Source organism: Lamprobacter sp. (assembly GCF_034860625.1).
Lineage (GTDB): Bacteria > Pseudomonadota > Gammaproteobacteria > Chromatiales > Chromatiaceae > Lamprobacter.
The window spans coordinates 57,672-114,378 of the sequence record NZ_JAYESN010000001.1 but is presented as its reverse complement, the minus strand read 5'-3'; the positions used below and the strand labels follow the sequence as shown (position 1 = coordinate 114,378).

Here is a 56,707-nt window from a genome sequence, read left to right as displayed (position 1 = left end):
GCTCAACACTGCACCCGCTGGCCCCGACCCTAAGCCGCTCTATCAGATTCTCGAGCAGGCCGCGGTCCTGTTCAGACGCCAACTGCGCGAGCATCCGCAGGCACATCGCGCTACTGACTATCTGCGCGGCCGCGGACTGAGCGCCGAGATCGCCGCTCGTTTCGGGCTCGGCTACGCGCCTCCGGGCTGGGACTTTCTGCTCCAGCAGCTCGGTTTGCGCCCTGAGACCTCAGCCCTCTTGGAGCGAGCCGGACTGATCATCGAGCGCGATGGGCGCCGTTACGATCGCTTTCGCGACCGCGTCATGTTCCCGATCCGCGACCGCCGCGGCCGGGTCATCGGCTTCGGTGGCCGCATCCTCGACGATGGTGAGCCGAAATATCTGAACTCGCCCGAAAGCCAGGTCTTCCACAAAGGCCGTGAGCTTTATGGTCTGTTCGAGGCGCAACAAGCCAGCCGGCAGCAACCGCGCCTGCTGGTGGTCGAGGGCTACATGGACGTGATTGCCCAAGCACAGTTCGGCGTTCCCTATGCGGTCGCCACACTTGGCACAGCCACCACCCCCGAGCATCTGACGCGGCTCCTGCGCAGCGCCCCAGAGCTGGTCTTCTGCTTCGACGGCGACCGTGCCGGCCGCGCCGCCGCCTGGAAAGCGCTCGAAACCGCACTGCCGCAGGCCAGTGGCCAGACGCCGATCCGCTTCCTGTTCCTGCCCGACGGCGAGGACCCGGACAGTCTGATCCGGCAGGAAGGCAAGGCCGCCTTCGAGCAGCGGATCGAGCGAGCAACGCTCTTGTCTGACTTCTTGTTCCAGCAGCTGCAGACCGAGCGCGACCTGAACAGCGACGAAGGCCGCGCCAGCCTTGATGCCGCCGCCCGGCCTTTGCTCAGCGCCGTGCCCGCGGGCACCTTCCGCGACCTGCTCGAACGCCGGCTCGCCAAGCTCACCGGCGTTCCTAGCATGGCCCGCCGGCGCAGCGGCACTCGCCGTGGCGCTGTGCAGACACCAACACCGCTCAACCCGATGCGACGCGCCATTGCGCTACTGCTCGATGACCCGAAGCTCGCCCCGTACGCGCTGGCTGAGCCAAGCGACTGGCGCGAGATCGATAGCCCCGGTGTGCGGTTGCTCGCTGAGCTGCTCGAGACGATCAGCGAGCACCCGGAGCTCTCAGCGGCCGCCCTCTGCGAGCATTGGCGAGACACTGAGCAGGGCAGAATTATTTCGAGACTCTCGAATTCTGCGCTACTCGCCCATATCCCCCAAGAAGGCAGGGCTGAAGAGCTCATCGGCGCGATCAGACGCTTGAACCGTGATGGACAGTCGCTGTTACGCCAGCGCCTCTTGTCGAAAGCAAGCACCGAAGGCCTCACGAGTGAGGAGCGCGAACAACTGCTACGCAGCAACAAGCTGTCTGGCTAGTCCAGACGGCAGATCTCAAACTTGAAAGATTAACTTCCCTCTGATATACTGGTGTGTTGCTTGAAGGCGCCCTGTCACTTACCGCCTCAGGCTTCCGCTCTACCTCTCGACTTCGCCGTACGGGTATCTGCATGGACCAAGAAAAGCAGCAGTCGTCTCAGCTCAAGCAGCTGATCGCAAAAGGCAAAGAACAGGGGTTCTTGACCTACACCGAGGTCAATGACCACCTGCCGCCTGGCATTGTCGAGGCGGAGCAGATCGAAGACATCGTGCGTATGATCAACGACATGGGCATCACTGTCCATGAAAGCGCACCCGCCGAGATTGACGAGCTGAGCAACGACTCCGCCGTCGCCGACGACGAAGCCGCCGAGGCTGCCGCTGCTGCATTGGCCTCGGTCGACAGCGAATTCGGACGCACCACCGACCCGGTGCGCATGTACATGCGCGAGATGGGCACCGTCGAGCTGTTGACGCGCGAGGGCGAGCTGCGGATTGCCAAGCGGATCGAAGAAGGGCTCAACCAAGTATTGGCCGCGCTCTCGGTCTACCCGCGCACCGTCCAGGAGCTGCTGGATCTGTTCGAGAAGGCCGAGCAGGGTGAGATGCGCCTCACTGAGATCATCAACGGCTTTCGCGAAGACGACGACCTCGTTCCCGAACCGACCATCAAGAACAGCAGCTCCTCAGAAGACGATGAGGGCACGGATGATGAAGATGAAGCCGTCGACACGGGTCCAGACCCGGAAGAGGTCGCGCGCCGCGTTGGCGAGCTGCGCAACCATTACCAGCTGTTCTCAGAACGGCTCGAACAGTACGGCCGTGATCACTCCGAGACGCAAGCCGCGCTTGCGCAGGTCTCAGAGGATTTCCTCCAGTTCAAGCTGGTTGCCGGCATCTTTAACCGCTTGGTCGAGATGCTGCGCGAGACGATCGAGCGCATTCGCTCGCAGGAGCGCCAGATCATGGGCCTCTGCGTCGATGGCGCTGGGATGCCACGCAAGGTCTTCATCGACTCCTTCCCAGAGAACGAGACCAATCTCGACTGGATCGACAGCCAGATGTCTAATAGCGCCGCCTGGGGCAAGCGTCTGGCCGATGTCGAAAACGATGTACGCCGCGCTCAGCGTCGGCTGCAAGAGCTTGAGCGGACGAATCTGCTGACGATCGGCGAGATCAAAGAGACCAATCGCAAGATGTCGATTGGCGAGGCCAAGGCCCGCCGCGCTAAGAAGGAGATGGTCGAGGCCAACCTGCGCCTGGTGATCTCGATCGCGAAAAAGTACACCAATCGCGGCCTGCAATTCTTGGATCTGATCCAAGAGGGCAACATCGGCCTGATGAAAGCGGTTGACAAGTTCGAATACCGCCGCGGCTACAAGTTCTCGACCTATGCGACTTGGTGGATTCGCCAGGCCATCACCCGCTCGATCGCCGACCAGGCGCGCACCATCCGCATCCCGGTGCACATGATCGAGACCATCAACAAGCTGAACCGGATCAGCCGCCAGATGGTGCAGGAGATGGGCCGCGAGGCGACACCGGAAGAGCTGGCCGAGCGCATGGAGATGCCGGAAGACAAGGTGCGCAAGGTGCTCAAGATCGCCAAAGAGCCGATCTCGATGGAGACGCCCATCGGTGACGACGAAGACAGCCATCTCGGCGACTTCATCGAAGACGCTGCGGTCATCTCGCCGGTCGACTCGGCCACCTCGGAAGGTCTGCGCGAGGCCACCCAGAACATGCTCGCCAGCCTCACCTCACGCGAGGCCAAGGTGCTACGCATGCGCTTTGGCATCGATATGAACACCGACCACACCCTCGAAGAGGTCGGTAAGCAATTCGACGTCACCCGCGAGCGCATCCGCCAAATCGAGGCCAAAGCGCTGCGCAAGCTGCGCCATCCTACTCGCTCCGAAAAGCTGCGCAGCTTCCTTGACGCCGACTAATCATGAGCGATTGGCTTACCTCGCCAACTGCGCAGGGAGGCGCCCTGCGGCAACCCCCCAAGTTGCCGCAACCAACCCCGGGCCGTTAGCTCAGCGGTTAGAGCAGGGGACTCATAATCCCTTGGTCCTAGGTTCAAATCCTAGACGGCCCACCATCTTGACCGCTGTCACTGCTTTTAGCTGGGGCACCCTCAAGAAAATTCACCCCAGGCCGTTATCCTAGAGATTATCTACTGGAACCGTAGTGGAAGGTTTCAGACAGTAACATAAGCGCTTGGAAGCTATCGAAATATGGCTGTTGTCAATACAAACGTTGCATCTCTCATCGCTCAAAGGAATTTCAGCAAAAGCAGTCAGGCAACTTCCATGGATCGCCTGTCGTTGGGAATGCGAATCAACAGCGCTAAGGATGACGCAGCTGGCCAAGCCATCGCTAACCGCTTGACCGCCCAGGTCAGAGGCTTGGCACAGTCGCAAAGCAATGCCAACGACGGGATCTCGCTGGCCCAGACGGCTGAGGGCGCGCTCGACCAGATCAACGACAACGTGCAGCGCATCCGCGAGCTGACTGTCCAAGCCAAAAACGACACCAACAACCGAGATGATCTGAGATCGATCCAGGGCGAGATCACTCAACACCTCACCGAGATCGACCGCATCTCTGCAGATACTGACTTCAACGGCACCAAAGTCCTCGCTAGGGATACCACCCTAGCCATTCAGGTTGGTCCTGAAGACGGTCAGCAGATACCGATCGATCTGCCAAAGATCAATACAAAGACCTTGGACCACGCAAACTTCAGTGTGGCCGGCTTTCTTGAAGTGAACACTGATCAGCTTCAGAGCATCTTTGGTGCTGAACTGCAGACCACCATCTTTGAGCAAGCGGTTGGCTGCGGCACCGTCAACTACAGCGTTGATGCTGCAAGTGGTGCAGTCACAAATGAAGCCGGCAACATCATGAATGTCGCCACGAATGGCACACTGACTGAAGATGCTTCAGAAACTCTTTTCCCGATTACCGCTAGTGCTTCGCTGTGAAAATCCTGATACCAGATGCCCAATCAAGCCGCGAGCGGCTTGATGGGTTGGTCGGTATCAGGATTTGCACAGTGATGCACTAGAGTGTCAACACAAAAAACCAGCGTCATGCAAAAAAATCGCTGAGGTGATCCGTGCATCAAGGTCTCGCTTAGAGCTGTCAATGGCATGATCCAGAGCAAGGCAAAGTCCAGACCTCCCAGAATCGTAGAAAACCCACCCAGCTTTTTGGACAGCTGACCACTGAGCGGCTGCTCTAAGCCGGCGCTTCGCCGAGCCGGTCGATCTCGATTACATTTGGTCGCTGACTCCATCAATGAATGCTGCCGGCGCAAACGCTGAGACGTTGTCAAAAAACCCTCATCAATTCTTAAATAAGCGGTCACCTAAGCGGCATAACCCCTGGCTATAGTGCGCTCGACCGACTTGTCAGCACGGCTTGAAACGCACTGTCTCCAAGGGACAGGCACCTCACGAATCGGCTGGCATTCGGCTTCAGGCGTTAGAGCAGCGACGAGTCGTCGGTCTGCTCCGTGCCGCCCTAGCATCCTTCGCGGACACGCAAGCGCCCGGCAATCCTGCCATCGCAAGTCATCATGAGGTTATGCAGTATTATGAACCGACGTTCTTTCTTTGCCCGTTGTCTCGGCGCCGTCCTTGCCCTGTCGCTTGGTGCACTTCTGCCCGCCGCTGCATGGGCAAATCCGGCTGGATCTTCTTATCTTCCCTATTTTTTTAGCCCAGCGCCCAAGTATGTCTTCTTCTTCCTTGGGGATGGTATGTCCGCGTCGCAGATACAGGCTACCGAGGCGTATTTGACTACTATCAATGGCGGCTCAGCCCGGGTTGCCGAGGATCTGCTAAGGCCTGAAAATCGGCTGAACATGTCAAAAATGCCCGTCAACGGCATGCAAACCACTTTTGATGCCTTTGCCCTGATGACCGACTCCGCCTCCTCGGCAACGGCCTTTGGCGCGGGCATCAAGACCAAAAGTGGTGTCATCGGCATGGACGAGAACCTGATACGTAGCGTCAAGAGTGTCGCCGAACTGGCGCACGAGCGCGGCATGAAGGTCGGCGTTCTCTCTAGCGTACCGCTGAATCACGCTACTCCAGCCGCCTATTACGCGAGCGTGACCAGCCGTGGCCTGTATAACAACATCGGTGCTCAAATGGCCGAAAGTGGTTACGAATTCTTTGGTGGCGCCGGACTGCTAGCGGCAACCGGCCCAGCGCGTGATGGCGATACCGAGCATAATCTCTGGGATCTGCTTGGTGCTCATGGCTACGAGCTACGCAATGATCGGGAATCCATTCTGGCGCTGAAGGAGAATCCGCGCGACAAAGTCGTCGCGATCAACCCGATGCTCGCGGGCAGCGAGTCCATGCCCTATGCCATCGACCGTCCAGAAGGTAACTTGTCGCTGGCGGAGATGACCGAGGTCGCAATTGCAAACCTGTTGGGAACCCGCGGCCCTGGAAGGAACCCTGGCTTTTTCATCATGGTTGAAGGCGGCAAGATCGACTGGGCCGGCCATGCCAACGATGCCATGGCGAACATCGGCGATATCCTCGATTTCGATGCCGCAGTCGGCAAGGCGCTGGAGTTTTACAACCAGCATCCGCACGAGACGCTCATCATTGTGACCGGCGACCATGAAACCGGCGGCATGACCATCGGCCACGCCACGACCGGTTATACCGCTTACTATGATCGACTCCTGGGTCAGTCGAACAGCTATGAGTACTTCCAGAATGTCCACTGGGCCGCGCACAAGGAAGCCCTTGAAAGCGGCTATGACTGGACTCGACCCGATAACCTCGCCAGCACCCCGGAGATGGTTGCGCTGATCGAACAGCAATTCGGCCTGGTCTGGGGCGAGCTGAACGAGTATCAGCAGCAAAAGCTCGAGGACGCTTATGACATGTCGATGGTTGGCGAAAACCGCAATAGCTCGGCGGAAAACAGCTTCCTCTACGGTGGCTACGAGCCCATTGTCGTCACTCTGACTCACGTTCTTAACGAGGAAGCGAGCATCGGCTGGACTTCTTATGCCCACACCGGCGTGCCGGTTCCTGTCTTCGCACAAGGTCGAACGGCTTCAGCGTTCGCCGGCTTCTATGACAACACCGACATCGCTAAACAGCTCGCGCGCGTTATGCGCTTGCCGGAAATGCCAGTCTATCGCGACTGAAAACCTGCCGGAAATCTTCACTGAAGCGCGGCCTTAGCGCTGCGTGCGGGCGATGTCGCTACGCCGACATCGCCCTTTCCTTTGCACTGTCCTGCGGATGCTCTTCATGTTAAGTGCGCGCCGAGAATGGCAATTCTCCATGGCGATTGCCGCCATCTCTTTCATTTTATTCTTCATCAACCTCGCCCCACCAGGCCGGGATGATGGCGGCCGGCACGCGCGCGCTGTAGTGACAGCCGTCGATGATCAACATGTTCGCACTAATCAAATCGTCAAAACTGGCTTTCAGGTCTTGCGCGTTGAATTACTCAGTGGATCGCAGAAGGGCCAGACCATGACGGTCACCAATCAGTTGACGGGCAAATTGGAGTTCGACGAACTTTACACAGGAGGCAGCCAGTTATTGATTGAATATGGCCTTGAGGAGGGGCAGCCCGCACATGGCATGGCCCGCGGCCATTATCGCATACACTGGCAGGGACTCCTGATCGGACTCTATGTGGTGCTGCTGGTGCTGGTGGCCGGCGTGACAGGGCTGAAGGCCGCCTTGTCGTTTCTGTTCGCGGCCATGGTGCTTTGGAAGCTCTTCTTCCCGCTGCTGCTGCTGGGCTTCGCGCCGGTGCCGACGGGATTGGTCATCGTCGCGGTGCTGACCGCAGCGGTCACCTTCTCGGTGGGCGGCTTGAACCGTCGCGGACTCACCACCTTTATCGGCTCCATGCTGGGCGTGACGCTGACGTGCGTCCTCGCCGTGGTCTTCGCTGAATCCTTCCGGCTGAATGGTGCCGTGCGCCCCTTCGCCGAGTCCTTGCTGTACAGCGGCTATTATGACTTGCGCCTGACCGAGATCTTTATCGCCAGTGTCTTCATTGCCTGCTCGGGCGCGGTGATGGATTTGGCCATGGATATCGCCGCCAGCATGGAAGAAATCAAACTCGGCAATCCTGGCATCGGCTTTTTCGCTCACCTCGGGGCCGGCTTTCGGGTCGGGCGTGCGGTGGTCGGCACCATGACGACAACCCTGCTACTAGCCTACTCGAGTAGCCACATTTTTATGTTTATGCTTGTGATGGCCAAAGGGTTACCTGCCGCCAATATTCTCAATGCTCCCTTCGTGTCAGCCGAAATCCTGAATATTCTCGTAGGTAGTTTCGGTCTGGTCACGGTCGCACCCTTTACGGCCGTGGTCGCCGCACTGTTGTATCGCTCTGGGAAAACGGCACCAGCAGGATCAAAACTTTAGCAGCGAAGGCTGCTTCTTCGAGGAAGCAAGGACTTGGCCTAGTACAAATTGGCAAATTTATCCAATAGTCAATCACGGACGATCCGTAACAGGTGAACGCTCGCCAGCACCATCTCAGATGTGAAATCTTGAATTACCGTCTAGCCTGCTGTTGGCAAGGGGCTACGCTGATTTTGATGGGGGTCAAGTCAGCCAAAAGTGCCGATTCCATCTGCACAACCATCGGGAAAGGCCGCGCGCAACACTCGCTCAGCATGGTCAGGCTAGAACGGATTTGCCCTAGGCTTATAGAGCTAGCAGGCTTGATCGGACAGACGGGGTCTGAACCTCGCCGCGGAGGCTCAACAGCTAGGCGTCTTCCAGGTCGCAATTTCTCGCGAGAGATTGCGACCGTAAAAGATCTCCATCATTTCGCGCCGCACCAAACGCTCGATGCGCTCTTGCTCCTTCTCCGAGAGATCGCAGGCGGTGATGCAAAAAAGATAATCGTTCAGATCAAAGTGATTAACGACCATCTTGGTGTGAAATAGATTTTCTTGATAGACGTTGACGTCGATCATCTGAAACCGATCCTTGGTATCGCGCGAGAGATAGTTTTGGATCGAGTTAATGTTGTGATCGATGAAGTGCTTACGGCCGCCAACATCGCGAGTGAAGCCCCGCACCCGATAATCCATGATGACGATATCGGACTCAAGCGCATGGATCAGATAATTCAGCGCCTTGAGTGGTGAAATCAGGCCACAGGTCGAGACATCGATATCAGCCCGAAAGGTACTGATGCCGCTATGCGGATTGCTCTCCGGATAGGTGTGAACAGTGATGTGGCTCTTGTCGAGATGACCGACGACTGCATCGGGGAAGGGGCCTGGCGTCGCGGCATTGGATACCTTTTCCTCCCGTGCCGCCTCTTCCGCGATCAACATGGTCACCGATGCGCCTTGGGGCTCGTAGTCCTCGCGCGCGATGTTGAGAACGTTGGCGCCAATGATATTGGCGACATCGGTCAGGATGCTCGTCAGCCGCTCCGCATTGTAGGCCTCATCGATGTACTCGAGATAGGCTTGGCGTTGCTCGGCCGTGCTCGCGTAACAGATATCATAGATATTGAAGCTGAGAGACTTGGTCAGGTTGTTGAACCCTTCGAGCTTCAAACGTTTTTTGATCTTCGGCATCTCTATTCCCAAACCACGGGTCGATTCCCAAACCACGGGCGTGCGGATGATGACGCCGGGCTGTGGAGGGTTGCAAGGATGACCAGAGCTTGAGACAAGAGGCGATTAAGAAGCCACCTCACGCAGCTCGTAGTCATGGGTTATCGTCGCCGTTGCGCCAAGCATGATCGATGCCGAACAGTACTTTGTCGCACTCAGCTCGACCGCGCGCGCAACGCGTGCCTCACTCAGGTCGCGGCCGCTGATGATGAAATGCGCATGGATCTTGGTGAACACCTTCGGATCGCTGATACTGCGCTCGGCGCTCAGCTCGACGACACAGTCGGTCACTGCTTGACGCGCCTTGCGCAGGATCAGCATGACATCGAACTGGGTGCAGCCACCCATGCCAAGCAATAACATCTCCATCGGCCGGGGCCCTAGGTTACGCCCGCCAGCCTCGGGCGGTCCATCCATCACCAGCGCATGACCGCTGGACGATTCACCGAGCATCGCCGTCCCTTCGATCCACTTGACGCGTACCTTCATGCTTTCTCCTCTTGGGATTGTGCGCACCTGCCGTGATGGGCGCGAAGACTAACATGAATCTGGCAGGGGCCAAGTCTTGGTAGACTCAGGCCAGCCAATGCCAAGAGAGGGGGTATTCCGATGCTGAGTCAGCCACCGCATGAGCCAGCCTGGCTCAAGCCGTTCTTGAGCCACTGCCACACGAAACACTACGAGAAGCACATCGACTTCATCCGCCGTGGCGAGCCGGCCGAGAGTCTCTATTATCTAATCAATGGCTCCGTCACGGCATTGATCGAAGACGACGACCGGCATGAGCTGACCTTGGCCTACATCAACAAGGGAGAATTCGTCGGCGAAATGGGACTGTTCCAATCCCTGACCACGCGCAGCGTGATCGTGCGCACGCGTGAGCCTTGTCTCATTGCCGAGATCAGTTACCTGCGGATGCAACAGTTACTGCGGCGCGAGCTCAGTGAGCACGCCCTCGGCCTCCTGTTCGCAATCGGCGGGCAGCTCGCTCAGCGCCTAAAGCAAACCAGCCGCCAGGTCGGAGACCTTGCCTTCCTCGATGTGACGGGCCGCATTGCAGGCGCACTGCTCGAACTCTGCAAGCAACCAGATGCGATGACCCATCCAGACGGCATGCAGATCAGGATTACCCGTCAGGACATCGGCCGCATGGTGGGCTGCTCACGCGAGATGGCGGGTCGGGTACTCAAAACCCTGGAAGAAAAGGGCCACATCAGTGTCGCGGGCAAGACCATCGTCGTCTTCGGAACGCGCTAGCATGGCTTCCAGCCGAGGCAGGGCCCCGGCATCATTAGCGCATCAAGCTTGCTTTATGCTGGCGCGAATAGGGCGGACAGCGTCTTTCCTGGGTCCGGAGTGCGCATCAAGGACTCTCCGACCAAAAAGCTGTGGATGCCATTGGCGCGCATCAGTGCAACCTCTTCTCGGCGATGGATGCCGCTTTCAGTGATCAACAAGCGATCCGCTGGAACTTGATCTTTGAGGCGCAAAGTGGTCTGTAGATCAACCTCAAAGCTGCGCAGATCGCGGTTGTTGATGCCGAGCAGGCGGCTGGGAACGGCCAGCGCCCGCTCTAGCTCCTCAGCGTCATGGACTTCAATCAGCACATCCAGGCCAAAGTCTTGAGCCTGCGCCGCCAGTCCGCTGAGGGTGGGATCATCAAGGCAGGCGGCAATCAACAGAATGCAGTCGGCCCCCATGGCGCGCGCCTCGGCCAACTGATAGGCATCGATGATGAAATCCTTGCGGATCACTGGCAGCCGGCAAGCGGCACGCGCCTCGACGAGGTGTTGGTCATCGCCTTGGAAGAAATCTCGATCTGTGAGCACGGAGAGGCAGCTTGCGCCTCCCTCGGCATAAGCGCGCGCGAGCTCAGCGGGATTGAATGCCTCTCGGATCAGCCCCTTGCTTGGACTAGCCCGCTTGATCTCGGCGATCACTGCCGCACTGCCTGAGGCGACACAACGCTGCAGCGCATCTGCAAAGCCGCGCGCTCGGGGCATATCGGCGGCTCGACTCTCGAGCCTGCGCTGCGAAACCTGCTGCTTGCGCTCGGCGACCTCTTCGCGCTTGCGCGCGACGATGCGTTTGAGGATGTCGGGGATCTCGATCATTGCGGCCATCGCGTCTTTGACAAGGCGATCAGGGCGTCGAATTTTTTGCGCGCGGCGCCAGTCCTGATGACCTCATCCGCGAGTCGAACACCATCGGCAAGGCTCGTCACAATGTCGGCCGCATAGATGGCAGCCCCGGCATTGAGGACGACAATATCCCGAGCAGCTCCGGGCTGATTGTCGAGCACCGCGGTCAGCAGGCTTAGGCTCTGAGCAGGATCTTCAACCCGGATCGCGTCCAGCGAGCTATGCTGCAGCCCAACATCTTCGGGCGCGATGCTGTAGCGGCTAATCACGCCCTCCTTGAGCTCAGCAACCTCGGTTCGCGCTGCAATGCTGATCTCGTCGAGTCCATCGCAGGCATGCACGACCAAGACATGCACAGCACCCAGTCGCTGCAAGACCTCAGCCAAGGGAAGCAGCAGCGCTTGCGAGAATACCCCGAGGAGTTGATGGCGTACGCCGGCAGGATTGGTGAGTGGGCCTAGGATGTTGAAGAGGGTGCGGATACCCAGCTCACGACGGGGACCGATCGCAAATTTCATCGCACCATGATGGGCCGGTGCGAACATAAAGCCGACGCCAACCTCGCGCACGCAGTCTGCGACCTGCTCAGGACTGAGATCTAATCGGAGCCCCGCGGCCTCTAACACATCTGCCGCGCCCGATTTGGATGACACCGAGCGGTTGCCATGTTTGGCAACATGGCATCCAGCCGCTGCGGCCACAAAGATACTGGTGGTCGAGACATTGAAGGTACCGGAGGCATCACCGCCGGTGCCAACAATATCCACCGCATTCGGAAGCTCGCCAAGATTGACCCCGCTCGCCAGCTTTCGCATCACCGCGGCGGCAGCCGTAATCTCGGTCACGGTCTCGCCTTTCAGGCGCAAGGCCACCAAGAAGCCCGCAACCTGTGCCGGGGTCGCCTGACCGGTCATGATGGCGTCCATCGCTGCCGTCATGGTCGCATTGTCGAGATCCTGGCCATCAACCAGCTGGGCGATGGCCCGTTTCATCTCCATCGGTGTGTCACCGCTTGTCATCGCGATTGGACTCCTCGCTAAAGGCAATCAGCAGGTTAGGATAAACCATTCGATGCGCAGCTGCGGGTCGACCAGCGCTGCGGAACGCATCGAGCTCGGGTTTCAGGCCATCCTTGGCGATTATTTTCCGATGCAGAACTCACGAAAAATGCGCCCGAGCAGCTCGTCTGAGCTGACCTCGCCCGTGATCTCGCCAAGTGTACGCTGAGCCAAGCGCAGGTCCTCCGCCACCAGTTCGGGCAGAGGACTCGCCAGCGTCGCTTGCTCGGCCCAGACCCGACGCGCCTGTTGCAGAGACGCCAAGACCTGTCGCAATGCCTCGACATGGCGTCGGCGCGCCGAGAATGCACCAGCATCCGCACCTCGATAGCCAGCCACGGCCTTCAGATGCGCCCTGAGATCATCCAGCCCGGCGCCAGTCACTGCTGAACAGCTAAGCTCGGTATGGCCTTCCGCCCTGAGCATCAGGCCAGCGGGACGCCCGCTGAGATCGATTTTATTACGCAAGACCGTCACAGGGATCGTCGGCTCCAGCTCGAGCTCGGCAAGCTGGGCTTGCAAGCAGTCGGCTTCGCGTTGCTCGGTATCATCCATCATCAGCAAGAGATGATCCGCCTGCTGGATCTGTGCGCGTGCGCGCCGAATCCCTTCTTGCTCGACCGGATCGCTCGACGGGCGCAGCCCAGCCGTATCCACGAGCCGTAGCGGCAGGCCCTCGATCTGGATCTCAGCGCGTAGCAGGTCACGCGTGGTGCCGGGTATCGCTGTCACAATAGCCGCATCGGTGCCAGCAAGGGCATTGAGCAAGCTAGATTTTCCGGCATTTGGTGCGCCAGCGATGACGACCAGCAGGCCATCGCGGATCAGCTCAGCTTGCTGTGAGCTTGCAAGCAAGGCTTCGGTGGAGGCCATCAGCGTTGCAAAATCGGCGTCAGTGATGGGCAGCGCATCCAGTTCGTCATCCGGGAAATCGAGCGCAGCTTCGATGAGGGCGCGCAGTCGAGTCAACTGCTCGACTAGCACATGCACCTGGCGCGAGAAGACGCCCTGCAGACTGCGATTGGCAAGCCGAACCTGAGTCGCGGTAGCGGCCTCGATCAGATCAGCGATCGCTTCTGCCTGCGTCAGATCCAGCTTGCCGTTGAGGAATGCGCGCTCGCTAAACTCGCCTGGACGCGCCTGGCGTGCCCCTAATTCCAGCACGCGCTCCAAGAGCAGATCGAGCACCGCTGGACCACCATGGCCCTGGAGCTCGATCAGGTCTTCGCCGGTGAAGGACGCTGGTGCAGGAAACCAGAGCGCGAGGCCCTGATCGATAGCTTCGCCCTGCGCGTCGACAAAATCCCTCAGGACCGCTTTCCGCGGGCCAGGAAGCGGCCCGATGATCGCTGTTGCGATGGACCCCGCCCCTGGTCCGGAGATCCGTAGGATGCCGATGGCGCCGATACCAGGGGCGGTCGCAACCGCCGCGATGGTCTCGCTAGGACTGCTGAGCGAAACCGCGTTGGCTAGTTGCACCGGGGGCTAAGGCGGTTCAGGCATGGCAGGCTGCCTGCGCTGACCATCATTTGGATTTCTTCGGGCTGCGGTTGCCGCCCTGGCTTGCGGCCTGTTCGACCTTCCGGGTGATGTACCACTGCTGCGTGATCGAGAGCAGGTTATTGGTGGTCCAGTACAGCACCAAGCCGGATGGGAAGAAGGCGAAGAACACCGTGAACACGAACGGCAGCGCCATGAAGATCTTGGCCTGCATCGGATCTGGCGGCGGCGGATTCAGCTTCTGCTGCACGAACATGGAGACACCCATGATCAGCGGCAGGATGTAGTAAGGATCGGGTTCCGTGAGATTGTCGAGCCAGAGAATGAAGGGCGCATGCCGCAGCTCAACGCTCTCAAGCAACACCCAGTAGAGTGCAATGAAGACGGGGATCTGGACCAAGATCGGCAAGCAGCCACCGAGCGGATTGATCTTCTCCTTCTTGTACAGCTCCATGAAGGCCTGATTCAACTTCTCCTTGTCGTCGCCATAGCGATCCTTTAGCGCCTGGATGCGCGGGGTCAGCTTGCGCATATTGGCCATCGACTTATAGCTAGTCTCGGATAGCTTGTAGAAGGCCCCCTTGATTAGAACCGTCAGGATGATGATCGCCCAGCCCCAGTTGCCGACCACTGAATGGATCGCGTTCAGGAGCCAGAAGATTGGCTGGGCGAGGATGGTCAGCCAACCATAGTCGACTGCAAGCTCAAGCCCAGGCGCGATCTCGGCGAGTCGATCCTGCAACTTCGGCCCGGCGAAGAGCTGACTCTCGAAGGTATGACGACCGCCGGCAGGAATGATGACCGATCCTGAATAGGCACCGATGATGTAACGCGTCCCCCCGTCGACCACCTTCGTGTAGAAGGTCTCTTCGACAGCCGCGGGCGGAATCCAGGCCGCCATGAAATAGTGCTGGATCATCGCCACCCAGCCATCGGTAATGCTCACGTCCAGCGGACGCTTGGACATATCAGCGAAGGATTCCTTCTTGTATTTGGTCTCCGGTCCGTAGTAGACGCCGCCGGTATAGGTATGGATGAAGCTCGACTTGTTCGGATCGTACAGCTCGGTGCGTTGGAGCTGCTCGTATTCGCGGACACTGATCGGCGCCAGGGTGTCGTTGATGATCTCCTGACTCAGATGCACCAGGTAGCGACCCCGCTCAAAACGGTAGCGCTTGACCACCTGAAGACCAGCCTCGTTCTGCCAGAACAGCTCGACTAGAAGTTCATTCTCGCCCTCGGTCAAGCGGTACTGCTGCTGCGCCGGCGTGAACAGACTGTCATGGGTCGGCAGCCCGTTATCGGGTCCGCCAAGCAGTCCTGACTGGGCGATGAAGAGATTGGGCGTCGTCGCCTTTAGCAGCTGGAACGGTCGACTGGGATCATCCGCTTCTTGCTGATAGTCGAGCAGATAAAGCGCCTGGATGGTCCCGCCTCGCGGCGAGATCTCGGCCCGCAGTACATCGGTCTCGACCACAATCGGCCCAGCCGCGAGCAGCGTCCCTGCCGCGGCGCCTGAACTTGATGCGCTGGGCATCGTATCAATGGTCGGGGCCTCGAGGGCAGGTGCATTAGGTGCATCAGCCGGCGCCCCGGACCCATCGGCGGCCGTGCGACCGCCAAAGGGATCAGTCTCGGTCGAGACTACTGGCGGCGGCGTCCCGTAGTCCTCCACCCAAGCCTGATAGATCAGAAACAGGACGAAAGCGAGAGCCAGGATCAAGATCAGGCGCATGTTTTCCATGAGGGGGAGACGACTTGCGCTAGCGGTTAGTGGGTGTATTAGTGGGTGAAGGAGAAGAAGTCTTGGCGTCCGCGTCCGAAGCCTTGCTTGATTGCTTACCTGGTCGCGGAACTGGATCAACGCCTCCCGGGTGCCAAGGATGGCACCGCAGCAGACGCCTGATGCCGAGCCAACCGCCCCGCAACACGCCGTGGTGCTCAACGGCCTCGATCGCGTACTGCGAGCAGGTCGGGTAGAACCGGCAGTGGTTACCCAGTACGGGGCTCAGCACCCATTGATAGGCTCGGATCAAGCCGCGCACGAGCCGGTTCATGATCATCGCTGAAACCGCTCCCAATGTTTCATCAAAGAGGCATACAGCGTTGCGTTGTCCGCATCAACGGCAGCCCGACGACAGAGCACGACGATGTCCAGGCTCCTGAGCGAGCCTCGGGCTTGGCGGAAGCTCTCGCGGATCACACGCTTGATCCGGTTGCGAGCAACGGCCCGCTGAGCACAGCGCTTAGCGATCGCAAGCCCAAGCCGCGCGCTTCGCCCTGCAGAGGAACTCGGCGGTGGTGGGCGCCCCAGCACACTGAAGTACTGATCGCTTGAACGCTGCGGAGCAGCAAAGACCCAGTCAAAGGCTTCAGTACTGAGGAGCTTGGCAGCACGCGGCAGGCCAAGCCCTGGAACTCGCGCCGATGGTTCAGCCGCGTGAGCATCGTCCGTGGAAGCGCGCGATGGGCTGGCTGACAAGACGGCTAACAAGACTAGGGGGTCAACCGAGCCCGGCCTTTCGCACGACGCGCTTGCAACAGTTTACGGCCATTGCGTGTGGCATTGCGTGCTCGAAAGCCGTGCGTCCGCGCCCGCTTCAGACGACTGGGTTTAAAGGTCTGTTTCACGAAGAGGTCTCCACGGATGTGACCCACAGCTGTTGGGTCAAACGATGATGATCAGCCACTTGAGACGGCGCTCGCCGATCGACGCGAAAGCGCTGCGTCTCAATGATCGGTCCACCGAGAGGGCGGAGAAGGCCGGCGCTACGATAATTCAGCCGCGAGTACCGGGTAATCCAAGCGGACTCGCGAAGGAAGACCGCCCATATTAGAACGCTGGAAGGCTTGGGTCAACGTCTATGCCGAGGTCTCGGCATCAACAGGATCGAAGTCGGGCTGTGGATAAGTGTCGGTCAGCAGTCTAGACTGATCGATTGCCTTAGCGGCCACGCAAGCCGCTGGATTCATCACGCATAAAACGAGGGGATCGGCGATGCCGAAGCTCTGGGACCAGTGTACGAGCCTGCTCAAGCAGGATCTCACTGACTCTGAATTTAACACCTGGATCATGCCGTTGCAGGCGAGCGTGGAGAAGGGACGGCTCAGGCTCTTCGCGCCAAACCGTTTCGTCAAAGACTGGGTCAAGCAGCATTACGAAACGCAAATTGCCTCGCTCTGCCGAGCGGTCAGCGAGGGCCAGGTCGAGCAGGTGAGCTTCGAGATCGGGGCACTGCGCAACCAGCAGAGCAGCGAGGAAGCCGCCCTCAGTCGCACCGAGGCGGCTGGCCAACAGCTCTTGGAGCAGCGGCGCTCTAATGCCGGACTCAACCGGACCTTTAACTTCGACACCTTCGTCGAAGGAAAGTCGAACCAAATTGCCCGCGCTGCCTCGATTCAGATCGGCCAAAACCCCGGCACCGCTTACAACCCGCTGTTCGTCTATGGCGGTGTTGGCCTGGGTAAGACGCATCTCATGCACGCCATCGGTAATGCCATCCTCGAGGCCAATCCGGAGTCGCGGGTCATCTACGTGCACTCGGAGCGTTTCGTCTCGGACATGATCCGGGCGCTGCAACACAACGAGATCGATAAATTCAAGCGGTTGTATCGACGCGTCAACGTCCTGCTGATTGATGATGTGCAGTTCTTTGCGGGCAAGGATCGTTCCCAAGAGGAGTTTTTCCACACCTTTAACGCCCTGTTCGAGGCGCAGCAACAGATCGTCCTCTCGAGCGATCGGTTTCCGAAAGAGGTGAGTGGGCTCGAAGAGCGGCTACGCTCACGCTTCGGTTGGGGATTGACCGTCGCGATTGAGCCGCCAGACCTCGAGACGCGGGTCGCGATCCTCAACAGCAAGGCCACCTTGATCGGAGCCGATCTGCCCGAGGATGTCGCATTCTTCGTCGCCAAGCGCGTGCGCTCCAACATCCGCGAGCTTGAGGGCGCGCTGCGTCGGCTAGCGGCCAATTCCCGATTCCTCGGGATGCCGGTCACCGTCGAGTTCGCGAAAGAGGCGCTGCGCGACATGCTCGTCGCGCAGGATAAACAGGTCTCGATCGAGAACATCCAAAAGGCCGTTGCCGCGCACTACAAGATTCGCGTCAGCGACCTGCTGTCCGCTAGCCGCTCGCGCTCCGTCACCCGGCCGCGGCAGGTCGCGATGACGCTCGCCAAAGAGCTGACGAAACACAGCCTGCCCGAGATCGGCAAGGCGTTCGGCGGACGGGATCACAGCACCGTCATCCATGCCGCGCGCAAGGTCGCCGAACTCCGCTCAGGCGATGCCATGATCGAGGAAGACTATAAGATCCTGTTGAGAACCCTGCAGAATTAGCTGTGCAAAACCTGTGGCCGATGTTCAGGGTCGAGACCATCCACAGCTCATCCACAACAAGCAGGACCGCTGTCAAACAACTTCGCTAACTGACTAGCTGTTTGTTTTCGCGCCTTTTTTTGTCATTTTGCTTGGTTATCCACTAAGCTTATTACGACCATTATTCAGATATTTCACTCTAAGAGTAATAACAGATGAAGATTTCGGTTGATCGGTCAGTTCTGCTCCCTGCGTTATCGGTTGTGGGAGGGGTCGTCGAGCGTCGGCAAACCTTACCGATTCTTGGCAACTTGTTGCTTCATGCCGAAGATGGGTTATTGCGATTGAAGGGTACTGACCTCGAGATCGAGATCAATAGCACCGCGGTCTGTGAGGTTGAGGAAGCAGGGTCCGCAACCCTGCCAGCGCGGAAGTTGATTGACATCTGCCGATCCCTGCCCGATGGCACTCAGGTCCAGATCAAGGTGCAGAGCGAGCGGGCGAGTTTGGTTTCGGGGCGCAGCCGATTCATGCTGAGCACCTTGCCCGCGGCCGATTTTCCATCGATGGAGGTGCCAGCACCCGAGGTCTCGCTCGAGATCGAGCATGAGGTGCTGCAGCGGCTGTTGGAGAAGACCTCGTTCGCGATGGCCCAGCAGGATGTGCGCTACTACTTAAACGGGGTGCTTCTTGAGCTCTCCGTTGATCGCGCCGTTGCGGTTGCCACGGATGGGCACCGGCTGGCGAAGGCTGTTGCGGCCGTTGACGGCGGATCTGCTGAAACGACGGGGCTCCGTGAAGAGCCGCGACAGGCAATTATCCCCGGCAAGACCGTGCTTGAGTTAAAACGCCTGCTTGGAGCTGCTCCCGAACGCGTGCGGCTTGAATTATCCGAGCGCGCGCTCCTCGTCGATCTGGGCAAGACCCAGTTGGTCTCGAAGTTGGTCGAGGGTCAGTACCCGGATTACAACCGCGTCATCCCGGCTGACCTGGAACGGCTAGCGAGCATCGACCGTGATCGTTTGAAAGGCGCTTTGCAGCGCACCTCGATCCTGTCGAACGAAAAATATAAAGGTGTGCGGGTCAGTTTCGAGGCGGGGCGGCTATTACTGCAGACCCAGAATCCGGAAAAGGAGCAGGCAGAGGACGAGATCGAGATCGACTACAGCGGAGAATCAACCTCCGTGGGCTTTAATGTCGCCTATGTGTTGGACGTGCTGGCCGCGGTTGATGCCCCTACCGTTGAGGTCCGTTTCAAGAATGCTGAGAGCAGTGCCGTCTGGCAAGGGGTGGGGGCCGAGGATGAGGTCTTCGTCATCATGCCGATGCGGCTCTAAGACGGTGCCGTGCTCAAACAACTTCGGGTGCACCATTTTCGGAATCTACATGAGGTTCACCTTGAGCTGGGTCCCGGCGCGAACTGGCTGATTGGCGCTAACGCTGCGGGCAAGACGGCGTTGCTCGAGGCGATCTACTGTTTGAGCCGTGGTCGCAGTTTCCGTGGTCGCCGGTTTGGGAGTGTGATCGAGCGCGGGTCAACTTCGGCGCGAGTTGAGGCTTGGCTAGAACAATCATCTATGGATGCAAGGATGCGATGGATGAGCCAACAAGGCACGCTGATCCGCGAGCCCGAGCGGGGCGCCGACACCCAACTGCCGGTGCGATTGATCTGTGAATGGACTCACGCGCTTGTTGATGGTGAGCCCTCTCTGCGTCGGCGATTCATCGATTGGAATCTGATGCTGTGGGATCGATCGGCGGCTGCCGCCTTCTCGCGGTTCCGCCGGGTCGCTGCACAACGGAATGCCTGGCTACGCTCAGGTGGCCCTGGTCGAGCCGTCTGGGATCAGCCTTATGCCGAGGTCTTAGCCGATATCTCCCATCGGCGAGCAGGATTCTTTGATGCCATGGCGCAAGGGTTTGCCAAGATAACGGCGGAGGAAGACTGGTTCACTGAGGTTGAGCCTCGCTGGGATGCCGGCATTCCAGAGCCTGAGGAACTGATCCTTAAGCTTGAGGCGATGCGTTCAGCAGATCAGGAGCGCGGATTCACCTATCTTGGGATCTCGCGTGCGGATTTTTCATTCCGTGTCGATGGGCTGAGATGGATTGGCTCACGTGGGCAGGCCAAGGTGCTGGGTTGCATGCTCCAGTTAGCTGCAGAGCAGCTCGTTCGCAGCCAGAATGGCGTGAATGCCTTATGGCTCGTGGATGATCTCGATGCCGAGTTGGCCCCTGACTGGACCCAGCGGTTGGTGACTTTACTGCGGCGTCAATCTTCCCAGATCCTCTTCACAGCATTGCCGGGCAAGATGTCAGTCAGCGGCTGTCGAGCAGAGGAAGACCGGATGTTCCACGTGGAACATGGGGCCGTCACTCGTACGCAATGGGCGTAGGTGGTCGCATCCGATGCCTGATGTTCCACGTGGAACAGGGAACCATCACGCGTGGAGCAGACTGACGTGCTTGGGACCGTTCGGTCTAGCAGTCAGCGAGCGGCTGCGGTGCAGAAGATGCGCCTGATGTTCCACGTGGAACATGAAACATGAGCCGCCGCCCGTTGAGCGAGCTGACCCGCTGAAAGCCGTTCGGGCAAGATGGGAGTGAGTGGCTGTCGAGCAGAGGAAGACGCGATGTTCCACGTGGAACATGCGGCTGCCGCCCCAGGAGCAAGGGAATGGCCTGTGATAGAGGCTTCTGCAGCCCCTAAACAGTCGTGATCTGTGTATAATCAAACGGTTCTGGCGCTAAGCAACCACAGACTGCGGGCTGGAATTGATGCCGCCGACCGGGTGAGCTCAGTCGCACATGCCGCTGGCGCGCTGGCGCCGCTACAACCTGCCTTCTCCTGAGACTCCTGGCCCGCTGGCTCAGTTGCCTTGTATCTGGGCTTGGTCCGTCTTGTCTATCACCACAGATCTCCCTGCGTATGAGCTACGATTCCTCAAGCATCAAGGTTCTTCGAGGCCTTGACGCTGTCCGCAAGCGGCCCGGAATGTACATCGGCGATACGGATGATGGGACAGGCCTCCACCACATGGTGTTCGAGGTTGTCGACAATGCCATCGACGAAGCCCTTGCCGGTCACTGCACTGAAATCCTCGTCACCATCCATGCGGATGGGGCTGTCTCGGTCATCGATAATGGTCGCGGTATACCCGTCGACATCCACCCCGAGGAGAATCGATCCGCAGCAGAGGTCATCATGACGGTCCTCCATGCGGGCGGAAAGTTTGACGACAATTCCTATAAGGTCTCTGGCGGCTTGCATGGCGTCGGCGTCTCGGTCGTCAATGCGCTCTCGGAGTCGTTGCGCTTGCGCATTCGCCGCGACGGCATGGCCTACGAGCAGGAGTTCGCGCTCGGCGTCCCGGTCTATCCTCTGCGGGAATGCGGACCTTCCGATAGCACGGGGACCGAGGTCTACTTCAAGCCCTCGGCGACCATCTTTACCGATCTCGAGTTTCACTACGAGATTCTTGCCAAGCGTTTGCGTGAGTTGTCGTTCCTGAACTCAGGGGTGCGGATTCGACTGAAAGATGAGCGTACCGATCGCGAAAATGTCTTCGAGTATCAAGGTGGCATTCGGGCGTTCGTGGAACATCTGAATCAGAATAAATCGCCGATCCATCCAAGTGTCTTCTACTTCACCGCCGAGCGCAGCGAGATCGTCACCGAGGTGGCTCTGCAGTGGAACGATGCGTACCAGGAAAACATCTTTTGTTACACCAACAACATCCCACAGCGGGATGGCGGTACCCACCTGGCCGGCTTTCGTGCCGGACTCACGCGGACGCTCAATCAGTACATTGAGCGGCAACAACTCGACCGAAATCAAAAAACCCGACCCGTCGGTGATGATGCACGCGAGGGCCTGACAGCGGTCGTCTCGGTCAAAGTGCCTGATCCGAAGTTCTCTTCGCAAACCAAAGACAAGCTGGTGTCTTCCGACGTCAAGCCGGTGGTGGAGGCACTGCTGAGCCAATACCTCGACATGTTCCTGGAGGAGAATCCCTCGGAGGCGAAGATCATCGCCAATAAGATGCTTGATGCCGCTCGCGCGCGCGAAGCGGCCCGCAAGGCGCGCGATATGACGCGGCGCAAAGGGGTTCTTGATATTGCTGGCCTTCCTGGAAAACTGGCGGACTGCCAAGAAAAGGACCCCTCGCATTCAGAGCTCTTCATCGTCGAGGGCGATTCAGCAGGGGGATCGGCAAAGCAGGGCCGAGATCGCGCCTTCCAGGCGATCCTGCCGTTGAAGGGCAAGATCCTCAATGTCGAAAAGGCCCGCTTCGACAAGATGCTCTCATCCGCAGAGGTCGGCACGCTGATTACAGCCTTGGGCTGCGGCATTGGTCGTGAGGAATATGATCCGAACAAGCTCCGCTACCATCGGATCATCATCATGACCGATGCCGATGTCGACGGCGCCCATATCCGGACGCTCCTGTTGACCTTCTTCTATCGGCAGATGCCGGAGCTGATCGATCGCGGTTATGTTTACATCGCGCAGCCACCGCTCTACAAGATTAAGCGGGGCAAGCAGGAAGACTACCTGTTGGATGATGCGGAAATGAGCGCCTCGCTGCTGCGCACTGCGCTCGATAACGCCACCCTCTATGTCGAGCCGGAGGCGCCGCCGATCAGCGCGGTCGGGCTCGAGGCGCTGATGACCGACTATCAGGTGTTTCGGACGATGCTAGTCCGTCTGTCGACCCGGCATGATCTGAGTTTTCTGACCGAGCTCTTGAGCATGCCCCGCCTGACCGCGGAGATCCGGGTCGACGCACAAGGTCTTTCCGCTTGGGCTGAGCAATTGGAGCAGCTGCTCCGCGCGCAAGCCGGGCCGGCCATCGATTACCAGATCAAGCCCATCCAGCGCGACTCGGAGACGCCGACGGGCCTCGCAGTCATCCGTCTCGTCCACGGTATTCCTGAAACGCGCGAGCTGTCCCTCGACTTCTTTGATTCAGCGGATTATCGGCGCATCGCGACCCTTGCTGACAAGCTTGCAGGTTTGCTCAAGCCCGGCGCCCGCATTGTGCGTGGCGAGCGGAGCCGCGAACTGCGCTCGTTCGGCGAAGCCTATGACTGGCTGCTTGCCGAGGGTCGGCGGGGATATCACATCCAGCGCTACAAGGGGCTAGGCGAGATGAATCCAGACCAGCTCTGGGAGACAACGATGGACCCGGATAGCCGCCGTCTGCTCCGAGTCACCATTGAAGATGCTGTGAGTGCCGATCAGATCTTCACCACGCTAATGGGAGAGCATGTCGAGCCTCGGCGAGAGTTCATTGAGCAATATGCGCTCGATGCCGCCAATATCGACGTCTAAAGCAGGGGGCTGAAGCAGGCACTGTCGCTTGTCGCTTGCCGGGCCTGACCGGCCGCGACCATGGCTCGCATCAAGGGCGACTGACCGTCCTGGCTGGCGAAGTGCCATGACCCTGATGCTGATTGGTCGCTTCCTTTGCAAGCAGCAGCGCCTTGGCTCGAATCCAGTCTTCGGCCAAGGCGTTAATACGATCGGCGCTCAACCCCTGGGTCGGGATTGGCGGACCAATTACCACGTCGATGATTCCCGGCCGCTTCTGCAGCGGCTTGCGGCCCCAGAAGTAGCCCGCATTGTGTGCGATTGGCACAACTGGCATGCCAGTGTGGGCCGCCAGCATCGCCCCACCGACTCCAAAGCGCTTTAACTTGCCCGGGGCGACACGGGTGCCCTCCGGAAAGATCACGATCAGATGGCCCTCTGCAAGCCGTTTTGCGCCGACCGAGAGCAACTGTTTCAAGGCTTGGCGCCCCGAAGATCGATCAATCGCGATCGGTTGGAATAGCCTCAGCGCCCAGCCAAAAAACGGGATACGCAATAACTCGCGCTTCATGACCCAGGTGTGTGGGGTTGGGAGCAAGGGCCCCAGTGCAATGGTTTCCCAGGCTGATTGATGATTGCTGAAAATGATCTGACCGCAGCCGGGCTGGAGATGCTCTTGACCGGTCACGCGATAGCTCAGCCGGCAAAACCGGCACAGCGCCCAGAGCAGGCTGCGCTCCCAAGACAGTACCAGCAGGTGCAGCCGCGCAGTAGAGAAAATCGGGGCTAGGAAGAGCAGCAGCGTGCTGTAGATCACCACGCTCAGCCAGAGAAAGACCTCAAAGCCTAGGGCACGCAGGCGCTGCATCGCCGATCACCGTCACGAGGCCGGACCGAGCAGCGCATCCACAGCTGCGGACAGGTCATCAAAGACGGGCACATCCACAAGCATCGGCGGAAGCCGTTGCGCGGTCTTCTCTCCATTGCCCGTGCGCACGAGGATCGGCCTTGCGCCAACCGCGAATGCGGCATCAAGGTCTCGCTGCGAATCGCCAATCATCGGGGTGCCGATCAGTGGTACGCCGGTGCGTCGACGGATCTCATGCAAGAGCCCTGGCAAGGGCTTGCGGCAGTCGCAGTGGTTGCTGGGGCCATGATGGCAGAACGCAATGACCTCGATGCGGCCGCCGACGGCGCTCAGGCGTGAGCGCAGCACCTCATGGATTGCGTTGATATCGTCCAGATCACAGAGGCCGCGCGCAACCGCAGACTGATTGGTTGCGACGGCAACATTGATCCCGGCGTTGTTGAGCCGTGCAATGGCCTCGAGGCTACCGGGAATCGGCTGCCACTCTTCGGCGGACTTGATGTAGGCCTCCGAGTCGTAATTGATCACTCCATCACGATCTAAGATGACGAGCTTCATGTCGGTGCCTCTTTCAGCTCTGCGACTGCTTCACCTGTTGGGTGGCCTGCTAAAATGGCTAGATGCTTGCTTTTTAATATTCAATCTGCACGCATCTGCGGTGTCAGGGTTATGCCTGTAGTAGCGAGATATCCGCCACTCCGAGGAACAGAGTCTCTAGCTGGCTCAGCAGTGCGAGCCGATTGGCTCTGACCTTGGGCTCCTCGGCCATCACCATCACGCGCTCAAAGAAATCGTCAAGCGGTTCTCGAAGACTCGAGAGCTCGGCGAGGGCTTCATCGTAGTGATGTGCAGCAAGTCGTGCTTGCACCCGATCGCGCATCGCGGCAACGGCTGCCGCCAGCGATCGCTCGGCATCCTCTTGCAGGAGTTGCTGATCGATCTGCTGAGCGATCTCATCAGGCGAGACCTTGCGCAGAATATTACGCGTACGTTTATTGGCCGCGGCGAGCGCAGCAGCCTCTGGCTGACCACGGAATCGCTGAACCGCCTGGATTCGACGGTCGATATCCATGGGTTGGCTGAGCTCGAGCGCCAACACCGAAGCGATCACATCCGCATCAACAGCGCGTTCATCACCTGTGTCGGCGTAATAGCGTTTCAGGCGTTCAACGCAGTAGCCCAAGACCTCTCCAACGCAATCGCTGGCATTGAGATCGGCTGGAAAGTGAGCTGCCGCCTGCTCGAAGAGCAGGCGGAGATCCAGTGCCAAAGGCGTCTCGATCAAGATGCGTAGCACGCCGATTGCCGCCCGCCGCAGCCCATAGGGATCTTTGACGCCGGTTGGACGCTGCCCAATCGCGAAGATGCCGACGAGGGTGTCAATGCGGTCTGCAATCGCCACCACCCGCGCAAGGTCTGTCTCCGGAAGACGATCGCCCGCATGCTTGGGCCAATAGTGCTGCTCAATCGCAGTCGCAAGGATCTCCGTTTCGCCAGATCGCTCGGCATAGTAACGCCCCATCACCCCTTGCAGGCTGCCGAACTCACCCACCATTTGCGTCACCAGATCGGCCTTCGCCAAGCCTGCCGCATGGCGGGCCTGACGGCTATCAGCGCCAATCTCGTCGGCAATCCATTCACTCAGGGCCGCGATACGCTCGGCTTTCTCGAACAGGGTGCCAAGCCGATGTTGGAAGACGATCCCCCGCAGGGCCTCAACGCGCTCGCGAAGCGGGGTCTTCAGATCCTGTTCCCAAAAGAACTTGGCATCGGCAAACCGCGGGCGAATCACCCGCTCATTGCCCGCTCGGACCTGATCGGGCTCGCGGCTCTCGATGTTGCTCACGGTGATGAACGATGGCAGCAACTGACCAGCCTGATCGGTGATCGGGAAATATTTCTGGTTCGCCTGCATGGTCTCGATCAAGACCTCCGGCGGCACCGCGAGGAAACTGGCATCGAAGTGACCGAGCAAGGCCACCGGCCACTCGCAGAGGGCGGTGACTTCATCGAGGACGGACGCATCGATCATGGCGGTCCCGCCCGCCTCGGCCGCAAGCCTCTCGACCTGCTCGCGGATGGTCGAGCGTCTTGCCAAGAGATCGGCTTCAACGTAGGCGCCGCGCAGCGAAGAGCGATACTCAGCGGGCGAACGCAAAATCAGGGCGTCAGGATGATGGAACCGATGCCCGCGGCTGAGGCGATCGATTGCGATGCCAAGCACCCTCCCCGGCACCAGGGATTCGCCGAGCAGCACGCAGACCCAATGCACCGGCCGCACAAACTCGACGCTGCCGCTCCCCCAGCGCATCCGCTTCGGGATCGGCAGGGCCGCGAGTGCCTCGTCGATCAACTCCGGCAACAGCCTTGATGCGGTCTGGCCGCTGACCTGGTGCCGATAGCAGAGCCAGGCACCCTTCTCGGTCTCCTCGTGCTCTAGTCCGTCGACAGCGACACCGCAAGATTGAGCGAATCCCAGCGCCGCCTTGGTGGGGTTGCCATCAGCGTCGAAGGCGGCCTTCAGGGAGGGGCCACGTCGCACAACCTGTTCATCCGGCTGGCTCAAGGCGAGCGCGCTGACGATGACGGCGAGTCGACGCGGCGTTGCGAAAGCACGCGCTTCGCCATGCGCGAGCCGAGCCTCATTAAGGCGCTTCAACAGCCCATCACGGAAGGCGCTGGACAGCCCAGCAAGCGCGGAAGGCGGTAATTCTTCAGTGCCGATCTCAACCAAAAGATCAGCGGTGGTGTCACTGCTCATACGGCCTCCTCGGTGCGGGCATTGGCTGTGGCCATCGGGAAGCCTAGCGCCTCACGACTCTGGTAATAGGCCTCGGCCACTGCGCGTGCGAGCGTGCGCACCCTCAGGATGAAGCGTTGCCGCTCGGTGACCGAGATCGCGCCGCGCGCATCCAGCAGATTGAAGGTATGCGATGCCTTGAGCACCTGCTCGTAGGCTGGTAGCGGCAGACCCGCCTCCACCAAGGCTTGACTCTGTTGCTCGCAGCCGTCGAACAAGGCAAACAGCGCCTGGATGTCCGCCTGCTCGAAGTTATAGGCCGACTGCTCGCGCTCGTTCTGTAGGAAGACATCGCCATAGGAGACCGGGCCGGTGGCAGAGTCGGTCCAGAGCAGATCATAGACGCTCTCGACGCCTTGCAAATACATGGCGATGCGCTCAAGGCCGTAGGTGATCTCGCCAGTGACCGGACGGCATTCGAGTCCACCCACCTGCTGGAAATAGGTGAACTGGGTCACCTCCATGCCGTTCAGCCAGACCTCCCAGCCCAGGCCCCAAGCGCCCAGGGTCGGCGACTCCCAGTTATCTTCCACAAAGCGGATATCATGCACCAGCGGATCGATGCCGAGCTCACGCAGGGAGTCCAGATACAGCGTTTGGATCGCCTCTGGCGAGGGCTTCATCACCACCTGGAACTGATAGTAGTGCTGCAACCGATTGGGGTTTTCGCCATAGCGCCCATCCGTTGGTCGCCGAGAAGGTTGCACATAGGCCGCGTTCCAGGGCTCAGGGCCAATCGAGCGCAAGAAGGTGCCAGGATGGAAGGTCCCTGCCCCCACCTCCATGTCATAAGGCTGAAGGATCACACAGCCCCGCCGACTCCAGTAGCGCTCGAGTGTGAAGATGAGTTCCTGAAAACTGATGCGATCGCCCGACAGATTGCTCAACGCGGACTCCAGCGGCTGCTAAAACCCATCAGTATAGCGATTTCGGATCTTTTCCGACCACCGCAAACGCCGCGGCAGCCGCAGCCATCGGCAGGTATCATCCTGTCAGTATCACCCGCTTCCAATGATGCCGTATCAGCGCAGACGCCTCGAGACAGCCCATGGACACCACCGCACGCCAGGCGCGAGCAGGGGCGATCAAGCGCACCACCCTAGTGGGCGCGGTCATCAACCTACTGCTCTCGGCCATCAAGATCACCGCTGGCTGGATCGGCCAATCCCATGCGCTGATCGCCGACGGCATCCACTCACTGTCTGACCTCTTGTCTGATCTGCTGGTCTGGTTTGCAGGCCACAAGGCCGCCAAAGGACCAGACGCCGAGCATCCCTATGGCCATGGGCGCTTCGAGACAGTGGCGACCTTGGTGCTCGGCTTTTTGCTCATCGCCGTCGCCATCGGCATTGCCTGGGATGCCACAGAACGCCTGTTTCAGCCAGCTGCGCTCCTGCAGCCAGCGCCGATCGCACTCTATGCAGCAGGACTCTCGATCCTCGCCAAAGAGGCGCTCTACTGGTACACCCGCGCCTACGGTCTGCGCGTCCACTCCGATCTGCTGTTGGCGAATGCCTGGCATCATCGCTCCGATGCCATCTCCTCAATCGTGGTCCTGATCGGGGTGGCCGGGACGCTCGCCGGCCTGCCCTACCTCGATTCCGTGGCTTCGGTGATCGTCGCCGTGATGATCGCAAAGATCGCCTGGGATCTTGGCTCGGCGGCCACCCGTGAGCTGGTCGATACCGCACTCAGCCCTGAGCGGTTGCGCGAGATTAGCCAGATCATCCTCCGGAGTACCGGTGTTCGCGATGTCCACATGCTGCGCACCCGAACGATCGGCGGCAACGCCTCAGCCGATGTCCATGTCTTGGTCGACCCCGATATCAGCGTCTCTGAAGGGCATGCCATCAGCCTATTGGTGCAAGAACGCCTGATGGAAACCATCGATCGGATGTCCGACGTCACGGTTCACATCGATCCGGAAGACGACGAGCGTGCAGTGCCGACCCAGGGATTGCCAATGCGCACCGAAGTCATCGAGCGCCTCGATCAGCTGTGGAAGCCGATCCCAGAGGCCTTGACCCGCAAACGCCTGCTGCTGCACTACTTGGACGGGGCGATCACGGTCGATCTCTTTTTCCCACTGCGAACCTTTACCGACGAGCCAGCGGCACATCGACTTCGTGATCGACTCCAGGCAGCGCTTCAGGCGGACCCTCGCTTCGCCGAGGTTCGGATCTACTTTGGTTAAGCTTGGCGCCTTCAAATGAAATGATCCTGGCGCCCTATTTTGAGGCATCTATACGGGCCGCATGGTCTATTTTGGTGCATCTGCCGGCTTTGCGCGGTTCTGCGCTGTCTTAGGCTGCTTGCCTTGGGCCTGCCCGCTGCAATGGCACGTAACCTGCTTATTTCGACGCTGATAGCAGTTGCGCGATCCGAGTTTAAGATGGGCCAAGCTCATAACCGAGCTCACCGTTCGATCGATTGCCTGCGATCTCGGGTTGGGCGCAATGCGCTCACCTAAGCATCCAAACCCATCCTTAGCCGAAGACAAACAGCGGGAGATTTCGCAGATGTCCGCCACTGACGTGTTGAAGACCATCAAAGACGAGGACGTAAAATTCGTGGACCTCCGGTTTACGGATACTCGCGGCAAGGAGCAGCACGTCTCGCTCCCGGCCCGAGTCATCGATGAAGCCATTTTCCAAGATGGAAAGATGTTCGACGGCTCCTCAATCGCCGGTTGGAAAGGCATTGAGGCGTCCGACATGGTCTTGATGCCCGAGGCCGAGACGGCGGTGATGGACCCCTTCACCGATGAGAAGACCCTGATCATCCGGTGCGACATTCTGGAGCCCGCGACTATGCAGGGCTACGAGCGTGATCCGCGCTCCGTCGCCAAGCGGGCTGAGGCCTATCTCGCCTCCACCGGCATTGCCGATACCGCTTTCTTTGGACCAGAGCCTGAATTCTTTATCTTCGATGACGTCCGCTGGGGCCTCAGCATGGGCGGCGCCTTCTACAAGGTGGATTCCGAAGAGGCTGAGTGGAACTCCGAGCGGGTCTTCGAAGATGGCAACATGGGACATCGCCCCAGTGTCAAGGGTGGCTACTTCCCAGTCCCGCCGGTCGATTCCCTCAATGATCTCCGCGCGGCCATGTGTCTTGCCCTCGAAGAGATGGGGGTCCAGGTCGAGGTGCATCATCATGAGGTCGCGACCGCCGGTCAGTGTGAAATCGGTACTCGATTCGGACCGCTGGTGCGTCGTGCAGACATGAACCAGATCACCAAGTACGTGATCCAGAACGTCGCCCATGCTTACGGCAAGACCGCAACCTTCATGCCGAAGCCGCTGGTCGGCGACAATGGCACAGGAATGCATGTGCATCAGTCGCTGGCAAAAGATGGTGTCAACATCTTTGCCGGAGACAAATACGCCGGCCTCTCTGAAACCGCGCTCTACTATATCGGCGGCATCATCAAGCACGCCCGCGCTCTGAACGCGCTGACCAACGCCTCGACCAACTCCTACAAACGGCTGGTCCCTGGATTCGAGGCGCCCGTGATGTTGGCCTACTCGTCCAAGAACCGTTCGGCCTCAATCCGTATCCCGCATGACTCCAATCCCAAGGGGCGCCGTATCGAGGTGCGCTTCCCGGATTCCACCGGCAATCCCTATCTGTCGTTTTCAGCGATGATGATGGCCGGCCTTGACGGCATCCAAAACAAGATCCACCCAGGCGACGCCATGGACAAGGATCTCTACGACCTGCCGCCGGAAGAAGAAAAGGCCATCCCACAAGTCTGCTTCGCGCTCGACCAAGCCCTGGATGCACTGGATAAAGATCGAGAGTTCCTGACCGCTGGAGGCGTCTTCACAGACGACGTCATCGACGGCTACATCAAGCTGAAGATGGACGAAGTCACCCAGCTACGCATGAGCACCCACCCGGTCGAATTCGACCTCTACTACAGCCTCTGATCCCCATCAAACAGCGGTTCAAACCAGCCGCCGAACCGGGCAAGGAAGCCCAACCGAACCCGAATCCCAGTTCACGAAACACCTCTCCTCTCCTCTCCTCTCCTCTCCTCTTCTCTCCTTCCCTTCCCTTCCCTTCCCTTCCCTTCCCTTCCCTTTCAACCTTCCTCCTTCTTCACTCTTCAACCTATAAACCGCAGATGACGCAGAATTTCACAGATTAAAATAATATAAAACAAGGTCTTAGCAGGTTTAGCAAGGCTGGCCATCAGGTGAAGCTATGAACGGCTGCAATGTATTGAAATCTCTGCGTTAATCTGCGTCATCTGCGGTTAAATGCTCTGTTTAGGTTTAAGTCTCCTTCCCCCTCCTCTCTTCCGTTTTCAAACCTCCCTGTCCGCCCCTGGTGCATTTGAATGCACTCATCATGTGCGTCAGGCACTAGGCTAGTGCGCTATCCTGAGCCTGCTTGGCGCAGCAGCCTCAGACAGTACCGGGTGGCCATCGATGCTCATCAGGTGGTTATCGATAACCTCTTGCTAATCAATCGGTTTTGGATCGACCTCGGAGTGCTTTCAGGCCGTCGGCGATGGTCTGAACATCGGCATGCAGCTCTGATCTGGCTCGTTGTTTGCTTGCTGGACCAAAGATTGGAGCCAAGCGACGACACAACCCCTGATGAACGAAACACAGAGCGGACTGAGCCGGCTTGGCACCATGATATTGGATAACCTCAGCACGGCTGTGCTGCTCTTCGATCGCCATCTCCGCCTGCGCTACATCAATATCGCCGGCGAGAATCTGCTTGCCGTCAGCGCGAAAACAGTACTCGGCGAGGCAGCAGGGAATCTGGTGCCCTGCCCGACAGATGCCGTGGAGAGTCGCTTGCGGGAATCGCTCGAGACGCGACAGCCCTTCACCGAGCGGGAGGTCGAGGTCAAGCGTCCGGATCGCCAGATCATTCGCGTCAACTGCACGGTCTTACCGCTGCATCCCGTTGATGAGCCCTACGATCTCCTGATGGAGATGCAACAGGTCGACCGTCAGCTGCGGATCGCGCGCGAGGAATATCTCATCTCGCAGCACCATGCGACTCAAGCACTGCTGCGCGGGTTAGCCCACGAGATCAAGAACCCCTTGGGCGGCCTACGGGGCGCGGCTCAGCTGCTGGAGCGTGAGCTACCAAGCCCTGGGCTCCGCGAATACACCCGCATCATCATCGATGAAGCCGATCGATTACAGACCTTGCTCAATCGGATGCTTGGCCCGAATAACCTGCCGCATCGCAGTTCCCTCAACATTCATCATGTCATCGAGCATGTGCGCGGACTGCTCACCGCCGAGTTTCCCTCTGGGCCTGAGATCATACGGGACTATGATCCAAGTATTCCGAATCTTGAGGCCGATCCAGATCGACTGATCCAGGCCATTCTGAACATCGCCCGCAATGCGGCTCAGGCCGCCGGCCAGCATGGACAGGTCAAGCTGCGTACCCGAGTGATGCGGCAGTTCACTGTTGGCGCCGTTCGTCATCGGCTGGTCTTGGTGGTCGAAATCGAGGACGACGGGCCAGGCATCCCCGAGGAACTGATGAACCGGATCTTCTTCCCAATGGTGTCCGGGCGTTCCGGTGGAACGGGGCTTGGGCTCGCGATCGCCCAGGAGCTGGTCCACCAGCATCAAGGCTTGATCGAATGCGAGAGCCGTTCCGGCTGCACCACCTTCCTGGTCTATCTTCCGCTGGAGCTGCCCCATGAATAGAGTGCCCAGGATTTGGGTGATCGACGACGACCGTTCGATTCGCTGGGTGCTCGAACGCGCCTTGCGACAGGCCGAGATGGATGTCACCAGCTTCTCGAACGGCGTCGGCGTCATGGATGCGCTAGAGCGCGAGATGCCGGATGTGATCCTCTCCGATATCCGCATGCCGGGGATCGATGGCCTTGAGCTGCTGGAGCAGGTCACCGGGCGTTACCCTCAACTGCCCGTCATCATCATGACCGCGCACTCTGATCTTAACAGCGCGGTTTCTGCCTTTCATGGCGGTGCCTTCGAGTACCTGCCCAAACCCTTTGATATCGATGAGGCTGTAGATCAGGTCCAGCGAGCCTGCCGAAAACAGAATGAGGCGGCGGCCGAGCTACCTCCGCTCCCGCACAGTCCGGATATCATCGGGGAAGCGCCGTCGATGCAGGAGGTCTTCCGCGCGATCGGCCGTCTGGCGCGCTCCAACATCACCGTGCTGATCAATGGCGAGTCTGGCACCGGCAAGGAACTGGTCGCGCATGCTCTGCATCGGCACAGTCCACGCTCACAGGCACCTTTTATCGCCCTAAACATGGCCGCGATCCCACGCGATCTAATGGAATCCGAGCTATTCGGCCATGAGCGTGGCGCCTTTACCGGCGCGCAGACCCGCCGCGAAGGCCGATTTGAGCAGGCCGATGGCGGCACCCTGTTCCTCGACGAGATCGGCGACATGCCCGCCGAGCTCCAGACGCGGCTGCTGCGGGTCCTGGCGGATGGCGAGTTCTACCGAGTCGGCGGTCTGACGCCGATCAAGGTCGATGTGCGCATCATCGCCGCCACCCATCAAAACCTGCGCGAGCTGGTCGCCAAGGGCAGTTTCCGTGAGGATCTATTCCATCGCCTGAATGTCATCCGCATCCATTTGCCGGCGTTGCGCGACCGCCGCGAAGACATTGGCTTGCTGATGCGCCATTTTCTCGCCCAAGCTGCCAAAGAGCTTGGCTGCGAGGCCAAGGTCTTGGCCAATGATGCGCTGGAGCGGCTTGAACGGTTGGAATGGCCGGGTAATGTGCGCCAGCTCGAGAACACCGCCCGTTGGTTGACCGTGATGGCCTCCAGCAAGCAGATCCATGTATGCGATCTGCCCTCCGATCTTGAGGGGATCTCGGCAGCGGCCCATGCCGATGAGCAGTGGGAAGGCTCACTGCGCACCTGGACCCGTCGCCGCTTACAGCAGGGCGAGCGAGGCATCCTCGATGCTGCCCTACCCTCGTTCGAGCGCATTCTGATCGAATCGGCCCTCGAGCATACAGGCGGGCGGCGCCAAGAAGCCGCCAAGCTCTTGGGCTGGGGCCGCAATACGCTGACGCGCAAGATCAAGGAGTTGGGGATGGAAGCGGAAGGCGCCGAGGGGGCGGATGACCTCAGCGAAGAGGATCAAGCCGGCACCGTGAGCAGCTGAGCGGGATCGCGCGGACCTAGCCGATGCTGGCAATCACGACCAGCACGCCCCATCTCGATACGAACGACCCGATGGCCTGATGCTGAGCCCCAGCGCGCTCTCGGCGGTCACATCCTCAACCCATCCAGCCTAGGACTTCAGCAGTGGACAGTAGCAGTATCCGTCTTCCCGGCTCCGAGCTTGCCGAGATCCGTTTCGCCGATGGAAAGCTCAGCGTCTCCTTTGCACGCGCCTATATTATCAAGACGATGACTGGCTCCGCGGAAAAGACACTCTGGTGGCAGGCGGGCGAACTTCTGCTCGACAATGCCGAGCTGCTCGAGCCGCTCCCGGAAGTCCCGTCCGGAGACAGGCTCATCTGCGAGGGCGGCGACATCGACGAAAACGTCTACACCTATCGCGACATGATCCCCATCCCGCTTGACAGTCGCGGCCATTGCCGCTGTGATCTTAAGCTCCGCGGCAGCGATGCGCGCATCATCGCGCAAGGCGAGACCCTTCGGCTGTTGATGCAGGACACGCCGAAGTATATCGAGCATATCCGCCCTCAGGACGAAGGGGCTGCCTAAAAATCGACCGGCTAAGAGAAAGCCCGACTAAGAAAAAGCCCCAGCACCTGAGACAGGCGCTGGGGCTTGTTGATGGCGGGACCATGCGGGGCGAGCCCCGCTGCCACCTTAGATGCGACTCGAGCCGACGATCTCGTGCGCGATATCGACAACGCGGTTCGCCATGTCGGAGTATTCCTGACGGTAGTTCGCCAACAAACCCTCTTGCGAGGCCCAATAATCCTTACCGCTGATGCCATTCTCGTGCTCGTAATCGATGAATTGCTTCTGCATCTCGAGCATCTTGTCGATCAGATCCTGCTTCTCTTTCTTCAAGGCAGCGATGTCAGTCATGGTGTTCTCCCCGCTCATAAACGATATGGCAAAGAGCTAATATATCATGCTCGATTGATAATCGGTCAAGCAGCGCAGCGATGTTCCATGTCATTCTGTACCAACCCGAGATCCCGCCAAACACTGGCAATGTGATGCGACTCTGTGCAAACACCGGGGCCAGCTTGCACCTGATCGAGCCCCTGGGTTTCGAGCTCAATGATCGCCGACTGCGACGAGCCGGGCTCGATTATCGTGAGTGGGTGGGTGTGCGAGTACATGCAAGCATGCAATCTTGCCAGCATGTCATCGGCAACGCGCGTCTGTTCACTCTGAGCACCAAGAGCCAAAGCATCTATTCAGATCAACGCTTCCAGCCCGGCGATGCCTTTCTCTTCGGCCCTGAGACGCGCGGCTTGCCGGCTGACTTGCGTGAATCGGTGCCAAGGGAGCAGCGACTTCGGCTACCGATGCGACCCAACAACCGCAGCCTCAATCTCGCGAACGCGGTGGCCGTGGTCGTCTACGAGGCCTGGCGCCAGCATGGGTTCCGCTGATCAGTCGAACTCCGATCGACCAGAACGCTCTAATAGGCGCCGGGTCGCGGCCTCTGGCGTCTGGCTCTCATGGAGCACCGCATAGACCTGTTCGGAGATGGGCATCTCGACCTGGTGCTCGCGGGCGATTCGATGCACGGCCTGAGCCGTGATGACGCCCTCGACCTCCTGACCGATCTGCGCGATGGCAGCGGTTGCGGTCTCGCCACGAGCTAAGGCGAGGCCAAGCCGCCGGTTCCGAGACTGATTATCGGTACAGGTCAGCACCAGGTCGCCAAGGCCCGCCAAGCCCATGAAGGTCTCGCTGCGAGCGCCAAGTGCAGTCCCGAGGCGAATCAACTCGGCAAGTCCGCGTGTGATCAGTGCTGCCCGCGTGTTCGCACCAAAGCCCAGGCCATCCGCAATGCCGGTGGCGATGGCAAGGACATTCTTTGCCGCCCCGCCAACCTGCACGCCGATCAGATCATCATGGGTGTAGGCGCGAAACCGCTCCGAGTGGACCCAGGCCGCGCAGTGTTCAGCAAATGCCTGGTTGGATGCCGCCAGGGTGACCGCCGTGGGCAAGCCTTGTGCAACCTCCATCGCGAAACTGGGGCCTGAGAGGACCGCCAGCTCCCGCGTCCCCGTGCGTTCGAGCACCACCTCATGCAGGAGCCGACCGCTCGCCAAGTCAAAACCTTTAGTGGCCCAGAGCACGCCGAGGTCAGGCGGCAGGAAGGGTGCCGCGGCGCCGAGCACAGCGGCGAAGAACTGACTGGGGACCGCGACCAAGATGCCCGTCGCACCCTCGAGCGCCTGCTCGAGCGAGGCGGTTGGCTGAATCAGGTCCGGCAGTGCGATGCCTGGCAGAAAGCTCTTGTTCTCGCGGTCGCGCTGCAATGCGGCGACCTGCTCCGGGTCATGGCTCCAGAGGGGTGTCTGATGGCCATTCCTCGCCAAGAGCACGGCAAGCGCCGTGCCCCAAGACCCCGCTCCAATGACCGCGATGCGCTGCATCGATCCCAATCCTAGTGAGTTTTCTCGCCCGCCGCAGGCGCGCCAGCCTGACCTGGAGCTGCCGTGGCATTGCCCTGTGCGGCCTGTTCGGCCTGCTTCTGTGCGTAAATAGCATCGAAGCTCACATGCTGGAGCACCAGGTGTGGGAAGCCACCCTTGACGACCAGATCAGAGACGGCCTGGCGTGCATAAGGAAACAGCAGGCTTGGGCAATACACATAAAAGAGGGGGCCAAGCTCCTCTTGCGCGAAACCAGCGACGCTGATGATGCCCGCCTGCTGAACCTCGATGAGGTACGCCGTCTGCTCGCCCACTTTGGTCGTCACGGTAACCCTGAGCATGATCTCATGGGTGTCCTCGCTGAGCGAGGTCAGCTTGATATCGAGGTGTAACGAGGTCTCGGGCTTCCATTCCTGCCGGAAGATCTCTGGCGCATTCGGTGCTTCGTAGGACAGGTCTTTGATATAGATGCTGCGCAGGGCAAATTGGCGCTCGCCTTGCTGCTGTTGATTCTCGGCCATAGAGCCTCCGGTCAGTCTGAACGCTGAGCTAATGCTGAGCTGAAATTGAGAAAGGGTTGAGCATGCGGGGTGCGAAGAGGCAGCGAATCGGCTGCAAACGGGCGTTAGCGCTTCTTGCGCGTCAAGGGCAGGTTGGCCGCTTCCCAAGCCATGATGCCACCCTTGAGGTTGTAGACCTCGTTGAAGCCGGCCTTGCGCAGCACATGGCAGGCGGCCTGCGATTGTGAGCCCGAGCGGCAATTGACGATCACCGGCCCATCTTTGTAACGCGACAGTGCCGCGGTCTGCTTCTTGAAGCCATTCATGGGCACATTGACGGCATTGATGATATGTCCCTTGGCGAAATCCGCGGCAGATCGGACGTCGATCACCGCAGCATCGCGCTGGTTAATCATCAGGGTTGCGGCACCTGGGTCGACCGATCCCTTTTCGCCGATGATCAGCGAGAAGGTCAGGAGGCCGAGGATGACGCCGAGTGCCGCGAACAGCACCCAGTGGTTTCCGACGAATTCGAGCAGCATGGGGAAGATGTCGACTTTGGCAGGCCCGTGCCGCCGCAAGGGGCGTCGCGGTGCGGTGAAATCAACCCACAAGTATAAGGATCTGGAGGTTCGACGTCACCTGCAGTCGACGCCAGGCCCACTCCCAGGCCCAATCTAAGGTGCGCGGCTACAGAAGACCTCGCGCATCATGCCGATGAGTCGCAGAGTCCGGGCATCGCCGACACGATAATAGACACGGTTGGCATCCTTGCGTGCCGCTAGGATGCCCTTGTCGCGCAGGATGGCAAGATGCTGCGATATATTGCTCTGAGAGGTGCCGACGTGATCGACGATGTCCTGTACGCTCACCTCTTCATCGCCGAGCGTGCAGAGGATTTTTAGCCGCAACGGATGCGACATCGCCTTCAGCGACCGCGAGGCCCGCTCGATATCGGCATCGTCCGCGAACAGCTCCAGTTCTGAAAAGCCCAACCCATACTCTCCTGCCGGCCCATGCTTGAGCGGTGGATCCGCGTCCAGCTCTTGATCGAGCTGCTGATCGAGTACCTGATCTTCTGATGCCATGACGTGGGTCCAAATATCAACGCTTCATAAAACGATGATAAACCTTTCCAGGGGTCTGACAAGTCTTCATCGATCAACGTCATTGTTTCGACTGCGCTGCTGGCTCGATGCTGGCCTCGGGCTAGGCTGGGCGTTGGTGGTTGCAGTGACAATACCGACGGCAGTGGCTGATTCGGAGCCGGATCTCGTGCGTCAGCACGAAGCGGAGCTCGCACAGCTACAGGCCAGACTGGCACAGCTGCGCGAGGGCATCACGGATCATCTTGACTATCGAGACGCCTTACTGGAGGAGCTCCAGCAGTTCGAGCAGGACATCGACGCGCTCTCGAAGTCCAAGCATCAGCTTGGACTGATGGTGGCCAATCAGCAGGAGGCGCTGGCGGCCACAACGGGCCAGCTCCAGGCCAAGCGCGCTGAGCTCCAGGCTGCGCGCGCCGAACTCGCAGACTTTGTGCGCGCCGCCTATGCGATGGGGCGTGGAGATGAGGTCCGCTTGTTGCTTGGCCAGACGGATCAGGCAGATCAGACGGATCCGGGCCGAGCCGAACGCATCTTGGGTTATTATCAGGTTCTTGGCGCGAGGCGTGCGGCTCGGGTTGAGCAGATTCGCAAGCTCGTGGCGGCTTTGCAGCAGCTCGAGCAACAGGAGCGAGAGGAGACGACGCGCCTAGCGCGACTCGCAACGAAGCAGGATCAGACGCGCGAGCGTCTTGAAGCGGCGCTGCAAGCCCGGCAGCACATCCTGGGCGCGCTTGAACAGAGCATTGCCGACGATCAGCGCCAGGCAAAGGTTTTGGAGGCCGATGCCGCGGCGATGACCGCGCTGATCGAGCGACTCAAGCGCGAGGCCGAGATTGCCGACGAGGTTGATCTCAGTCAGGACGCCATCAGTGATCTGCGTGGGCAGTTGGCCTGGCCGTTAGAGGGTGCACGCCTCTTGCGCGGCTTTGGCGAAGGGCGTCAGCAAGGCGCCCTGCATGCCGATGGCGTCTTGTTGGCGGCCACTGGAGGCGCTGAGGTCAGGGCCGTGCATCACGGTCGAGTCGCCTATGCCGATTGGCTGCGGGGGTTCGGCATGTTGATCGTCATCGATCATGGTGAAGGCTACCTGTCGCTGTATGGGCACTGTCAAGCGCTGCTCAAGGAGGTCGGGGAATGGGTCGCGGCGGGCGATCTCATTGCCCTGGCCGGCAACAGCGGTGGTCTCGATACCAAGGGGCTCTACTTCGCGATCCGTCATCAGGGTCGCGCCATCGACCCCGCCCGATGGTGCCAGGCCAGCCGCGAGTGATCAGCCTCAATCCCGCTGTGATAGACCGGCCGTGATGGACAGGCCTGTCCAGATGCGGGAACGCGATCATCAAAACGTCCTCAATAGCTCAGGTGAGCCTTAAAGAACACATCAGCCGGGCTAAGTTGCACGCCCACGGGACCCAGACATGACCAACAGCCAGCCAGCCGTTTTTGCCCGACCCAACGCCCGCTCAAGCGCTTTCTCAGGCGCCTGTTCAGGCGCTTTTTCAGGTACCCTCCTCATCGCCCTCCTAAGCCTCGGCCTGTCGCCGAGCGCTTTTGCCCAGCCGGCAGCCATGCCTGAGTCCGAGGTGCAGTCGCCCGCCGAGCGCGACACAGGGAGCGAGCCGATCATACAGCCACCACCACCGGGCTTTAAGCCGACCGGTACGCGCCCCGAGCCGAGCGTCGAAGAGGTGCGGCAGCGCATCCAGGCCGCTGCGGAGGCGTCCGAGGAAGAGGAGCCAGAGGGGCTGCCGCTGGACGAGCTGCGGATCTTCGCGGAGGTCTTTGGTCGCATCAAGAGTGACTATGTCGAGCGGGTTGAGGATCGCGAGCTGCTCTCGAGCGCCATTCGCGGCATGCTCGCCGGCCTTGACCCGCATTCGGCCTATCTCGATCCCGATCAGTATGATGATCTTCAGGTGGGCACCACCGGCGAATTTGGCGGTCTCGGCATCGAGGTCGGCATGGAGGATGGCTTCGTCAAGGTGATCGCGCCAATGGACGATACGCCCGCTCAGCGGGCCGGCATCCAGGCCGGCGATCTGATCGTGCGCATCGATGAGAAGCCGGTGAAGGGGATGAGCCTGAGCGACGCGGTCGAGCTAATGCGCGGCAAGCCCGGGAGCGCGATTGAGCTCACGCTGATGCGGGATGGCGAGTCGGCGCCCCTGCGCGTTCGGCTCGAGCGTGCCGTGATCAAGGTGGCCTCCGTCAAGCAGCGCCTCCTCGAGCCTGGCTATGGCTACCTGCGCATCGCCAACTTTCAGGCCCGCACCACCGATGACCTGCTCGCGGCCGTCAAGACGCTCAAGCGCGAGAACGAGGGCCCCCTCAAGGGCGTGGTGCTCGATCTGCGGAATAATCCTGGCGGCGTGCTCAACACAGCGGTTGGGGTCAGTGATGCCTTCCTTGAAGAGGGACTGATCGTCTACACCAAGGGCCGGCTCGAGGATGCCAAGCTTGAGTTCCATGCCGGCCCGGACGATGTGCTGGATGGAGCACCGCTGGTCGTGCTGGTCAACGGCGGTAGTGCCTCGGCCTCCGAGATCGTCGCGGGCGCCCTACAAGACCAGCGTCGCGCGCTCATCATGGGCAACGAAACCTTCGGCAAGGGCTCGGTGCAAACCATCATTCCGGTCGATGAGCGCACCGCGCTGAAGCTCACGACGGCGCGTTACTACACCCCGGCCGGGCGCTCGATCCAGGCCCTGGGTATCGTGCCCGATATCATCCTTGAGCGTGGCAGCCTGACCCTGACCTCCGACCCCGACCTGTCGCCGCTGAAAGAGGCCAACCTGATCCGCCACCTTGAAGACCAAGACGGCAACGCCATTGAGCCCGCCATTGAGATTCAGATGGATGCGACTGACGAGGGCGACGAAGAGAAAACAGGAAAGAAAACCGAAGAGACAGCCAAGGACAAGCCCCTCGCAGCCCGAGATTATCAGCTTTCTGAGGCCCTTAATGTGCTCAAGGGGTTGGTCATCCTGGGGCAGGCCCCGGCGGTGGCCGAGCGTCCTCAGGCTGAAGACAAGGCGGATACTGTCCCAGCTGCTGAAGTTCCCGCTGCTGAAGAGCCGGCTGAAGCAGCGCCAGCTGCAGAAGCGTCCACCGAAGAAATGCCCGCTGAAGAAGCACCCGCTGAAGCACCGGCTGCTGAAATGCCCGCTGAAGAAGCCTCTGAGAAACCGGCTGAAGAGGCCGTTGATTGAGCGTCCCTTTGAATCTGCTGTAACCCGGAGAGACCCAAGATGCCTCGCGTGCTTGTCCCGCTCGCTCCCGGCTGCGAAGAGCTGGAGGCGGTGACCATTATTGATCTCCTGCGCCGCGCGGAGATCGAGGTCACCACCGCTGGCCTGGAGCCTGGCCCCGTGACCTGTAGCCGTGGCACCCTGCTGGTGCCTGATGCCGATCTTGACGATGTCGTCGAGAATGACTTTGACATGGTCGTGCTGCCCGGTGGCCAGCCCGGTGCGACCCACCTTGATCACGACATCCGCATCCACGATCTGCTCGCCCGCCAGGCCGCGGCGGATCGCTGGAGTGCGGCCATCTGCGCGGCCCCCATCGTGCTTGCCAGCACCGGGCTGCTCGATGGCCGCTCGGCGACAAGCTTTCCCGGAGCCATTGATCCAGAGCGCTATCCCGAGATCCGGCTGCTTGAGCAGCCAGTGGTCACCGACGGCAAGGTCGTCACCTCCCGCGGCCCCGGCACGGCGATGGACTTTGCGCTGCATCTGATCGAGCTTCTACTGGGTGCCGATCGTCGTGGCGCGGTCGAGGCGAAGCTGATGCGACCCGGCTGATTGAGTCCGGCTGATGGATGCGCCCTCTCCCGCTCTGGGGCAGTTCGCGGGCCTGTTCGCGCTGGCGGCCCTGAGCCTCAGTGCCTTTGCGGTCAGCGCGCTGCTGACGGCGCTGCTTGCGCAGGGACGCCTCGCGATCTTCCAGGTGCTCGATCATCCCAACGAGCGCTCGCTGCACGCGCACCCGGTTCCACGCACCGGCGGTATCGCCCTGCTCGCTGGGCTGGGGGCTGGCCTCCTGGCCGGCTGGGCCGTTGGTCTCGCTACTGGGCTTTGGTCGAGCAGGCTGAGCCCAGTGACCAGCGCCGAGGCGCGTGCTAGCGCGGCGTTGCTGCCCTGGCTGGGCAGTGCCCTCCTGTTGGTGGCCGGGGTCTCGTTCTGGGATGATCGCGTCGACCTCTCGCGACGGTTGCGGCTACTGGTCCATCTGATGGCCGCACTGCTGCTGTGGTGGGGTGGGTTGCGTTGGGATCACCTCGGGCTGCCTGGGCCCCTGATCCCATTGCCGTTGCTGCTCGCGCTGCCGCTGACCCTCCTCTACAGTATCTGGATGCTCAACCTCTATAACTTCATGGACGGCATGGACGGCTTGGCCGGCGGCATGGCCAGCATCGGCTTCGGCACCTTGGCCCTGCTCGGCTACACTGCCGGCGACCTCCCCTATAGCCTCTGCTGCGCTGCCGTGGCCGCCGCCGCAGCTGGCTTCCTCACCCGCAATCTGCCGCCAGCCCGGATCTTTCTCGGCGATATCGGCGCCTCGAGCCTCGGCCTACTCGCCGCCGGTCTCAGCCTCTGGGGTGCGAGCGTCGGCCTGTTTCCGCTCTGGATTAGTGGGTTGATCTTCTCGCCGTTCATCGTCGATGCCACTTGGACCCTGCTGCGTCGGGCCCGTCGGGGAGAGCGCCTCTGGGACGCGCATCGCTCACATCATTACCAACGCCTGGTCTTGGCTGGCTGGGGCCATCGCCGCACCCTCTACTGGGCACTGGCGCTGATGGCGGCGGCAGCCGCGAGCGCCCTAGCCGCCCCTCGCCTGACGACCAGCGAGCACTGGCAGCTCATCGCCGGTTGGGCACTGATCTTTGTGCTGATTCATCTGCGCGTCGGCCTCGCCGAGCGCATCGCTCGCGGCTAACCCAGGATGGTCACGCGCTGGTACGAGCGGCTGCGCTCCCGTTTCCTGGCCTTCCTGCACGATCTGCTCTGGGTGCCGATCGCCTGGATCGGCGCCTACTGGATGCGCTTCAACCTCGGCAATGTGCCAGCCGAGTTCTGGGGTGCGGCCTGGGAGCTCCTGCCGCTGGTGATGCTGATCTGTGCGCTGGTCTACTCCACCTTTGGGCTGTATCGGGGTGTGTGGCGCTTCGCCTCGCTGCCGGATCTGTCGCGCATCGCCCAAGCGGCGACCGTCAGCACGCTACTGGTCGTGCTGGCGCTCTTCGTCCTCAGCCGCAACGAGTTCCTGCCGCGCTCGGTGCCGCCCTTATTCCTGGTGTTTCAGTTGATTGGCCTGGCAGGGCCGCGGCTGCTCTACCGCCGCCTCAAGGACCACAGTCTTGGTCTGCACCCCGGCGAGCGCGTCTTGGTGGTCGGCGCTGATCGGGCCGGTGAGATGCTGGTCCGAGACATGCTTCGCGACCGCAGCCGCCAATACAACCCAGTCGCCTTCGTCGATGACAAGCTGCGCCGTCAAGGTGGCGATATCCACGGCGTGCCGGTCAAGGGCAGCTCGGCGCAGATCCCGACCTTAGTCGAGTCACTGGCCATCGACCTGATCATGCTCGCGGTACCCACCGCCTCCGATGCCGAGATGCAGCGGCTGGTCGAGCTCTGCGAGCGCACCGGAAAGCCGTTCCGAACCGTGCCTCAGCTCAAGTCGGTGTTGGCCGGGGACATCACCATCAACCAGCTGCGGCCGGTGTCGATCGCGGATCTGCTCGGGCGCAACCCGGTTCAGCTCGACTGGGCGGCGATCCGCGCTGGCCTCACCGACCGCGTGATCCTGGTCACCGGCGCCGGCGGCTCGATCGGCTCCGAGCTGTGTCGCCAAATCGTCGCCGCGCGGCCGAGCCGACTGGTGCTGGCCGATAACAGCGAGCTGAACCTCTATCGGCTCGACCTCGAACTCGCGGCCCGAGCGGATGCCCCTGACTTCAGCGTCCATCTGGCCGATGTGACCGATCAAGTGGCGATGCAACAGCTGTTCGAGCGCGAGCGTCCACAGACCGTCTTCCATGCCGCCGCCTACAAACACGTGCCGATGCTCGAGGCCCAGATCCGCGCCGCGGTGCGCAACAACCTGCTCGGTACCGAGATCGTCGCCGACTGCGCCGACCGCCACGGCTGCGAGCGTTTCGTGCTGATCTCGACCGATAAGGCGGTGAACCCGGCCAACGTCATGGGCGCCACCAAGCGCGCCGCCGAGGTCATCTGCCAGGCCCGCGCCCAGCGCTCGAGCACGCGCTTCATCACCCTGCGCTTCGGCAACGTGCTCGACTCCGCCGGCAGCGTCGTGCCGCGCTTCCGCGCCCAGATCGAGCAAGGCGGCCCGGTCACCGTGACCCATCCCGAGATCGAGCGCTTCTTCATGACCATCCCCGAGGCCTGCCAGCTGATCATGCAGGCCGCGCTCATCGGCACCGGCGGCGAGATCTTCGTCCTCGACATGGGCGAGCCGGTCAAGATCCGCTACCTGGCCGAGCAGATGATTCGGCTCGCCGGGCGTGAACCGGAGCGGGAGATTCGCATTGAATACACCGGGCTGCGCCCCGGCGAGAAGCTCTACGAGGAACTGTTCTACGAGCGCGAGGATCTGATCGAGACCAAGCACGCAAAGATCCATGCCGCACGGCGCGCGCAGGTTGTGCCTGATGAGGTTAGTACTGCCCTAGACCAAGCGCGGGCAGCGGTCGAGCAGGCGGATACGCTGGGACTTGTGCAGGCCCTCCGCGCGCTGGTGCCAGAATGGCAAGCCCAATCGGAATGCCAAGCCCAGCCAGATTAGAGTGCAAAGGCCGCGTCGGCTAGGCGTTCAGCTTGCGGATGGGGTCATGGGGTCGGGTCAATCCAGCACCCCAGGCTGGCTGAGCAGGCGCTTCAGTTCTGGCTTATGCTGCACCGGACGATCCAAGGCCTCGTGAAAGGCCTGCCATTGCTCCTCATCAAGGACGAAACGATGCCGTGCGGCGAGTGCTTGATTGGCGGCAGTGATGCCTGCGTCTAGCAGGAACTCGCTGACACTCTTATGATCGGTTCGCGCCGCTTCCTGCAACAACTGTTTCACAGCGCCACTGGTCCGCACATCGATGCGCTGTTTTTTTGCAAGACCAACCTGAGTCATGACAATCACCGCATTATTCTCAACAACGTCATCCTTGCAGAGTAGTGTACGGACGATATCAGGACAAGAATTGAGTCTGGACCCGACCATCGATGCTGACCCAACACCAGAACTAATTCCTAACCTAATACCTGACCCAACCCCCGAACAAGCGCTGATCAGCGCCCTACAGCGGCGTGGCAAATGCACGCCGGGCGATCTGGCGCGTGCGCGCAAGCTCACCGAAGACAGTGGTGATCCTCTGCGTTTGATGCTGGTGCGCCTCGGGCTGGTCTCGGAGCGCGACATGGCCGCCGCCTCCGCCGAGGTGCTGGGCTTGGAGCTGATCACCGCCGAGCAGTACCCAGACGAGCCGATCGCCGAGGAACAGCTCAGTCTGCGCTTCCTGAAGGACGCCCGGATCATGCCGCTGTCCGCGACCGAACAGGAGATCACCCTCGCCGTTGCCGACCCGCTGGATGACTTCATCCCCAAGGCTGTCCACATGGCAACATGCAAGCATGTCAACTTGCAGGTTGGGCTGCCGACCGAGATCCAGGCCGCGCTCGAGCGCGTCTACGAGCAACCGGCAAACGATGACGAAGAGGCCGAAGTCCAGGCCGAGCTTGGCAACTTCAGCGAGGAGGATATCGAGCATCTGCGCGATCTGGCCAGTGAGGCGCCGGTCATCCGGCTGGTCAATCAGATCCTGCAGCGCGCCGTCGAATCCCGCGCCTCCGACGTCCACATCGAGCCCTTCGCCGACCAGCTCAAGGTCCGCTACCGCGTCGACGGCATCCTCAAGGAAGGCGAGTCACCGCCGGTCAGCTCCACCGCCGCGGTGATCTCGCGCATCAAGATCATGGCCAAGCTCAACATTGCCGAGCGCCGACTGCCGCAGGACGGTCGCATCCCGCAGCGCATCCAGGGCAAGGAGCTGGATCTGCGCGTCTCCACCGTGCCGACCATGTTCGGCGAGAGCGTGGTCATGCGTCTGCTCGACAAGGAAAGCGTCAGCTTCGACTTCGATGCGCTCGGTTTCGACGGTCCGCCGCGCGATCGGCTGATCAAGGTCTTGGAGCAGCCCTACGGCATCTTCCTCGTCACTGGTCCCACCGGTAGCGGCAAGAGCACCACGCTCTATACCGCGCTGAGCCGGCTCAACACCGAACAGAACAAGATCCTGACCGTCGAAGACCCAGTCGAGTACCAGGTCGCCGGCATCAACCAGATCCCGGTCAAGTCGTCGATCGGCATGACCTTCGCCGGCGCGCTGCGCGCCATCGTCCGGCAAGATCCGGACATCATCATGGTCGGCGAGATGCGCGATCTCGAAACCGCGCGTATTGCCGTACAATCAGCCCTGACGGGCCACGTCGTGCTCTCGACCCTGCACACCAACGATGCCGCCAGCGGCGTCACCCGCCTGCTCGACATGGGCGTCGAGGACTATCTGCTCACCAGTACCATTAACGGCATCCTCGCCCAGCGGCTGGTGCGTCGGCTTTGCCCGCACTGTCGCCAGCCCTATCAGCCGCTGCCGGAACTGGCGGCGAAGATCCGCGACGCCGGGCTGATGCCTGACCAGGGCGCTGCGTCAACAACCGCAACGGGTCAGGTGCCGGGTGGCTCGATACCAACGCAGGTTCATGGGGTCGATGCCTCCGACAACGGCAAAGCGCCTGCCGCCGCGATGACCAAAGACTACCGGGCCGACAGCCACGGAGAACCAGCGCTCCAACTCTACCGCGCCGGCGGCTGCAAGGCCTGCAACCACAGCGGCTATCGCGGCCGGTTGGTCATCGCCGAGGTGTTGCTGATGAGCGATCGTATCCGCCAGGCCGTGCTCGGACACGCCACCGCCGGCGAGATCCATCGCATCGCCGTCGAGGAAGGCATGGCGACCATGTACCGCGACGGACTGCGCAAGGCGATCGATGGTCGCACGACCATTGAGGAGGTGATCCGTGTCGCGGAGGACAAGTGAGCCCGGGCTGGCGGGCCTGTGCTCGGGCTATCCATCCCCTTCTCGATGGCGAGGTTTTTCGCTCAAGACGCGTCACTCCACCCCTAGCGCGCTAGTCTTGATCGCGAAGTTTCGCCAGTTCCGCGAGCAGTCGGGCATTGTTGGCACGCTCGCGTTCAAGGAGTTGTTCGGCGCTGCTGGCGCGCTGTTCAGCGCTGCTGGCGCGCTGCTCGGCCTGCGCGCGCGCCTGCCGATCGCGCTGCCAGCTCGGCAATACAAAGGGCGCGTAGACCGGGTCTTCGATCATCGTCTCCAGACTCGGCTGGCGGGTCAGATCCTCTAGGCGAAAACGAAACCCCGGCACCACCGTCGAGCGCAGGATGCCATCCGGACAGGGGATGGGTTCATACAGCCCCAAGGCATTGCGCCGGTAGAACAACTGCCAGCGCGGGTTATGGTGAATGATGTAGTACTCGGGTATGCCGGCAGCTTGATATTCCTCGCGTTTCTGCTCGGTATCGCGGCGGATCTCAGCCGGGGTGCTATCCGACAGCGCCTCGACGCAGAGATCGAAGATGCCGCGATAAGAACGGTCGTGTTCCCGCAGCGGCTGGGCATTGCTGTCGAGCACCAGACCGAGGTCGGGCTTGCGAATGACGACCTTGTTCGACAGGCTCAGGCGACAGCCGAACTCCAAGCAGGTCAGGCGGGCGTTGTGCTGGGTGTCAAGATACAGCCGCAAGAGGCCGAGTAGCCATTGGTAGATCCAGGCGGTTAGGGCATCGGACACCGGCTTGACCTCCAAGAGACCGTTGTTCCATTCGTAGCCGTTGTCGTGCTCATAGTAGTGAGCCCAGTAGTCGGCCTCACTGACCGGAGTGCCTTCCGGCGGACCCTGATCGCCATCCCAGGGTGCGTCGGGTGGCGGGCGGTGTAAGGCGAAGGCGGGGGACGACATGATTGGACTCCTGCGCAAACGGGCCTGTGTTGCAGTCTAACCAGGCTCCAGGGGCGCGACAAGGCGCGCTGTTCGTCATCACAGGTCGAAGCAACCTATAATCGAAGCCATGCCACGCTACTACTACAAAGCCGTTAGGCTCGATGGCGAAGAGGTCGAGGGCGAGCACGAAGCCGCCGATGAAGGGGCTCTGATCGCGCGCCTGCAAGCCGAAGGGCTGCTGCCGCTCAAGACCCGCTCGGCCGGCGGGCTCACGGCCCAGCTCGCGCGCCGGCGACAGCACAGCCTGCAGGCCAAGGACATCGAAGGCCTAACACGTCAGCTCGCGACCCTGCTCGAATCGGGACTCACGCTGGATCGCTCGCTCAGCGTCCTCACCCAGCTCACACCCGAAGAGCATGTCACCCGGGTGCTGAGTGATCTGCAGGAGCGGGTGCGCGGCGGCGCCACCTTCTCCACTGCGCTCGAGGCGCAGGGCGGCCAATTCCCCAAGCTCTACATCAACATGATCCGGGCCGGCGAGGCCAGTGGCGCCTTGGACCAAGTACTGCTGCGGCTGGCCGACTACCTCGAGCGCAGCGCCGAGCTGCGCGGCACCGTGACTTCGGCGTTGGTCTACCCGATGATCCTGCTCGTCATCGCCGGGCTCTCGGTGATCATGCTGCTGGTCTTCGTGGTGCCGCAGTTCACCGTCCTGTTCGAGGATATGGGCGCCGCGCTGCCAACGCCCACGCGGATCGTCGTCGGTGCCGGCGACCTGTTCCGCGACTACTGGTGGGCGCTGCTGGTCATGGTGGCCCTCATCGCAGTGATCCTAGAACGCTGGCTGCAGAACCCAGACAATCGACGCGCCTTTGACTACCGCGTCATGCGCCTGCCACTGTTCGGTGACCTGATCTGGAAGATGGAGACCGCGCGCCTCTGCCACACGCTGAGCACCCTTCTCAAGAACGGCCTGCCACTGCTCAGCGGTCTCAACCTGGCCAAAGAGGTGGTCAACAATCGCAAGATCGGCGATGGGCTCGACGAGGCCGCCGAAGACCTCAAGCATGGCCGTGGACTCGCAGAGCCCCTGACCAGCCGCGCCGTGCTGCCGCAGCTCGCCCTGCAGATGATCCGCGTCGGTGAGGAATCCGGTACCCTAGACGCCATGCTCGCCAAGGTCGCCGACATCTTCGACCGCGAGACCCGCACCAGCGTGCAACGCATGCTCACCCTGCTCGAACCGGCCCTGATCATCGGCCTCGGCGTCATCGTCGCTGGTATCATCATCTCCATCCTGATGGCGATCCTCGGCGCCAATGAGCTGGTGTTTTAGTGAGATTTTGTCAGACCAGGCAATGAGAGGCATTCTACATTGATGGAAGCTGTCGCCCTATCTCGCCCGGAAAAGCCGCTAACTCGGCAGATTCTTGACCGCCAGCGTCACCGGCTCTGTCGCGCCGATTATCACCGGATGGCTGAAGCGGGCATCTTTTCTGAAGACGATCATATTGAACTGATCGCTGGGGAACTGGTCGATATGCCGCCCATTGGCGATGAGCACGCGGGGTTGACGACCCAACTCAATCATCTTGTCCATCGCAGTGGAGTCCAGGATGCGCTTGTGTCGGTGCAAAGCCCGCTGGTCTTGGATGACCACAGCGAGCCCGAGCCGGATCTGATGCTGCTGCGTTTCCGCGCCGACTATTACAAGCACGCCAAACCGCGCGCCGAGGATGTGCTGCTGTTGATCGAGGTCGCGGATTCTTCGTTGAGTTACGACCGCTCGGTTAAGCGACCACTCTATGCCCAGCATGGCATCGCGGAAGTCTGGATTGTGAATCTTCAAGATCGCGTGGTGGAGGTCAATCGCGATCCAGATGGGCAGGATTATCGGGACACCTGGGTGGCGCGCGCCGGGGATCTGTTACAGTCGCAACAGGTGCCGGATTGGACCCTTTGTGTCTCCGAGTTGCTCGGCTAGGAGGCCGTCTGCCGCGGCTTTATACCCGCTGGATCATCCATCGACTGACCGCCAATGAGCCGGTGTTCTAACGATCTCAGGAGCAGAAAATGACCGATAACATCGACAATCTCGTGCTTGAGCACTTGCGGGTCATTCGCGGCGATCTCAGCGATGTCAAAGAGCATTTAGATCGCATGGATGTGCGACTTTCGGCCATCGAGCAAACCATCGGCAGTCTCTATGCGCTGTCAGCGAGCGATCGTGAAACGCTATAGAGCATTATCAAGCGAGTCGAACGCATTGAACGGCGGCTTGAGCTGTCTGAGGTCTAGCCGTTGCCTCTTTAAATCCAGCATTCTCTTAATCGATCCATGAACATAGCTCTGATGCTCACAAAACAACGCTCAAACCCCCAACGAAAAAGCCGTGGCTTCACCCTCGTCGAGCTCTTGGTGGTGCTCGCCATCCTCGGCCTGCTCGCCGGCCTTGTCGGCCCGCAGGTAATGAAATTCCTCGGCAGCTCCAAGACCAAGACCGCTGCGCTGCAGATCGCAGACCTCGGCGCCACGCTCGATCTCTATCGGCTCGAGGTTGGCCGTTACCCTAGCACCAACGAAGGACTTGAGGCCTTGGTCGCTGATCCGGGCAACACCCCGAACTGGAATGGCCCCTACCTAAAGAAATCCCAGGTGCCGAAAGACCCCTGGGGTAACGACTATCAGTACCGCTCGCCGGGTCAAAACGGCCCTTATGACATCTGGTCGCTGGGTGCCGATGGCCAAGAAGGTGGCGAGGGCGAGAACCAGGACATCAAGAGCTGGGAAAGCGTCTAACGCGCATGGTGCGGCGCGACCCCGGCCGATGAATCGCGTGAAATCCACATTAGGTTTATGCAACCCAAGGAGTCTGCGGGGCTGGAACATCTGTTCGCTGGCAGGCCCTAATGAGGCTCGAGCAGGATTCGCATGAACCTCGAACAAGCCCCGGATGAAACTCAGACCCAATCAAGTGGTGGCTCATGACCGACAGCCCGTCGCTACTGGTCTCACAGTCAGCGCGGGCTTCACCCTGGTCGAACTGATCGTCGTGCTTGCAATCGGCGGTCTCCTGCTCACACTCACGCCGCCGCTGATCACCGCGGCCTTGCCGGGCGTTGAGCTCAAGGCTGGCGCTCGGCGTGTTGCCGGCGCACTGCGGCAAACCCGTGAGATTGCAATCGCAAATGGCACTGAGGCGATCTGGCTCATCGATACCGAGACCGGCCGCTACCAGATCGAAGGACGCTCAAAGCAAGGCGCGTTGCCTGATGGCCTCACAATCGAACTGGTCGCGGCTCGGGATGAACTGCTTGATGAGCGGACCGGCGGCATCCGCTTCTTCCCCGATGGCAGCTCAACCGGCGGCCGCTTGATCCTCAAGCGTGGTGAGCGTGGTTATCAGGTCGGGGTCAACTGGCTTACGGGGCGTATCCTGGTCGCCGACTGGGAGGCGGACTGAATCTGCAGACTCAAGTGGAGCATCATGCACCGGCAACAAGGCTTTTCACTGCTCGAGGTCTTGGTCGCCTTCGCGATCCTGGCCCTGAGCATGGGCGTGTTGCTGCAGATCTTCTCCAAGGCCCTAACGACAACGGCAATCAGTGAAACCTACAGCCGAGCCGTCGCGCTGGCCGAGGCCAAGCTCAATGCGGTGGGCACCGACGTGCCATTAGAAGAAGGCGTGCATAGCGGCGATCCGGAAGACGGCATGGACTGGATCATCTCCATCGAGCCCTATGAGTTGCAGGGTTGGCTTGCCGAAAATCCACCGCTGCAGCCCTATCGGATCACAGCGGTTGCATCCTGGCCAAGCGCTCGCGGCACCCGGCGCGTCGTCCTGCGCAGCATTCGCCTCGGTGAGCTCCCCTAATGCAGATCAAGCTTTCGCTCAGGCCCAGGCCCAGGCCCAGGCTCGGGCTCGGGCTCGGGATCAGGGCAAGGCTCGGGTCTCGACTGCAGTTCTGGCCACAGCTCCAGCTCCGGAGACGGCGGAAACGAAAGCTCCAGTTACAACCGCAAAGACAGCGACAACCTGGCTTTACCCTCGTCGAGCTGCTGATCGCGCTATCACTGATCGGCATCATCACGCTGCTATTGTTTTCTGGGCTTCGGCTCGGCTCGCGAAGCTGGGAAGCGGTTGACAAGGTCTCGGAGCGCGTTGCGGATCTGCGCATCGCGCGCAATTTCGTCGAGCGCGCGTTAAGACAGACGCGCGCGACCAACCTGGTTGTCGATGGCATCGAGAGGCCGGTGTTTGCGGGCGATGCCGAAGCGGTGGAATGGGTCGCGCCGCTGTCTGCCCATGCCGGCATCCCTGGGCTGTATATCCTGCGACTCAGCCTTGAGGAGGCTGGCGACGCTCCTCGCTTAGTGCTGACCCGCTGGCTGCTGCATCCCGAGATCCTGGAGGGGACCGGGGAGAGTCCCGCTTGGGAGCCTTTGATGGATCAGTTGAGCGCGACTGGCGATCCAGGTCCATTCGACCTCGACCTGGCCGCGGGTGCCTACGGGCGAACGGTCTTGCTGCCAGAGGTCGAGCACTTTGAGCTGGCCTATTTTGGCCAGCCGTCCGGCGACTTCGAGCCCGAATGGACGCCAGAATGGGTCGAGCAACGCGAGCTGCCCAGGGCCATCCGCTTGCACTTGACGACGCCAGACCAGACCTGGCCGACGACATTGATCAGACTACCAGGCGCTGAGGTGATCCGTGAGCAGGGACTCTAGTCGACGCTGGCCAATCCAGCGCTGCGGTACGCGCTTGCGAGGCAGTGCGGGTTTGCGAAATCCTGCGCGCTTGCGAGGCGGTACCTGCTTGCGAAACCCTGTGCGCTTACGAAATCCTGCGCGTCTGCAAGGCATTGCGCTCGTATTGGTGATGTGGGTGCTATCGTTGCTCACCGTGATGGCGCTCGCGCTCACCCAGATCCAGCGCACCGAGGGCGCGCTGACGGCCAACCAGCTCGAGGCCGCTCGTTTCCGAGCGCGGGCGACGGCGGCCCTGAACCTGGTCGCGCTCAATCTGATGACGACCCCGGCCGTGACCTTTGAAGCGGATGCCATCGTCTTGATGCCGGACGGCCAGCCGCAAGACTTCATGTTGGATGACCACCGCTTGTTATTGAAGCTCTCCAACGAAACCTCGAAATTTGATCTCAACGCCATTTCCCGCAACCAACTGATCACCTTGATCGAATACGCACAGGGCGCTGAAGACCAAGATGAACTGGTGCAGGCGCAGATCGCAGACGCCATTCTCGACTGGCGGGATGCGGATAACCTCAGCCTCCTGAATGGCGCCGAAGATGACGACTATCGGGCCGCCGGGCGTTCGTTTGGTGCCGCGGATCGACCCTTCCAGACTGTGGAAGAACTGCGGCAGGTGCTTGGTCTGTCGCCCGCACTCTATGCCAAACTGGCCCCTTATCTCAGGGTTGAGAGCGCGAGCGCAGGCCGCTACGACGCGTTTTCCGCGGGGCGTTCTAGCCCGGGTGGTGGCGGTGCGGTGATCAACGAGACCTTTGCCGCAGCGCCGGTGCTGGCGGCACTGCATGGATACGCGTTCGAGGAGGCTGAACGCATCGTCGAGCAGCGCTCGCAAGGTCTCTTCGCCGATGCAGAAGACCCACAGCCAGTCTCGTTCGACCGGGGTGGACCCCTCTATCATCTGCGCATCACCGAACCGTCCCGCAGTGAACGCGGTCGAAGCATGGAGGCACTGATCCGCGTTGACTCAGGCCTGGAGGTTGTCTGGCAACAGTTTGGCAGCGCCTCAGTCGACGTCGATGTCAGCACCACCGCTAACGATGCGCTCAATGTACGCTGAGCCCGATCAACCACGCCTAGAGGCGGCTGCTCGATAGCAACCTGTTACCCTGATATTGCAGCCATGGCTATTGCAGACGCACTCACCGGCATTAGATCGTCCTTGTTGACCTCGGCGAGGTTTGATGCGCGCTTAGAGCACTGGCGTTTACAGTTTCTCTCCTGCTTACCGCGCCGTCTGAGCCTGTGGCTCGCCGCTCGACATCCGGACCTCGTGGTGGTCATCCAGGGCGAGGATGCGCAGATTTTTCGTGACGTCATGGGCGAGCGGCAGTTGCTGGAAAGGCTCAGCCTCCAGCCAGCCTCGCTGCCAGCAGTCGAACAGCGCATGGAGAGTAAAGAATCCTGGCGGCAGCGGATGCTTGAGCTGCCCGCGGAGATCCTGCTCAGCCGGCGCTTGGTGCTGCCCGCTAAGGTGCGCGATCACCTCCATCAAGTCATCACCTATGAGCTGGATCGACTGACACCCTTCAGCGCGAGCGAAGTCTACTTCGACGCTCGCGTGGTCGCGACCATGGGCCACGGCAGTAAGATCGAGGTCGAGCTTGCGCTCTGCCCACGCGAGCCGGTTGATGCCTGGCTCAAGCGCCTGCACGCTCAGGGGCTACCGATCTCAAAACTCACCTGGCCCGGTGCTTGGTTGCAGGCCAACTTGCTACCGGCCAGTGCGCGCCCGCGGCGATGGCGATGGTCGTCCCTGATCCTTGGGCTGCTGATACTCCTGATTCTGGCGTTACTTGCCGCAATCTTGGTGACGCCGCTCTGGCAGAAGGGCAAGTATCAGGATCAAGTGATCCGTGAATTGCGAGCGGTCAGCCTGCAGGCGCAGGAGGTCGAGACGGTTCGCGAGGCGCTCGAACGCGCCAGACACGGCAGTGTCGCCGTCATCGAGCGTAAGCGCGAGCACCCACGGATGACCGATCTGCTGCTCGAGCTCACCCAGCTCCTGCCCGATGGCACCTGGGTGCAAACCCTCAACTATCGCGATGGTGAGGTTGACATCCGAGGCGAGTCAACCCAGGCAACTGCCCTGATCGGGATTTTGGAACGTGGACCGGGCATCAGCAACGTCAGCTTTCGGTCTCCGGTGATGCAGGTCGCCACGAGCGGCAGTGATCGTTTTCACGTCGCTTTTACCTATCAAGGAGAGGTGCACGCGAATCCAGCAGACAGGCAAGCAAAGGATCAGCCGAGGGATCAGCAATGAGCATCACCTGGAGTCCGCGCAGCACCTGCAATCTGCTGCTGGTGATGATGCTTCTGCTCCCGATCAGCCTTGTGCTGATGATCGGACTCGGCTGGTTCTCCAAGCTGCAGACCGTCGACGACAACATTGAGCGGGATCTCATCAGGCTGCAACGCTATCGTGGTATTGCCGCGAGCCTACCCGCCCTGCGCCAAGCGCTCGATGCAGAGCAGTCGAACGATGCGTTCAAGGCCTTCTACTTTGACGCCGATACGCCAGGGCTGGCGGGCGCGCAGCTACAAACGCAGGTGCAAGAGATGGTTCGTACGGCCGGTGCAAGGCCCATCAGCACCCAGATTCTGCCGACCAGCGATGAGGATGATCCGCCGAAAGTCAGTGTGCGCATCCAGCTTCAAGGCACCACCGACCAACTCCTGGATCTTCTCTATCGGGTCGAATCTGCGCGGCCTTTCCTGCTCGTTGATCAGCTGTCGATCCGCTCGCAAGCGCGTTCGACCGCAGGGGGACCACAGAGAGTCGCACGGGGTCCTCGGATACCCGATAATCAAGAGCAGTTGACCGTCAGGCTTGATATCTTCGGCTATTTTTTGCGGCCTACCGGATGAAATTAGTGTTGCTCGGGATCGCTGGCTTGTTGGCGCTGAGCCTAGGGCTCCAGTGGTGGGACTGGCGCGAACCGCTTCCCCCATCGCCCGAGGCCAGTGTGCAACTGGATCAAATCAGCGCGCCGACGACTCCACAACTGAGTTCGGAGCTGTCGCTGCTCAGGTCCGAAGAAGACTACATCGCGGTGGTGGAGCGCCCCTTGTTCCTGCCCGATCGACGCCCGCTGCCAGCAGAGGCGGTCGATGTAGAGGTGCCAGATCTGCAGGCTGAGATTGCCGACCTCGCGATGCTCGATGTCAGTGCCACCCTCATCCTATCCCCTACCGAGGCTTCCGTCTGGTTGCGTGACCCTCAGCAGCCCGGTCTCATTCGGCTCCGTCTTGGAGAGGAGTATCAAGGCTGGTTGGTTGCTCAGATCAATGCGGACCACATCCTTCTCGAACGACAAGGCGCAACAGAAACGCTACAATTACTCGACTTCTCCGCGCCTCCCGTACCCGTTCGCGGGCCGCGTCGGCCAGTACCCTCAACCACGACGGCTGGTGGTCAAGCACCACGAAGTCCATCTCGGCGCAACTGACGGCGCCTTGTTCTTCTCCACCGGGTTCGCGATGAGCCTTGATCGAGTGCTTATGTTGATCTCTTGCCCTGAGCGAATAGGCGTTTGGCGCCCTGCGCGGCTAGGCTCGCTGTTGATCCTAGTCGCCAGCCTGCCGCTGCTCCTGGGCTGCCAATCCTTGGTTTGGGACCCGACAGAGAACATCTCGAGCACCGAGGGCCACACCAACGTCGACGC

55 protein-coding genes and 1 tRNA gene (2 of these 56 only partly in view) are annotated in these 56,707 nt (G+C 60.6%); 35 read left to right on the top strand and 21 right to left on the bottom strand.

All coding sequences use genetic code 11. The features are described 5' to 3' along the window. The 6 genes from dnaG to VBE63_RS00430 form a co-directional block, all read left to right on the top strand. A protein-coding gene (gene dnaG / locus VBE63_RS00455; protein WP_323681017.1) for a DNA primase crosses the window boundary here: on the top strand, positions 1-1,423 show its 3' portion. Its footprint begins 299 nt before the window's first position; only the last 1,423 of its 1,722 coding nucleotides appear in the window; its start codon lies off the left edge, out of view; its stop codon occupies positions 1,421-1,423. Positions 1,424-1,554: 131 nt separating this feature from the next. After that, positions 1,555-3,372: an RNA polymerase sigma factor RpoD gene (rpoD, locus tag VBE63_RS00450; RefSeq protein ID WP_323681016.1), complete on the top strand. Its 1,818-nt coding sequence runs from the start codon at positions 1,555-1,557 to the stop codon at positions 3,370-3,372. A 79-nt stretch (positions 3,373-3,451) separates the two neighbouring features. Then, positions 3,452-3,527: transfer RNA gene (locus VBE63_RS00445), tRNA-Ile, on the top strand. A gap of 136 nt (positions 3,528-3,663) precedes the next feature. Next, entirely contained in the window at positions 3,664-4,413 is a 750-nt protein-coding gene (locus tag VBE63_RS00440; protein ID WP_323681015.1) for a hypothetical protein, read from the top strand. Between the two features lie 614 nt (positions 4,414-5,027). Then, complete coding sequence (locus VBE63_RS00435; protein WP_323681014.1) at positions 5,028-6,608, top strand: alkaline phosphatase; 1,581 nt, start codon at positions 5,028-5,030, stop codon at positions 6,606-6,608. Positions 6,609-6,714: 106 nt separating this feature from the next. Beyond that, positions 6,715-7,851 (top strand): YibE/F family protein, encoded by a 1,137-nt coding sequence (locus tag VBE63_RS00430; RefSeq protein ID WP_323681013.1) that lies wholly within the window; start codon positions 6,715-6,717, stop codon positions 7,849-7,851. A gap of 341 nt (positions 7,852-8,192) precedes the next feature. Here VBE63_RS00430 and speD read toward each other — a convergent pair whose 3' ends face one another. Then, positions 8,193-9,026, bottom strand: a complete 834-nt coding sequence (gene speD / locus VBE63_RS00425; protein ID WP_323681012.1) for an adenosylmethionine decarboxylase — start codon at positions 9,024-9,026, stop codon at positions 8,193-8,195. A 105-nt stretch (positions 9,027-9,131) separates the two neighbouring features. Beyond that, a complete protein-coding gene (locus VBE63_RS00420; RefSeq protein ID WP_323681011.1) occupies positions 9,132-9,554 on the bottom strand; it encodes an OsmC family protein in 423 nt (140 codons plus the stop codon). A gap of 114 nt (positions 9,555-9,668) precedes the next feature. Here VBE63_RS00420 and crp point away from each other — a divergent pair, with 114 nt between their 5' ends. Next, the gene (gene crp / locus VBE63_RS00415) at positions 9,669-10,322 is read left to right on the top strand and encodes a cAMP-activated global transcriptional regulator CRP (protein WP_416274484.1); all 654 of its coding nucleotides are present in this window, start codon (positions 9,669-9,671) and stop codon (positions 10,320-10,322) included. A gap of 53 nt (positions 10,323-10,375) precedes the next feature. Here crp and trpC read toward each other — a convergent pair whose 3' ends face one another. The 7 genes from trpC to rpmH form a co-directional block, all read right to left on the bottom strand. Next, positions 10,376-11,179 carry an indole-3-glycerol phosphate synthase TrpC gene (trpC, locus tag VBE63_RS00410; protein ID WP_323681009.1) on the bottom strand — a complete coding sequence of 268 codons (804 nt, stop codon included), beginning with the start codon at positions 11,177-11,179 and terminating at the stop codon, positions 10,376-10,378. Next, a complete protein-coding gene (gene trpD / locus VBE63_RS00405; RefSeq protein WP_323681036.1) occupies positions 11,176-12,204 on the bottom strand; it encodes an anthranilate phosphoribosyltransferase in 1,029 nt (342 codons plus the stop codon). The genes trpC and trpD overlap by 4 nt, the downstream gene beginning before the upstream one ends. 141 nt (positions 12,205-12,345) lie before the next feature. Continuing rightward, on the bottom strand, positions 12,346-13,743 hold the full coding sequence (gene mnmE, locus VBE63_RS00400) for a tRNA uridine-5-carboxymethylaminomethyl(34) synthesis GTPase MnmE (RefSeq protein WP_323681008.1): 1,398 nt from the start codon (positions 13,741-13,743) through the stop codon (positions 12,346-12,348). 46 nt (positions 13,744-13,789) lie between these two features. Then, positions 13,790-15,508, bottom strand: a complete 1,719-nt coding sequence (gene yidC, locus VBE63_RS00395; RefSeq protein ID WP_323681007.1) for a membrane protein insertase YidC — start codon at positions 15,506-15,508, stop codon at positions 13,790-13,792. Positions 15,509-15,527: 19 nt separating this feature from the next. Continuing rightward, positions 15,528-15,821, bottom strand: a complete 294-nt coding sequence (gene yidD, locus VBE63_RS00390) for a membrane protein insertion efficiency factor YidD (RefSeq protein ID WP_323681006.1) — start codon at positions 15,819-15,821, stop codon at positions 15,528-15,530. Positions 15,822-15,823: 2 nt separating this feature from the next. Continuing rightward, positions 15,824-16,246 (bottom strand): ribonuclease P protein component, encoded by a 423-nt coding sequence (rnpA, locus tag VBE63_RS00385; RefSeq protein ID WP_323681035.1) that lies wholly within the window; start codon positions 16,244-16,246, stop codon positions 15,824-15,826. A gap of 14 nt (positions 16,247-16,260) precedes the next feature. Then, entirely contained in the window at positions 16,261-16,395 is a 135-nt protein-coding gene (gene rpmH / locus VBE63_RS00380; RefSeq protein WP_323681005.1) for a 50S ribosomal protein L34, read from the bottom strand. A 367-nt stretch (positions 16,396-16,762) separates the two neighbouring features. Here rpmH and dnaA point away from each other — a divergent pair, with 367 nt between their 5' ends. The 4 genes from dnaA (at position 16,763) to gyrB (ending at position 23,417) form a co-directional block, all read left to right on the top strand. Then, positions 16,763-18,103 (top strand): chromosomal replication initiator protein DnaA, encoded by a 1,341-nt coding sequence (gene dnaA, locus VBE63_RS00375; protein ID WP_323681004.1) that lies wholly within the window; start codon positions 16,763-16,765, stop codon positions 18,101-18,103. A gap of 194 nt (positions 18,104-18,297) precedes the next feature. Further along, positions 18,298-19,419 carry a DNA polymerase III subunit beta gene (gene dnaN, locus VBE63_RS00370; protein ID WP_323681003.1) on the top strand — a complete coding sequence of 374 codons (1,122 nt, stop codon included), beginning with the start codon at positions 18,298-18,300 and terminating at the stop codon, positions 19,417-19,419. A gap of 9 nt (positions 19,420-19,428) precedes the next feature. Then, positions 19,429-20,478 carry a DNA replication/repair protein RecF gene (gene recF / locus VBE63_RS00365; protein WP_323681002.1) on the top strand — a complete coding sequence of 350 codons (1,050 nt, stop codon included), beginning with the start codon at positions 19,429-19,431 and terminating at the stop codon, positions 20,476-20,478. A gap of 533 nt (positions 20,479-21,011) precedes the next feature. Beyond that, positions 21,012-23,417: a DNA topoisomerase (ATP-hydrolyzing) subunit B gene (gene gyrB, locus VBE63_RS00360; protein ID WP_323681001.1), complete on the top strand. Its 2,406-nt coding sequence runs from the start codon at positions 21,012-21,014 to the stop codon at positions 23,415-23,417. A 70-nt stretch (positions 23,418-23,487) separates the two neighbouring features. Here gyrB and VBE63_RS00355 read toward each other — a convergent pair whose 3' ends face one another. The 4 genes from VBE63_RS00355 to glyQ all read right to left on the bottom strand — a co-directional run bounded on the left by VBE63_RS00355 (position 23,488) and on the right by glyQ (position 27,951). Further along, positions 23,488-24,264: a lysophospholipid acyltransferase family protein gene (locus tag VBE63_RS00355; protein ID WP_323681000.1), complete on the bottom strand. Its 777-nt coding sequence runs from the start codon at positions 24,262-24,264 to the stop codon at positions 23,488-23,490. 12 nt (positions 24,265-24,276) lie between these two features. After that, complete coding sequence (gene gmhB / locus VBE63_RS00350) at positions 24,277-24,822, bottom strand: D-glycero-beta-D-manno-heptose 1,7-bisphosphate 7-phosphatase (RefSeq protein ID WP_323680999.1); 546 nt, start codon at positions 24,820-24,822, stop codon at positions 24,277-24,279. A gap of 109 nt (positions 24,823-24,931) precedes the next feature. Continuing rightward, complete coding sequence (gene glyS / locus VBE63_RS00345) at positions 24,932-27,025, bottom strand: glycine--tRNA ligase subunit beta (protein WP_323680998.1); 2,094 nt, start codon at positions 27,023-27,025, stop codon at positions 24,932-24,934. Beyond that, a complete protein-coding gene (gene glyQ, locus VBE63_RS00340; protein WP_323680997.1) occupies positions 27,022-27,951 on the bottom strand; it encodes a glycine--tRNA ligase subunit alpha in 930 nt (309 codons plus the stop codon). Before glyQ ends, glyS begins: the two co-directional genes overlap by 4 nt. A 161-nt stretch (positions 27,952-28,112) precedes the next feature. Here glyQ and VBE63_RS00335 point away from each other — a divergent pair, with 161 nt between their 5' ends. From VBE63_RS00335 to VBE63_RS00315, 5 genes are all read left to right on the top strand, one after another. After that, positions 28,113-29,258: a cation diffusion facilitator family transporter gene (locus VBE63_RS00335; RefSeq protein ID WP_323680996.1), complete on the top strand. Its 1,146-nt coding sequence runs from the start codon at positions 28,113-28,115 to the stop codon at positions 29,256-29,258. 325 nt (positions 29,259-29,583) lie between these two features. Beyond that, positions 29,584-30,993, top strand: a complete 1,410-nt coding sequence (glnA, locus tag VBE63_RS00330; protein WP_323680995.1) for a glutamate--ammonia ligase — start codon at positions 29,584-29,586, stop codon at positions 30,991-30,993. A 675-nt stretch (positions 30,994-31,668) separates the two neighbouring features. Beyond that, entirely contained in the window at positions 31,669-32,751 is a 1,083-nt protein-coding gene (gene glnL / locus VBE63_RS00325; RefSeq protein WP_323680994.1) for a nitrogen regulation protein NR(II), read from the top strand. Then, a complete protein-coding gene (gene ntrC, locus VBE63_RS00320; RefSeq protein WP_323680993.1) occupies positions 32,744-34,201 on the top strand; it encodes a nitrogen regulation protein NR(I) in 1,458 nt (485 codons plus the stop codon). The genes glnL and ntrC overlap by 8 nt, the downstream gene beginning before the upstream one ends. Before the next feature lie 143 nt (positions 34,202-34,344). Next, positions 34,345-34,770, top strand: coding sequence for a hypothetical protein (locus tag VBE63_RS00315; protein WP_323680992.1), 426 nt, complete (start codon positions 34,345-34,347; stop codon positions 34,768-34,770). 108 nt (positions 34,771-34,878) lie between these two features. On the opposite strand, the gene VBE63_RS00310 is transcribed toward VBE63_RS00315, so the two are convergent. Beyond that, entirely contained in the window at positions 34,879-35,103 is a 225-nt protein-coding gene (locus tag VBE63_RS00310) for a hypothetical protein (RefSeq protein WP_323680991.1), read from the bottom strand. An 80-nt stretch (positions 35,104-35,183) separates the two neighbouring features. Between VBE63_RS00310 and VBE63_RS00305 the strand changes: the two genes are divergently transcribed. Beyond that, on the top strand, positions 35,184-35,639 hold the full coding sequence (locus VBE63_RS00305; RefSeq protein ID WP_323680990.1) for a tRNA (cytidine(34)-2'-O)-methyltransferase: 456 nt from the start codon (positions 35,184-35,186) through the stop codon (positions 35,637-35,639). Here VBE63_RS00305 and VBE63_RS00300 read toward each other — a convergent pair whose 3' ends face one another. From VBE63_RS00300 to VBE63_RS00285, 4 genes are all read right to left on the bottom strand, one after another. Beyond that, positions 35,640-36,635, bottom strand: coding sequence for an NAD(P)H-dependent glycerol-3-phosphate dehydrogenase (locus tag VBE63_RS00300; protein ID WP_323680989.1), 996 nt, complete (start codon positions 36,633-36,635; stop codon positions 35,640-35,642). A gap of 11 nt (positions 36,636-36,646) precedes the next feature. Further along, positions 36,647-37,156: a protein-export chaperone SecB gene (secB, locus tag VBE63_RS00295; protein WP_323680988.1), complete on the bottom strand. Its 510-nt coding sequence runs from the start codon at positions 37,154-37,156 to the stop codon at positions 36,647-36,649. Positions 37,157-37,260: 104 nt separating this feature from the next. Next, positions 37,261-37,677 carry a rhodanese-like domain-containing protein gene (locus VBE63_RS00290; RefSeq protein WP_323680987.1) on the bottom strand — a complete coding sequence of 139 codons (417 nt, stop codon included), beginning with the start codon at positions 37,675-37,677 and terminating at the stop codon, positions 37,261-37,263. 135 nt (positions 37,678-37,812) lie between these two features. Beyond that, the gene (locus VBE63_RS00285) at positions 37,813-38,223 is read right to left on the bottom strand and encodes a metalloregulator ArsR/SmtB family transcription factor (protein ID WP_323680986.1); all 411 of its coding nucleotides are present in this window, start codon (positions 38,221-38,223) and stop codon (positions 37,813-37,815) included. An 82-nt stretch (positions 38,224-38,305) separates the two neighbouring features. Between VBE63_RS00285 and VBE63_RS00280 the strand changes: the two genes are divergently transcribed. The 5 genes from VBE63_RS00280 to VBE63_RS00260 all read left to right on the top strand — a co-directional run bounded on the left by VBE63_RS00280 (position 38,306) and on the right by VBE63_RS00260 (position 45,051). Continuing rightward, on the top strand, positions 38,306-39,514 hold the full coding sequence (locus VBE63_RS00280; RefSeq protein ID WP_323680985.1) for a murein hydrolase activator EnvC family protein: 1,209 nt from the start codon (positions 38,306-38,308) through the stop codon (positions 39,512-39,514). 298 nt (positions 39,515-39,812) lie between these two features. Further along, positions 39,813-41,453 carry a S41 family peptidase gene (locus VBE63_RS00275; RefSeq protein WP_323680984.1) on the top strand — a complete coding sequence of 547 codons (1,641 nt, stop codon included), beginning with the start codon at positions 39,813-39,815 and terminating at the stop codon, positions 41,451-41,453. Between the two features lie 39 nt (positions 41,454-41,492). After that, the gene (locus tag VBE63_RS00270) at positions 41,493-42,047 is read left to right on the top strand and encodes a DJ-1 family glyoxalase III (protein WP_323680983.1); all 555 of its coding nucleotides are present in this window, start codon (positions 41,493-41,495) and stop codon (positions 42,045-42,047) included. A 13-nt stretch (positions 42,048-42,060) separates the two neighbouring features. After that, the gene (locus tag VBE63_RS00265) at positions 42,061-43,182 is read left to right on the top strand and encodes a glycosyl transferase (protein ID WP_323680982.1); all 1,122 of its coding nucleotides are present in this window, start codon (positions 42,061-42,063) and stop codon (positions 43,180-43,182) included. Positions 43,183-43,188: 6 nt separating this feature from the next. Beyond that, complete coding sequence (locus VBE63_RS00260) at positions 43,189-45,051, top strand: nucleoside-diphosphate sugar epimerase/dehydratase (RefSeq protein ID WP_323680981.1); 1,863 nt, start codon at positions 43,189-43,191, stop codon at positions 45,049-45,051. 57 nt (positions 45,052-45,108) lie between these two features. Here VBE63_RS00260 and VBE63_RS00255 read toward each other — a convergent pair whose 3' ends face one another. After that, positions 45,109-45,387, bottom strand: a complete 279-nt coding sequence (locus VBE63_RS00255; protein ID WP_323681034.1) for a DUF1778 domain-containing protein — start codon at positions 45,385-45,387, stop codon at positions 45,109-45,111. Positions 45,388-45,463: 76 nt separating this feature from the next. Between VBE63_RS00255 and VBE63_RS00250 the strand changes: the two genes are divergently transcribed. Continuing rightward, positions 45,464-47,353, top strand: coding sequence for a GspE/PulE family protein (locus tag VBE63_RS00250; protein ID WP_416274483.1), 1,890 nt, complete (start codon positions 45,464-45,466; stop codon positions 47,351-47,353). Between the two features lie 91 nt (positions 47,354-47,444). Here the strand turns inward: VBE63_RS00250 and VBE63_RS00245 are convergent, their stop codons facing one another. Beyond that, positions 47,445-48,290: a Uma2 family endonuclease gene (locus tag VBE63_RS00245; RefSeq protein ID WP_323680980.1), complete on the bottom strand. Its 846-nt coding sequence runs from the start codon at positions 48,288-48,290 to the stop codon at positions 47,445-47,447. Positions 48,291-48,399: 109 nt separating this feature from the next. Here VBE63_RS00245 and VBE63_RS00240 point away from each other — a divergent pair, with 109 nt between their 5' ends. Then, positions 48,400-49,608, top strand: a complete 1,209-nt coding sequence (locus VBE63_RS00240) for a type II secretion system F family protein (protein ID WP_323680979.1) — start codon at positions 48,400-48,402, stop codon at positions 49,606-49,608. 78 nt (positions 49,609-49,686) lie between these two features. Here VBE63_RS00240 and VBE63_RS00235 read toward each other — a convergent pair whose 3' ends face one another. Then, positions 49,687-49,872: a hypothetical protein gene (locus VBE63_RS00235; protein ID WP_323681039.1), complete on the bottom strand. Its 186-nt coding sequence runs from the start codon at positions 49,870-49,872 to the stop codon at positions 49,687-49,689. On the opposite strand from VBE63_RS00235, the gene VBE63_RS00230 reads away from it, so the two are divergent. The 11 genes from VBE63_RS00230 to gspD all read left to right on the top strand — a co-directional run. Further along, on the top strand, positions 49,783-50,256 hold the full coding sequence (locus VBE63_RS00230) for a Uma2 family endonuclease (RefSeq protein ID WP_323681032.1): 474 nt from the start codon (positions 49,783-49,785) through the stop codon (positions 50,254-50,256). The two genes, VBE63_RS00235 and VBE63_RS00230, sit on opposite strands and share 90 nt — an antisense overlap. 89 nt (positions 50,257-50,345) lie before the next feature. Beyond that, a complete protein-coding gene (locus VBE63_RS00225) occupies positions 50,346-50,513 on the top strand; it encodes a hypothetical protein (protein ID WP_323680978.1) in 168 nt (55 codons plus the stop codon). 111 nt (positions 50,514-50,624) lie between these two features. Then, entirely contained in the window at positions 50,625-51,071 is a 447-nt protein-coding gene (gene gspG / locus VBE63_RS00220; RefSeq protein WP_323680977.1) for a type II secretion system major pseudopilin GspG, read from the top strand. A gap of 154 nt (positions 51,072-51,225) precedes the next feature. Beyond that, positions 51,226-51,735, top strand: a complete 510-nt coding sequence (locus VBE63_RS00215) for a GspH/FimT family pseudopilin (RefSeq protein WP_323680976.1) — start codon at positions 51,226-51,228, stop codon at positions 51,733-51,735. 24 nt (positions 51,736-51,759) lie between these two features. Continuing rightward, a complete protein-coding gene (locus VBE63_RS00210; RefSeq protein ID WP_323680975.1) occupies positions 51,760-52,146 on the top strand; it encodes a type II secretion system protein in 387 nt (128 codons plus the stop codon). Then, positions 52,146-53,000, top strand: coding sequence for a prepilin-type N-terminal cleavage/methylation domain-containing protein (locus tag VBE63_RS00205; RefSeq protein WP_323680974.1), 855 nt, complete (start codon positions 52,146-52,148; stop codon positions 52,998-53,000). The genes VBE63_RS00210 and VBE63_RS00205 overlap by 1 nt, the downstream gene beginning before the upstream one ends. A gap of 100 nt (positions 53,001-53,100) precedes the next feature. Next, complete coding sequence (locus VBE63_RS00200) at positions 53,101-54,099, top strand: type II secretion system protein GspK (RefSeq protein ID WP_323680973.1); 999 nt, start codon at positions 53,101-53,103, stop codon at positions 54,097-54,099. Between the two features lie 63 nt (positions 54,100-54,162). Then, positions 54,163-55,305, top strand: coding sequence for a PilN domain-containing protein (locus VBE63_RS00195; protein ID WP_323680972.1), 1,143 nt, complete (start codon positions 54,163-54,165; stop codon positions 55,303-55,305). Beyond that, positions 55,302-55,910, top strand: coding sequence for a type II secretion system protein GspM (gene gspM / locus VBE63_RS00190; protein WP_323680971.1), 609 nt, complete (start codon positions 55,302-55,304; stop codon positions 55,908-55,910). The genes VBE63_RS00195 and gspM overlap by 4 nt, the downstream gene beginning before the upstream one ends. Further along, positions 55,907-56,491: a hypothetical protein gene (locus tag VBE63_RS00185; RefSeq protein WP_323680970.1), complete on the top strand. Its 585-nt coding sequence runs from the start codon at positions 55,907-55,909 to the stop codon at positions 56,489-56,491. Before gspM ends, VBE63_RS00185 begins: the two co-directional genes overlap by 4 nt. A gap of 52 nt (positions 56,492-56,543) precedes the next feature. Then, positions 56,544-56,707 carry the start of a type II secretion system secretin GspD gene (gene gspD / locus VBE63_RS00180; protein ID WP_323680969.1) on the top strand. It continues 2,014 nt past the right edge of the window, so only the first 164 of its 2,178 coding nucleotides appear in the window; its start codon is at positions 56,544-56,546; its stop codon lies off the right edge, out of view.

Bases quoted from the DNA above. Each gene is read 5' to 3' on its own strand.
- rpoD (WP_323681016.1), top strand. From the start codon at position 1,555: ATGGACCAAGAAAAGCAGCAGTCGTCTCAGCTCAAGCAGCTGATCGCA.
- VBE63_RS00440 (WP_323681015.1), top strand. From the start codon at position 3,664: ATGGCTGTTGTCAATACAAACGTTGCATCTCTCATCGCTCAAAGGAAT.
- VBE63_RS00435 (WP_323681014.1), top strand. From the start codon at position 5,028: ATGAACCGACGTTCTTTCTTTGCCCGTTGTCTCGGCGCCGTCCTTGCC.
- VBE63_RS00430 (WP_323681013.1), top strand. From the start codon at position 6,715: ATGTTAAGTGCGCGCCGAGAATGGCAATTCTCCATGGCGATTGCCGCC.
- speD (WP_323681012.1), bottom strand. From the start codon at position 9,026: ATGCCGAAGATCAAAAAACGTTTGAAGCTCGAAGGGTTCAACAACCTG.
- VBE63_RS00420 (WP_323681011.1), bottom strand. From the start codon at position 9,554: ATGAAGGTACGCGTCAAGTGGATCGAAGGGACGGCGATGCTCGGTGAA.
- trpC (WP_323681009.1), bottom strand. From the start codon at position 11,179: ATGATCGAGATCCCCGACATCCTCAAACGCATCGTCGCGCGCAAGCGC.
- trpD (WP_323681036.1), bottom strand. From the start codon at position 12,204: ATGGAGATGAAACGGGCCATCGCCCAGCTGGTTGATGGCCAGGATCTC.
- yidC (WP_323681007.1), bottom strand. From the start codon at position 15,508: ATGGAAAACATGCGCCTGATCTTGATCCTGGCTCTCGCTTTCGTCCTG.
- yidD (WP_323681006.1), bottom strand. From the start codon at position 15,821: ATGAACCGGCTCGTGCGCGGCTTGATCCGAGCCTATCAATGGGTGCTG.
- dnaA (WP_323681004.1), top strand. From the start codon at position 16,763: ATGCCGAAGCTCTGGGACCAGTGTACGAGCCTGCTCAAGCAGGATCTC.
- dnaN (WP_323681003.1), top strand. From the start codon at position 18,298: ATGAAGATTTCGGTTGATCGGTCAGTTCTGCTCCCTGCGTTATCGGTT.
- gyrB (WP_323681001.1), top strand. From the start codon at position 21,012: ATGAGCTACGATTCCTCAAGCATCAAGGTTCTTCGAGGCCTTGACGCT.
- VBE63_RS00355 (WP_323681000.1), bottom strand. From the start codon at position 24,264: ATGCAGCGCCTGCGTGCCCTAGGCTTTGAGGTCTTTCTCTGGCTGAGC.
- gmhB (WP_323680999.1), bottom strand. From the start codon at position 24,822: ATGAAGCTCGTCATCTTAGATCGTGATGGAGTGATCAATTACGACTCG.
- glyS (WP_323680998.1), bottom strand. From the start codon at position 27,025: ATGAGCAGTGACACCACCGCTGATCTTTTGGTTGAGATCGGCACTGAA.
- VBE63_RS00335 (WP_323680996.1), top strand. From the start codon at position 28,113: ATGGACACCACCGCACGCCAGGCGCGAGCAGGGGCGATCAAGCGCACC.
- glnA (WP_323680995.1), top strand. From the start codon at position 29,584: ATGTCCGCCACTGACGTGTTGAAGACCATCAAAGACGAGGACGTAAAA.
- glnL (WP_323680994.1), top strand. From the start codon at position 31,669: ATGAACGAAACACAGAGCGGACTGAGCCGGCTTGGCACCATGATATTG.
- ntrC (WP_323680993.1), top strand. From the start codon at position 32,744: ATGAATAGAGTGCCCAGGATTTGGGTGATCGACGACGACCGTTCGATT.
- VBE63_RS00310 (WP_323680991.1), bottom strand. From the start codon at position 35,103: ATGACTGACATCGCTGCCTTGAAGAAAGAGAAGCAGGATCTGATCGAC.
- VBE63_RS00305 (WP_323680990.1), top strand. From the start codon at position 35,184: ATGTTCCATGTCATTCTGTACCAACCCGAGATCCCGCCAAACACTGGC.
- VBE63_RS00300 (WP_323680989.1), bottom strand. From the start codon at position 36,635: ATGCAGCGCATCGCGGTCATTGGAGCGGGGTCTTGGGGCACGGCGCTT.
- secB (WP_323680988.1), bottom strand. From the start codon at position 37,156: ATGGCCGAGAATCAACAGCAGCAAGGCGAGCGCCAATTTGCCCTGCGC.
- VBE63_RS00290 (WP_323680987.1), bottom strand. From the start codon at position 37,677: ATGCTGCTCGAATTCGTCGGAAACCACTGGGTGCTGTTCGCGGCACTC.
- VBE63_RS00285 (WP_323680986.1), bottom strand. From the start codon at position 38,223: ATGGCATCAGAAGATCAGGTACTCGATCAGCAGCTCGATCAAGAGCTG.
- VBE63_RS00275 (WP_323680984.1), top strand. From the start codon at position 39,813: ATGCCTGAGTCCGAGGTGCAGTCGCCCGCCGAGCGCGACACAGGGAGC.
- VBE63_RS00270 (WP_323680983.1), top strand. From the start codon at position 41,493: ATGCCTCGCGTGCTTGTCCCGCTCGCTCCCGGCTGCGAAGAGCTGGAG.
- VBE63_RS00265 (WP_323680982.1), top strand. From the start codon at position 42,061: ATGGATGCGCCCTCTCCCGCTCTGGGGCAGTTCGCGGGCCTGTTCGCG.
- VBE63_RS00260 (WP_323680981.1), top strand. From the start codon at position 43,189: ATGGTCACGCGCTGGTACGAGCGGCTGCGCTCCCGTTTCCTGGCCTTC.
- VBE63_RS00255 (WP_323681034.1), bottom strand. From the start codon at position 45,387: ATGACTCAGGTTGGTCTTGCAAAAAAACAGCGCATCGATGTGCGGACC.
- VBE63_RS00245 (WP_323680980.1), bottom strand. From the start codon at position 48,290: ATGTCGTCCCCCGCCTTCGCCTTACACCGCCCGCCACCCGACGCACCC.
- VBE63_RS00240 (WP_323680979.1), top strand. From the start codon at position 48,400: ATGCCACGCTACTACTACAAAGCCGTTAGGCTCGATGGCGAAGAGGTC.
- VBE63_RS00235 (WP_323681039.1), bottom strand. From the start codon at position 49,872: ATGGACAAGATGATTGAGTTGGGTCGTCAACCCCGCGTGCTCATCGCC.
- VBE63_RS00225 (WP_323680978.1), top strand. From the start codon at position 50,346: ATGACCGATAACATCGACAATCTCGTGCTTGAGCACTTGCGGGTCATT.
- gspG (WP_323680977.1), top strand. From the start codon at position 50,625: ATGCTCACAAAACAACGCTCAAACCCCCAACGAAAAAGCCGTGGCTTC.
- VBE63_RS00215 (WP_323680976.1), top strand. From the start codon at position 51,226: ATGAAACTCAGACCCAATCAAGTGGTGGCTCATGACCGACAGCCCGTC.
- VBE63_RS00210 (WP_323680975.1), top strand. From the start codon at position 51,760: ATGCACCGGCAACAAGGCTTTTCACTGCTCGAGGTCTTGGTCGCCTTC.
- VBE63_RS00205 (WP_323680974.1), top strand. From the start codon at position 52,146: ATGCAGATCAAGCTTTCGCTCAGGCCCAGGCCCAGGCCCAGGCTCGGG.
- VBE63_RS00195 (WP_323680972.1), top strand. From the start codon at position 54,163: ATGGCTATTGCAGACGCACTCACCGGCATTAGATCGTCCTTGTTGACC.
- gspM (WP_323680971.1), top strand. From the start codon at position 55,302: ATGAGCATCACCTGGAGTCCGCGCAGCACCTGCAATCTGCTGCTGGTG.
- VBE63_RS00185 (WP_323680970.1), top strand. From the start codon at position 55,907: ATGAAATTAGTGTTGCTCGGGATCGCTGGCTTGTTGGCGCTGAGCCTA.